Raw genomic sequence first — 55,596 nt, 5'->3', positions numbered from 1 at the left:
GGCGTTGCCAAGGCGCGCCGAGAGGTTCGGCGCGCGCTCCAGCTCGGTCTCGCGGGCGACGTCGTAGACGCGGGCGGTGAGGATTTTCTTCAGGTAATCGTCGTGGGAGGCCATGCTGGAGGGCGCTAGAGCAGTTGATGACGGGAAAACGTCAATCATAGCGCCAATGACTTGGGCACTGGCGTGGGTAAGGGCGGGGCGGAAGCGGGCGCTGGCGGGCTGTGCGCGGACCGGGGCTACGTGAAAACGAAACATGAGCCCGGCGAAGAGGGGCGCGGGGCAAAGGCCCTCGCGGTCGGGAAGACTGGTGATGCCAGGAGGCGACGACCACGGGCTGCGAGGCTGCGCCGACGGTGCGCATTTCCCGACCATTCGGACGGCGAATCAAGGCGCCGGGCGCACGGCGTTCTCCCCGCAACGCCCCAAGGCGACGGGGCAGCGTCCCGATTTTGCGCCCGGCGTCGAGGTCCCGCGTCAGTGCCCTCGTCGTCGCGCGAAAGTGAATTCCGTATGACCCTACGCGCTCTGCGCAGCGCCAGCGCACGGGCGGATCATGCGTTAAAATCCGGTTTTGATAACCAGGATCGGAAGATGCTCTGGCAACCTCGGACAGCCCATTTGATGCCCGTGCGGCGCGAGACCCGCCCCGCGGCGCAGCGGCACGCCCGCCACGCACGATCGTGTCGCGGAGTCTGAGCGCCGGGGAACCGTCGGCGTGAGTCGGCGTGAGTGTTACCGCCTTTCGGCCGCTTGTCCCCATCCCCAGAGTCCGCAACCAGCCGCAGGCGGACAAGATTTCAGAATAGCGCCCCACGCGCCCCGTCGGCATCGGCCAGACGGCCAGCGAGCCGTTTGCGCGGTACTGACCCAAAGAGTCGTCCAACCATGAACGCACCTCAAGTTTTCGATCCTAATGGCGCTGCCGCCGCCGTGGCCGCCGACATCGAACCGCGTCTGCGCGAGATTCCCTATAACTACACGTCCTTTTCGGATCGGGAAATTGTCATCCGTCTGCTGGGCGAGGATGCGTGGGCGGCACTCGCCGAACTGCGGGCAGAGCGCCGTACCGGCCGCTCGGCACGCATGCTCTACGAAGTGCTCGGCGACATCTGGGTCGTGCGCCGCAATCCGTACCTGCAGGACGACCTGCTCGATAATCCGAAGCGCCGCGCGCTCCTGATCGAAGCGCTGAATCACCGGCTCGCCGAAATCGAGAAGCGTCGCCGCGCCGACCTCAGCGCGCACGGCGACGATGCGGCTGTGGATCGCGCGGCCCGCGTCGAAACGCTGGTCGCCGCCGCGCGCCGCGCGATCGATGCGTTCGCGGGCGAGTTCGAGAAAATGGCCGACCTGCGCCGCCGCGCGACGAAGGTGCTCGGCCGCCGCACGCAGAAGGACAACATCCGCTTCGACGGCCTCGCGCGTGTCTCACACGTCACCGACGCCACCGACTGGCGCGTCGAGTATCCGTTCGTCGTGCTCACGCCCGACACCGAAGCCGAGATCGCGGGCCTCGTGAAGGCCTGCTTCGAACTCGGCCTCACGGTGATCCCGCGCGGGGGCGGCACGGGCTACACGGGCGGCGCGGTGCCGCTCACGCCGTTCTCGGCCGTCATCAACACGGAAAAGCTCGAGCAGCTCGGCGCGGTCGAGATGACCGACCTGCCGGGCGTCGATCGCAAAGTGCCGACGATCTTTTCGGGCGCGGGCGTCGTCACGCGCCGCGTGACCGAGGCGGCCGAAGCCGCGGGCTTCGTGTTCGCCGTCGATCCCACGTCGCTCGACGCGTCGTGCATCGGCGGTAACGTCGCGATGAATGCGGGCGGCAAGAAGGCGGTGCTCTGGGGCACGGCGCTCGACAACCTCGCCTGGTGGCGCATGGTCGATCCCGAAGGCAACTGGCTCGAAGTCACGCGCCTCGACCATAACCTCGGAAAGATTCACGACATCCCGGTGGCGCGCTTCGAACTGAAGTGGTTCGACGGCGAGCATGCGCCGGGCGAAAAGCTCTTGCGCACCGAATCGCTCGACATCGAGGGCAAGCGCTTTCGCAAAGAGGGCCTCGGCAAGGACGTCACCGACAAATTCCTCGCAGGTCTCCCCGGCGTGCAGAAGGAAGGCTGCGACGGTCTCATCACGTCCGCGCGCTGGGTGCTGCACAAGATGCCCGCGAATACGCGCACCGTCTGCCTCGAATTCTTCGGCCAGGCGCGCGAGGCGATTCCGAGCATCGTCGAGATCAAGGACTATCTGTTCGAAACGTCGAAGCGGGGTGGCGCGATTCTCGCGGGCCTCGAACACCTCGACGAGCGCTATCTGCGCGCGGTCGGCTATGCGACCAAGAGCAAGCGCAACGCGTTCCCGAAGATGGTGCTGATCGGCGACATCGTCGGCGACGATGCCGATGCCGTGGCCGCAGCCACCTCGGAAGTGATCCGCATGGCCAACGGCAAGAGCGGCGAGGGCTTCGTCGCGATCTCCGCCGAGGCGCGCAAGCGCTTCTGGCTCGACCGCAGCCGCACCGCCGCGATCGCGAAGCACACCAACGCGTTCAAGATCAACGAAGACGTCGTGATCCCGCTCAACCGCATGGGCGAGTACACGGACGGCATCGAGCGCATCAACATCGAGCTGTCGATCAAGAACAAGCTGCAACTCGTCGACGCGCTCGAAGCGTTCTTCAAGGGCGGGAATCTGCCGCTTGGCAAGAGCGACGACGCCAGCGAAATCCCGAGCGCCGAACTGCTCGAAGACCGCGTGCAGCAAGCGCTCGAGCTGCTCAAGCGCGTGCGCGCGCGCTGGGAGTTCCTGCGCGACAAGCTCGATCTGTCGTTGCGCGAGGCGCAGCACTATCTCGTGCAACTCGGTTACGAGGCGCTTGCGGAAAAATTCGCTGACCGCGTCGATGCGCAACCCGGCGCGAACGTATTCCATATCACGCAGGACCGCACGGTGCGCGTGTCGTGGAAGACGGAGATCCGCGCTGAACTGCGCCAGATTTTCAATGGCGGCGAGTTCAAGCCGATCCTCGACGAAGCCCAGGCGATCCACAAGAAGGTGCTGCGCGGACGCGTGTTCGTCGCGCTTCACATGCACGCCGGCGACGGCAATGTTCACACGAACATCCCGGTCAACTCGGACAACTACGAGATGCTGCAGGACGCCCACGCGGCAGTCGCGCGCATCATGAAGCTCGCGCGTTCGCTCGACGGCGTGATCTCGGGCGAGCACGGCATCGGCATCACGAAGCTCGAATTCCTCACGGAAGAGGAGATGGCCGACTTCCGCGCCTACAAGAAGCGCGTCGATCCGCAGGGCCGCTTCAACGCGGGCAAGCTGCTCGACGGCGCCGATCTGCGCAACGCCTATACGCCGTCGTTCGGTCTGATGGGCTACGAATCGCTGATCATGCAGCAGTCCGATATCGGTGCGATCGCCGAATCGGTGAAGGACTGCCTGCGCTGCGGCAAGTGCAAGCCCGTGTGCGCGACCCACGTGCCGCGCGCGAACCTGCTTTACAGCCCGCGCAACAAGATCCTCGCGACGTCGCTGCTCGTCGAGGCGTTCCTGTACGAAGAGCAGACGCGCCGCGGTGTGTCGATCAAGCACTGGGACGAGTTCAACGACGTCGCCGACCATTGCACGGTCTGCCACAAGTGCGTGACGCCGTGCCCGGTCAAGATCGACTTCGGCGACGTGACGATGAACATGCGCAACCTGCTGCGCAAGATGGGTAAGAAGAAGTTCAATGCGGGCAACGCGGCGGGCATGTTCTTCCTCAACGCGACGAATCCGCAGACCATCAATCTCGTGCGCACGGCGATGATGGGCGTGGGCTACAAGGCGCAGCGCCTTGGCAATGACTTGCTGAAGAAGGTCGCGAAGAAGACGACGGCCCGTCCGCCCGCGACGACGGGCAAGCCGCCCGTGGTCGAGCAGGTGATCCACTTCGTCAACAAGAAGATGCCGGGCAACCTGCCGAACAAGACGGCGCGCGCGCTGCTCGACATCGAGGACAACAAGATCGTGCCGATCATCCGCAATCCGAAGACGACGAACGTCGATTCGGAGGCGGTGTTCTACTTCCCCGGCTGCGGCTCCGAGCGCCTGTTCTCGCAGGTCGGCCTCGCGACGCAGGCGATGCTGTGGGAGGCGGGCGTGCAGACCGTGCTGCCGCCGGGCTACCTGTGCTGCGGTTATCCGCAGCGCGGCTCGGGTCAGTACGACAAGGCCGAGAAGATGGTCACGGATAACCGCGTGCTGTTCCACCGCGTCGCGAACACGCTGAACTACCTCGACATCAAGACCGTGGTGGTGTCGTGCGGCACGTGCTACGACCAGCTCGCCGGTTACGAATTCGACAAGATCTTCCCGGGTTGCCGCATCATCGACATCCACGAGTTCCTGCTGGAGAAGGGCATCAAGCTCGACGGCGTGAAGGGCACGCGCTACATGTACCACGACCCGTGCCACACGCCGATCAAGACGATGGACTCGATGAAACTCGTCAACGAGCTGATGGGCGCTGAAAAGGACGGCTACCGGATCGAGAAGAACGACCGCTGCTGCGGCGAATCCGGCACGCTGGCCGTGACGCGTCCGGACATCTCGACGCAGGTGCGCTTCCGCAAGGAAGAGGAAATCCGCAAGGGTGCGGCGAAGTTGCGCGGCATTCCACTCGTCGGCAACGGCGCGAACGGTGTGCAGCCCGCGACGCGGGAGGAGGCGGGCGGTGTCGGCACCGATCAGGAGGTCAAGATCCTGACGAGCTGCCCGTCGTGCCTCCAGGGGTTGAAGCGCTACAACGAAGACGCCAATATCGACGCGGACTACATCGTCATCGAAATGGCCCGCCACATTCTTGGCGAAAACTGGATGGCGGACTACGTTCAGAAGGCGAACAATGGCGGAATCGAGCGCGTGCTGGTCTAATGGCGGCGCAACACGATTTTCGTGATACCAGTTCGGGGGAACGACGATGGCATGCGTATTCTGCAGTGAGGATGGCGGCGACGTGCTGTGGCAGGACGAGCGCATGCGCGTCGTGCTGGCGCCGTCGGAGGCCGATTATCCGGGCTTCTGCCGGGTGATCTGGAATACGCACGTCGCGGAGTTCTCCGATCTGGCCGATTCGGACCGGGAACACCTGATGCGGGCGGTCTATGCGGTCGAGCGTGCGGTGCGCCGCGTGATGCATCCGTCGAAGGTGAACCTGGCGAGCCTCGGCAACCAGGTGCCGCACGTGCACTGGCATGTCATTCCGCGCTTCACGAACGACGCGCACTTCCCGCTTCCCGTGTGGGCGCCGCGTCAGCGGACGGTCTCCGAGGCGATGCTAGGCCAGCGCCGCGCCCAGGCCACGCTGCTGCGCGACGCAGTGCGTCACGAAATAGAACAGGCTCTCGCCTGAGCGTAACAGGCCGGCTGGCGCCCGAAGCGGGGCTCGCGCGGCTCGCCAACCGGGCGCACTAGCCCGAGGACGATCATGACTGGACTGAAATCCGATACACCGGTGCCGACTGGCGTCGTGGTGCACGCGCTCTCGCGCGTCCTGGAACTGCAATACGCGAACGGCGAGAGCTACCGCATCCCGTTCGAGCTGATGCGCGTGTATTCGCCGTCGGCGGAGGTGCGCGGCCACGGTCCCGGGCAGGAGACCCTGCAGACCGGCAAGCGCGAGGTCACCATCACGGCGCTCGAGGGCGTCGGCCACTACGCGCTGCAACCGACCTTCTCGGACGGCCACAACAGCGGCATCTACTCCTGGGATCAACTTTACGAACTCGCTACGCACCAGGACGAACTCTGGGCCGCCTATTTCGAGCAATTGAAGGCAGCGGGTGTTGATCGCGATGCGCCTATGACGCCGCCGCCTGCTGCGCACGGCCACTGCCACTAAGGCTTCCTGTTACGATCCTGCCCCGTCGCCAGTGCGTTAGACGCCGCGGCGAGTATCCTCAATACAAGACCCCCCGCGAAAGGACCAGCGCGATGAGCAAAACCCACTTCGGCTATCAGACAGTTGAGGAACAGGAAAAGGCGAAGAAGGTGGCCGGCGTGTTCCACTCGGTTGCCTCTAACTACGACCTGATGAACGATCTGATGTCAGGCGGGATGCACCGCGCCTGGAAGGCTTTCACGATCGCACAGGCGAACGTGCGGCCCGGCGCGAAGGTGCTCGACATCGCCGGCGGGACCGGCGATCTCTCGATGGCGTTCGCGAAGAAGGCGGGTCCCAAGGGCGAGGTCTGGCACACAGACATCAACGAGTCGATGCTGCGCGTGGGCCGCGACCGGCTGCTCGACCACGGCGTCATCACCCCCGCGCTGCTCTGCGACGCCGAGAAAATCCCCTTTCCGGACAACTACTTCGACGTGGTGACCGTGGCCTTCGGCTTGCGCAACATGACCCACAAGGACGCCGCGCTCGCCGAGATGCGGCGCGTGGTCAAGCCTGCCGGCCGCGTAATGGTGCTGGAGTTCTCGAAGGTGTGGGAGCCCCTGAAAAAAGCCTACGATGTTTATTCGTTCAAAGTGCTGCCGTGGCTCGGCGCGCGCTTTGCCGACGACGCCGAAAGCTATCGCTATCTGGCCGAATCGATCCGGATGCACCCGGACCAGGAAACCCTGAAGACGATGATGGAGCAAGTTGGTCTCGAAGCTGTCAAATATTACAATTTGTCAGCTGGCGTGGTAGCCTTGCATGTCGGCACTAAGTATTAGTGCGCATAACGCGCTGTCTTTAAAGGAAATTTGCCCATGTCTGAGCCCCGCGTCAATACTTGCAAAAAGCTTTCAATGCAGTGGGCCAGACGAATTGGGACGGTGGCCGTGATCGGCGCGCTGGTCGCTGGCAGCTTCGCGTCGCTCGACGCAGAAGCCCGGCGCCTCGGCGGCAGCCGCAGCTTCGGCAGACAGTCGTCGACGGCCACGCAGCGCAGCACGACTCCGCCGCCCGCGCAGCCGAACGCCACCCCGAACTCCAGCCAGCAGGCAGCACCGGCCCAGGGTGCCCGGCCTGCAACGCCTACGCCGGCAACCGCCGCGCCCAACCGCAACCGCTGGCTCGCGCCGATCGCGGGTCTCGCGGCCGGTCTCGGCATCGCAGCGCTGCTTTCTCACTTCGGTCTTGGCGAAGCGTTCGCGGGCATGTTGGCGAACGTCATCGTCATTGCGCTGATCGCGTTCGTCGTCATCTGGCTGATCCGCAAGTTCACGAACCGTCGGCGCGTAGTCGAGCCCGCGTACCAGACGGGTGGGGGCCTGCCGCCGTCAGGCGGTGTGCGGCAGGTCGGCGGGTTTCCGCAAGAGCCGCGCTTCACGGCGCCGCCGACTGGCCAGTACCTCGCGCCCGAAGCCAATCCGCTCTCCACACCGCTCATCGCCTCGGCGGCGTCTGTCCCCGAGGGCTTCGACACTGAAGCGTTCCTGCGCAACGCGAAGGTCTACTTCGTGCGCCTGCAGGCCGCATGGGACGCGGGCAACATGGACGATATCCGCGAATTCACGACACCCGAAATGTTCGCGGAAATTCGCATGGATCTCGCGGACCGCGGCGCCGAACCGAACCAGACCGATGTCGTGCAACTCAACGCCGATCTGCTTGACGTGGCGGACCGCGGCAGTGAGTACCTCGCAAGCGTGCGCTTCAACGGCCTGATCCGCGAAACGTCGGGCGCCGCAGCAGAGCCGTTTGCGGAGATCTGGAATCTCTCGAAGTCGCGCCGGACTGGCGAGGGCTGGCTGCTCGCGGGTATCCAGCAGGTCGAGTCTCACTGAATTCACTGAGTCCGGTACCGGGCCTGGATTGCGCCCACGCCCCCTGTTGATCTGCGTCATGACACGGGGTCGTCACGGTGACGGTCTCATCTTTAGCCGTTCGGCCAGGCTGGCTGGTGCCGCGATCGGGCCTTGCGAACGCTACAATAGGAACCCGCGCGAGCTTCTGCCCGCGCGGGTTTTCTTATTCCATGCCCGATGACTCTCGCCGCCAAGCCCTTCGCTGCCGCCGTCAACCACCTGCTCGCCCGCGAATCGTGGGCCCGTGAACGCCTCGCTCCTTATGCGGGCAAGACTGCGCGTCTTTCGAGCCCGCCGATGGTGCTCACGCTGCTCGTCCAGCCCGACGGCTATCTGACCGCAGTGGACGAACATGACGCGCAGCACGCGGACGTCGCGCTTTCGCTGCCCATGGGCGCGCTCTCGTCGTTCGTTCAGGGCGGCCAGGCCGGCGTGATGAAGCACGTCAAGATCGAGGGCGACGCGGAGTTCGCGCAGATCATCGGCAAGCTGGCCGAGCATCTGCGCTGGGAGCCGGAGGAGGACATCGCGAAGCTGATCGGCGACGCAGGCGCGTCGCGCATCGCGTCGCTTGCGCGCACCGCGCATGAGCATGCGTGGCGCACCGGCCGCAACCTCCTCGGATCGGTGACCGAATATCTGCTCGACGAGAATCCGCAACTCGTGCGGCACGCCGAGCTGGACGGCTTCAACACCGAACTTTCCCGCGCGCGCGATGCGCTGGCGCGCGTGGAGAAGCGCATTGAGCGCCTCGAACAAAAAACGGCCTCCGGCAGCCGGGTTACGCCCGTCACACCGTTGCGTGGCCCGCGCCCGACAACAGGCCTCTAAAACATGCGCATCCTGCGGTTTCTGAAGATTTTCTTTACCGTTATCCGGTTCGGCCTCGACGAAATGATGCTGAGCCGGATAAATGACCGGCGCGTGCGGCTCCTCTTGCGCATCACCACGATCGGCCGCCGCTTCGATCAGCCGCCCGGCGTGCGGCTGCGCCTCGCGCTGGAAAGCCTCGGTCCGATTTTCGTGAAGTTCGGCCAGGTACTCTCCACGCGCAGCGATCTGTTGCCGCCCGACATCGCGAGCGAACTCGCCCGATTGCAGGACCAGGTGCCGCCGTTCGAATCGAGTGTGGCGATTGCCATCATCGAAAAGGCGCTAGGTGCGCCCGTGGATGCGCTCTTCGACGACTTCGAGCGTGTGCCTGTGGCGAGCGCGTCGATCGCCCAGGTGCACTTCGCCAAGGTGAAGTCGGGACAGCACATCGGCAAGGCGGTCGCGGTGAAGGTGCTGCGGCCGAACATGCGTCCTGTGATCGATTCCGATCTCGCACTGCTGCGCGACCTCGCCGTGTGGGCCGAGCGGCTCTGGGCGGACGGCAAGCGCCTGAAGCCGCGCGAAGTGGTCGCCGAATTCGACAAGTACCTGCACGACGAGCTCGACCTCATGCGCGAGGCCGCCAATGCTAGCCAGCTGCGGCGCAACTTCGCGGGCCTCGACCTGTTGCTCGTGCCAGAGATGTACTGGGAGTTCAGCACGTCCAACGTGCTTGTGATGGAGCGCATGGTCGGCGTCCCGATCAGCCGCGTGGACAAGCTGCGCGCGGCGGGCGTCGATATCCCGAAGCTCGCGCGCGAGGGCGTCGAGATTTTCTTCACGCAGGTGTTCCGCGACGGCTTTTTCCACGCCGACATGCACCCCGGCAATATCCAGGTGAGTCTGGATCCGGCGCACTTCGGGCGCTATATCGCGCTCGACTTCGGCATCGTCGGGGCACTCTCCGACTTCGACAAGAACTACCTCGCGCAGAACTTCCTCGCGTTTTTCAAGCGCGACTATCACCGCGTCGCGACGCTGCACATCGAGTCGGGCTGGGTGCCGCAGAATACGCGCGTAGAAGAGCTTGAGAGCGCGATTCGCGCCGTCTGCGAGCCGTACTTCGACCGCGCGCTCAAGGACATCTCGCTAGGCCAGGTGCTGCTGCGCCTTTTCCAGACCTCGCGCCGCTTCAACGTCGAAATCCAGCCACAGCTCGTGCTTCTGCAGAAGACGATGCTGAACGTCGAGGGGCTTGGCCGGTCGCTCGATCCGGAACTCGATCTCTGGAAGACGGCAAAGCCGTATCTCGAACGCTGGATGACCGAGCAGATCGGTCTGCGCGGCTGGTACGAGCGCTTCAAGATCGAAGCGCCCCAATGGAGCAAGACGCTGCCGCAACTGCCGCGCCTTGTGCATCAGGTGCTGATGCATCGGCAGGAAGGCGCGCATCTCGCCAGCGACGAGACGATCCGCGCCATGCTCGCCGAACAAAGGCGCACGAACCGCCTGTTGCAGGGCGTGCTGGTGTTTGGCATAGCGGTGGGCGTCGGCATGGTGGCGGCGCGGGTGTGGATCGCGTTTGCGGCGGGCGGTTGAGTTTTCAGCGCCGCGGCTGACCGATAGGAGACAGAGATGAACGAACCGACGCGTCCCACGCAGCCGCCGGGTGTCCCCGAATTCGAAACCCGCGACCCGGCCGAGGCGTCGTTCTGGGACGAGCGCTTTACCCGGGGCTTTACGCCGTGGGACCAGGCGGGCGTCCAGCCGCAGTTCGAGGCGTTCGCTATCGCACACCCCGATCTGGCCGTGCTGATTCCCGGTTGCGGCAACGCGTGGGAGGCGGGCTGGCTCGCCGGGCACAACCGCACCGTGCGTGCCATCGACTTCGCACCTGCGGCGGTCGCGAGCGCGCGTGCGGCGCTCGGCAAGCACGCGGCGGTGGTCGAGCAGGCCGACTTCTTTGCGTACGAGCCGCCATTCGCGCCGGGCTGGGTGTTCGAGCGTGCGTTTCTGTGCGCGCTGCCTCTGGCGCAACGCGCCCGCTACGCGCAACGCATGGCGGCGCTGCTGAAGCCCGGTGCACTGCTCGCGGGCTACTTTTTCATCGGCGAGCCGCAGAAGGGCCCGCCGTTCCCGATAAGCCGCGACGAACTCGACGCGCTGCTCACACCGTACTTCACCCTCCTTGTCGAGCAGCCCGGGATCGGCTCGCTGCCGGTGTTCGAGGGCCGCGAGCGCTGGATGGTCTGGTGTCGCAACGACGCAGCCTCGCCGGCCACTTGATCGGCTGCCGGGTCGCCCCAATCTCTGAAAAATCGGCTGCAACCCGTTGTCGCCCGGCAAATGCCAGGGCGACGGGTCGTTTGCGGCTATAATTCAAGGCTTTGCAAGCTTTTACCCGATTTTCACCAGGACAGAGATCATGCCGATCTACGCTTATCGCTGCGAGTCGTGCGGCTTCGAGAAGGATGTGCTGCAAAAGATCAGCGATGCGCCCCTGACGCAGTGTCCGAGTTGCGGCGCGGATGCCTTCCGCAAGCAGGTGACCGCCGCTGGTTTTCAGTTGAAGGGGTCGGGTTGGTATGTGACCGACTTCCGCGGTGGCAATAGTGGTGGCAACGGCGCCAGCACGAGCGCGGCTGCGACTGACGCGAAGGCGGCGGACGGATCGGCGTCGGCGTCATCGTCCGAAGCCAGCAAGCCGGCTGGCGAGAGCGCCGCTGCGAGCACCTCAGCAAGCGCGAGCACGACGCCCAGCACGGCGGGCGCTACCTGAGAACCCGCGGCCCGGTTGTTGCACGCCGGACCGCACGCTGCGCTGACACAGCGCGGTCCGCATGGCGGTTGAGATGACGACGAAGAAAGCGACCCTCAAAGCTGTATTCCTGACTGGCCTGCTGGTGCTGGTTCCGCTCGGCATTACGCTTTGGGTGCTGAACCTCATCATCGGCACGATGGATGAGACGCTGCTTCTGTTGCCGGAATCGTGGCAGCCCCGACATTTCGGCATGCGTCTGCCGGGTCTCGGCGCGCTGCTCACGCTCGCGTTTGTCTTCGCGGTCGGTCTGTTTACGCAGAACTTCATCGGTCAGAAGCTCGTCAGTTGGTGGAATGCACTCGTGCGACGCATTCCGCTCGTGGGTCCGCTGTACAGTAGCGTCCAGCAGGTATCCGATACACTGCTTTCGAGCAACGGCAACGCGTTCCGCAAGGCCCTTCTGATCGAATACCCGCGCCGGGGCTCGTGGACGATTGCGTTCCTGACCGGCGCTCCGGGTGGTGATGTGGTGAACCATCTTCAGGGAGAGCACGTCAGCGTTTATGTGCCGACTACGCCGAATCCCACGTCGGGTTTCTTCCTGATAGTGCCGAAAAGCGAGGTGATCGAGCTCGATATGAGCGTCGACGTCGCGCTCAAGTATATTGTTTCGATGGGCGTCGTCGCCCCGGCCGCGCCTTCGCGCCGCCCCATCGATCCTCCGCTGTAACACCGGGCGCCGCGCCGCGCGCGGCCCGCTCGTTCAATTCATGCATAACGAAAGACGAACATCATGTCGATGAGATCTGAATACTGCGGTCTGGTGACCGAACAGCTGCTGGGCCAAACTATTTCGCTGTGCGGATGGGTGCAGCGTCGCCGCGACCACGGTGGCGTTATCTTCATCGACCTGCGCGATCGCGAGGGTCTCGTTCAGGTCGTCTGCGACCCGGATCGCGCCGAGATGTTCAAGGTGGCCGAAGGCGTGCGTAACGAATTCTGTGTCCAGGTGAAGGGCCTCGTGCGCAACCGCCCGGAAGGCACCATCAACGCGAACCTCACGAGCGGCAAGATCGAAGTGCTGTGCCATGAACTCGTGGTGCTGAACGCATCGGTGACGCCCCCGTTCCAGCTCGACGACGACAACCTCTCGGAAACCACGCGCCTCACGCATCGCGTGCTGGACCTGCGCCGTCCGCAGATGCAGCACAACCTGCGTCTGCGCTATCGCGTGGCGATGGAAGTGCGCAAGTACCTCGACGGGCTCGGCTTCATCGACATCGAAACGCCGATGCTCACGAAGAGCACGCCGGAAGGCGCGCGCGACTACCTCGTGCCGTCGCGTGTGAATGCGGGCCAGTTCTTCGCGCTGCCGCAGTCGCCGCAGCTCTTCAAGCAGTTGCTGATGGTGGCGAACTTCGATCGCTACTACCAGATCGTCAAGTGCTTCCGCGACGAAGACCTGCGTGCCGACCGTCAACCGGAATTCACGCAGATCGACTGCGAAACGTCGTTCCTCGGCGAGCAGGAAATCCGCGATCTGTTCGAGGACATGGCGCGTCACGTGTTCAAGGAAACCATCGGCGTCGAACTCGATGCGAAGTTCCCGGTGATGCCGTACTCGGAAGCCATGAGCCGCTTCGGTTCGGACAAGCCGGACCTGCGCGTGAAGCTCGAGTTCACCGAACTGACCGATGCTGTGAAGGACGTCGACTTCAAGGTGTTCAGCGCACCGGCCAACGCGAAGGATGGCCGCGTCGCGGCGCTGCGCGTGCCGAAGGGCGGCGAGCTTTCGCGCGGCGACATCGACGGCTACACGGAATTCGTGCGCATCTACGGCGCGAAGGGTCTCGCGTGGATCAAGGTCAACGAAGTCGCGAAGGGCCGTGACGGTCTGCAAAGCCCGATCGTCAAGAACCTGCACGACGCAGCGATCGCCGCGATCCTCGAGCGCACGGGCGCGCAGGACGGCGACATCATTTTCTTCGCGGCCGACCGCGCGAAGATCGTGAACGACAGCCTCGGCGCGCTGCGCCTGAAGGTCGGCCACTCGGAGTTCGGCAAGGTCAATGGCCTCGTCGAGACCGGCTGGCGTCCGCTGTGGGTTATCGACTTCCCGATGTTCGAGTACGACGAGGAAGAGAACCGCTACGTGGCCGCGCACCACCCGTTCACGAGCCCGAAGGACGAGCACCTGGAGTACCTCGAAACGGATCCGGGCCGCTGCCTCGCGAAGGCCTACGACATGGTGCTGAACGGCTGGGAAATCGGCGGTGGTTCGGTGCGTATCTATCGCGAGGAAGTGCAGAGCAAGGTGTTCCGCGCGCTCAAGATCAACGCGGAAGAAGCACGCGCGAAGTTCGGCTTCCTGCTCGACGCGCTGCAGTACGGCGCGCCGCCGCACGGTGGCATCGCATTCGGCCTCGACCGCATCGTCACGATGATGGCCGGCGCCGACTCGATCCGCGACGTGATCGCGTTCCCGAAGACGCAACGCGCCCAGTGTCTGCTTACGCAGGCACCGAGCCCGGTCGACGAGAAGCAACTGCGCGAACTGCATATCCGTCTGCGTCAGCCCGAGCAGAAGGCCGCGCAGTAACGTGCACTAAGCGCGTCCGGCGGTGGGCTCCAAAGCGGGCCGCCGCCAGAACAACGCGAAAACAAAAAAGGCGCATCGAGCGCCTTTTTTGCTTTTTGCGTTACATTTTTGCTTAGCGGCCCGTGCGAGCACCAACGCGTGCCGCGAGAATCCACCCACGCACCGTCGCCATGCCGAAGCCGCCGAAGATTCCGGAATCCGTACTCGTCGTCATTCACACGCCGCAACTGGATGTGCTGATCATCGAACGTGCCGACCGGCCCGGATTCTGGCAGTCGGTGACGGGCTCGAAAGACCGTCGGGAAGAGCCGTTTCTCGATACCGCCGTGCGCGAGGTGGCCGAGGAAACCGGTATCGTCGTCGGGCCGGGTGGTGTCGCGGGCACGTCGCTTGTCGACTGGCGGCACGAGATCGAGTACGAGATCTATCCGGTCTGGCGGCACCGCTATGCGCCCGGCATCACGCGCAACACGGAACACTGGTTCAGCCTCGAAGTGCCGCATGGCACGCCGGTTACGCTCGCTCCGCGCGAGCATGTTGCGTATCTCTGGTTGCCCTACGAAGAGGCGGCCGCGAAGTGCTTTTCGTCGTCGAATCGCGAAGCCATCCTGCAGTTGCCCGGCCGTCTTCGCGAGGCGCGTGCGTGATGGATATCGATCCGCGTCGCGCCGTCCGGTTGCATGACTTGCTGCTGGGCCGGCGCTACCGGTCGCGCTACCGCTACACGAGCGGCAACGATGTGCGCCTGTTCTGCTCGGGGGCGCACCTCTTCGGCGCGATGATCCAGCGGATCGACGCGGCCACGCGCGACGTCGCGCTCGAAACCTACATCTTCTGCGACGACGAACTCGGCCGCGCGGTATCGGCGGCGCTCATGCGCGCCGCTGAACGCGGCGTACGGGTGCGCGTGATCACTGACGGCATCGGCAGCCCGCGCATCGCGCTCTTCGACGACTGGGTGGCCGCGGGCGTTGAGCATCGCGTCTACAACCCGCATATCTTTGGCCGCTTTGGTTTTTCGCGCACACACCGCAAGCTCGCGGTGATCGACAGTCAATATGCGTACTGCGGCGGCATCAACGTGGTCGACGACCTCGCACAGGACGACAAGGCGTTGCCGTTTCCACGCTGGGATTTTGCTGTCGAGCTGAGCGGTCCCGTGGTTGTCGACGTGCGCGAGGCGATCGAGCTCCAGTGGCGCCGCATCCGGCTTGGCTTCCGACCGCCGTTGCCGGTTCCGTCGGCGCAGTCGCAGTTTCCCGGCGTGCCCGCGAGCGTGGGCTTCATGGCGCCGCACCCGACCGGGCAAGGCACGGGCCGCCCCGTGCCGGCCAGCGATGACGCGCTGCGCGAACTGGCGCCCGTCGAGCCGCTCACCCGTGCGGAGCGCATCGTCGAGCGGCTGCGTGCGCGCCTGCGCGTGAGCGTTCGCGATCCGCGCACCGCGCGAGTGCCGTGTGTGGCGTTTGTCGCGCGCGACAACGTCGTGAACCGGCGCGCAATCGAACGTGTTTATCTCGACGCGATTCGCCAGGCGCGCCATGAAGTTCTGCTGGCCAATCCCTACTTCATGCCGGGGCGGCGACTGCGGCGCGCGCTCACCGAAGCGGCGGGGCGCGGCGTGACGGTACGCTTATTGATCGGACGAAAGGAGTTCAAGCTCCTCGATTACGGCGTGCGGTTCCTCTATCGCGCGCTCCTGTGCGCAGGCGTGCAGATCGCCGAATACGAAAAGACCTTGCTGCACGGGAAGGTGGCCGTCGTCGATTCGAAGTGGGGGACCGTTGGCTCGTCGAACCTCGACGCGCTGAGCCTCGTGCTCAACAACGAGGCCAACGTGCTGATGGTGCTGCACCCGCAGATCCAGGAACTGCGCGATGCGATCCTGGCAGCGTTCGACGATGCCACGCAGATCGACCGGGCTCACTACGAGGCTCGCCCGATGCGCGAGCGGACGGTTAGCTGGCTTGCATATACGACCTATCGTGCCGTCATGAAGCTGTTGACTATCGGCGGCTACGACTAGGCGCGCCTGCCACAAGAAACATAAAGGGAGCAATCGAGAAATTGCTCGCTTGTACCCGGCGCCCAACACGACAAAATTGTCAGACCGGTTAGAAACCGGTTTCTAATAAAGTCCTTGTTGCGCGGACGGCTGGCCATAATAATAGTACGGCCGTTCGCTTTTATTCCAGCCTAAGAACTGGCCACCTCGTTACGGTAGATAAAGCTATGCGAAAAGGCGAACAGACACGAGCCGCGATTCTGGATGCAGCACTCGACCTGGCCAGTCGTGATGGACTTGAAGGGTTGACGATCGGTTTGCTTGCGGAGCGCATGCAGATGAGCAAAAGCGGCGTCTTCGCGCATTTCGGATCGCGCGACGACCTGCAGACTGAGGTGGTGCGCGAGTATCACCGTCGATTCGAGGAAGAGGTCTTCTTTCCGAGCTTGCGCGAGCCGCGTGGTTTGCCCCGCCTTCGTGCGATGCTGTCGCGCTGGTTCGAAAAGCGCGTTCACGAAGTCACGACGGGCTGCATTTATATCAGCGGCGCGGTCGAGTACGACGATCGCGCGGACAGCCAGGTGCGCGAGCAGCTCGTGTCGAGTGTCACGACCTGGCGTACCGCGCTCCTTCGCGCGATTTCGCAGGCGATTGAAGAAGGGCATTTGCGCCGTGACACGGACCCCGCGCTGATGCTCTTCGAGCTGTACAGCGTGACGCTCGGTCTGCACCACGACGGCCGCTTCCTGCATCTGCCGGACGCCGCCGATCATGCGTGGGCCGCGCTGGAAAAACTGATTGTTTCGTATCAGAGCGCAAGCCGCTAACCGCTAACGGCTGGCGCCTGGCGACGCGAAATGCGTCGCGGCAGTACCGGATTGGCAACATTCGAACTTTGGAGATAGGACATGGGACAGTACACCGCGCCCCTGCGCGACATGCAGTTCGTGCTGCACGAACTGCTGAACGTGGAAGGCGAAGTGAAGCAGATGCCGAAGCACGCCGACCTCGACGCCGACACGGTGAACCAGGTGCTCGAGGAAGCGGGCAAGTTCTGCTCCGAAGTGCTGTTTCCGCTGAACCAGGTCGGTGACCGCGAAGGCTGCACGTACGCCGGTGACGGCATCGTCACCACGCCGACCGGCTTCAAGGAGGCGTATGCGCAGTATGTCGAGGCGGGCTGGCCCGCGCTCGGCTGCGATCCCGAATTCGGCGGCCAGGGCCTGCCCGCGTTCGTGAACAACGCGCTCTACGAAATGATGAATTCGGCGAACCAGGCGTGGACCATGTACCCGGGTCTGTCGCACGGCGCCTACGAGTGCCTGCACGCGCACGGCACGCCGGAACTCCAGAAGGTTTATCTGCCGAAGATCGTCTCGGGCGAATGGACGGGCACGATGTGTCTGACCGAACCGCACTGCGGCACTGACCTCGGCCTCCTGCGCACGAAGGCCGAACCGAACGGCGACGGCTCGTATGCCATCTCCGGCACGAAGATCTTCATCTCGGCCGGCGAGCATGACATGGCGGCCAACATCGTCCACCTCGTGCTCGCGCGTCTGCCTGACGCGCCGCCGGGAACCAAGGGCATCTCCCTCTTTGTCGTGCCGAAGTTCGTGCCGAACGACGCGGGTGTGCCGGGCGCACGCAACGGCATCAAGTGCGGCTCGATCGAACACAAGATGGGCATTCACGGCAACGCGACCTGCGTGATGAACCTCGACGGCGCGAAGGGCTGGCTGGTCGGTGAACCGAACAAGGGCTTGAACGCCATGTTCGTGATGATGAATGCCGCGCGCCTAGGCGTCGGCATGCAGGGTCTCGGCCTCACGGAAATCGCCTACCAGAACTCGCTCGCGTATGCGAAGGACCGTCTGCAGATGCGCGCGCTGACCGGCCCGAAGGCGCCGGAGAAGGCCGCCGATCCGATCATCGTGCATCCGGACGTGCGCCGCATGCTGCTCACGCAGAAGGCCTGGGCCGAAGGCGGTCGCGCGTTCTCGTACTGGTCGGCGTTGCAGATCGACCGCGAACTGTGGCACGGCGACGAATCCGAGCGCAAGGAAGCTGCCGACCTCGTCGCCTTGCTCACGCCGATCATCAAGGCGTTCCTCACCGACAACGCATTCGAGAGCACCAACCTCGGCATGCAGGTGTTCGGCGGCCACGGCTTCATCTCCGAGTGGGGCATGGAGCAGCACGTGCGGGATGCGCGCATCAACCAGATTTACGAAGGCACGAACGCGATCCAGTCGCTCGACCTGCTGGGCCGCAAGGTGCTCGGCGACATGGGCGCGAAGCTCAAGAAGTTCGGCAAGCTCGTGACGGAGTTCATCGAAGCCGAAGGCATCAAGCCGGAAATGCAGGAGTTCGTGAACCCGCTCGCCGACATCGGCGACAAGGTGACGAAGCTCACGATGGAAATCGGCATGAAGGCCATGCAGAACCCGGACGAAGTGGGCGCGGCAGCGGTGCCGTACCTGCGTACAGTGGGTCACCTCGTATTCGCGTATTTCTGGGCGCGCATGGCGCGTATCGCGCTCGACAAGGAAGCGTCGGGTGATCCGTTCTACAAGTCGAAGCTCGCCACGGCGCGCTTCTACTTCGCGAAGCTGCTGCCGGAAACGGCTACCGCGATTCGCCAGGCGCGCGCGGGCTCGAAGACCCTCATGGAAGTCGACGAAGCACTGTTCTAAAAGCCCTGGCAAGCGTGGCGCGGTTTCTCACCGCGCCACGCTCGCACGATGTCCAGACGCGGCGCCGCAGTGAAGAGTAAAGCTTCACGCACAGAACGCCGCGCACACTCCCAATCCGCTCGACATTGCATATCCGCTGGAGGAAACAACGTGAGCAATCTCATTATTCGCAAGGTGGCCGTGCTCGGCGCCGGCGTGATGGGCGCGCAGATCGCAGCGCACCTGATCAACGCGCGCGTGCCCGTGCTGCTGTTCGATCTGCCCGCGAAGGAAGGCCCGAAGAACGCCATCGCGCTCAAGGCGATCGAAAATCTCAAGAAGCTCTCGCCCGCGCCGTTCGGCGTGAAGGACGACGCGCAGTACCTCACGCCCGCGAACTACGAAGACGACATCGAAAAGCTCGCGGAATGCGACGTGGTGATCGAGGCGATCGCCGAACGCATGGACTGGAAGCATGACCTCTACAAGAAGGTCGCGCCGCACATCGGTCCGAATGCGATCTTCGCGACCAATACCTCGGGCCTGTCGATCACCGAACTGTCGCATGGTTTCGACGCTGAACTGAAGGCACGTTTTTGCGGCGTGCACTTCTTCAATCCGCCGCGTTACATGCATCTGGTCGAGCTGATCCCGACCGCGCAGACGAAGCCCGAAATTCTCGACCAGCTCGAATCGTTCCTGACGAGCGTGGTCGGCAAGGGCGTCGTGCGTGCGAAGGACACGCCGAACTTCATCGCGAACCGCGTCGGTGTCTTCTCGATCCTCGCCGTGGTCGCCGAAGCGAAGAAGTTCGGTCTGCGTTTCGACGAAGTCGACGATCTCACGGGTAGCCGCCTCGGCCGCGCGAAGTCGGCGACGTTCCGCACTGCCGACGTCGTGGGCCTCGACACGCTCGCGCACGTCATCAAGACGATGCAGGACAACCTGAAGGACGATCCGTTCCTCCCGGTCTACGAGACGCCGGCCGTGCTGGCGGGCCTCGTGGCGAAGGGCGCGCTCGGCCAGAAGACGGGCGGCGGTTTCTATCGCAAGGAAGGCAAGGCGATCAAGGTGCTCGACCCGAACACGGGTGAGTACGTCGACGGCGGCGGCAAGGCCGACGAACTCGTGGGCCGCATCCTCAAGCGTCCGCCCGCAGAGCGCCTGAAGTTGCTGCGCGAGTCGGAGCACCCGCAGGCTCAGTTCCTGTGGTCGATTTTCCGCGACGTGTTCCATTACATCGGCGTGCATCTGCAGTCGATCGCCGATAACGCGCGCGATATCGATCTCGCGATCCGTTGGGGTTTCGGCTGGAACGAAGGCCCGTTCGAAGGCTGGCAGGCCGCCGGCTGGGCGCAGGTCGCACAGTGGGTGAAGGAAGATATCGAAGCCGGCAAGGCGCTCTCGAATGCGCCGCTGCCCGCATGGGTCTTCGAAGGTCCGGTCGCCGCGAACGGCGGCGTGCATGGCGCCGAGGGCTCCTGGTCACCGGCTGAAGCGCGCTTCGTGCCGCGCTCGAATCTGCCGGTGTACGAGCGCCAGGTGTTCCGCGCGGCGCTCCTCGGTGAATCCGGAGCACGCGATCCGAAGACGTTCGGCAAGACGCTCTTCGAAAACGAACACGTGCGCGCCTGGACCGATGATCGCGCGGGCGAGGACGACGTCGTCATCGTCTCGTTCAAGTCGAAGATGAATACGATCGGCCCGGGCGTGCTCGATGGCCTCACGAAAGCGATCGAGATCGCGGAAGCCGGCTACAAGGGTGTCGTCGTGTGGCAGCCCACGTCGCTGAAGCTCGGCACGCCGGGCGGCCCGTTCTCGGCCGGCGCGAACCTCGAAGAAGCCATGCCCGCCTTCATGATGGGCGGCGCGAAAGGTATCGAGCCGTTCGTGAAGAAGTTCCAGGACAGCATGATGCGCGTGAAGTACGCGAACGTGCCGGTCGTGGCAGCCGTGTCGGGCATCGCGCTCGGCGGCGGTTGCGAGCTGATGCTCCATAGCGCGAAGCGCGTTGCGCACGTCGAAACTTATGTCGGTCTCGTCGAAGTCGGCGTGGGTCTCGTGCCTTCGGGCGGCGGCCTGAAGGAAGCCGCGCTGCGTGCGGCGGATTCCGCGCGGGCCATCGGCGCCGCGCCGAGCGATCTGCTGCGATTCCTGCAACAGTCGTTCGAAAATGCCGCGATGGCGAAGGTGTCCGGCTCGGCGATCGAAGCGCGCACGATGGGCTATCTGAAGCCGTCCGACACGATCGTCTTCAACGTGTTCGAGCTGCTCGACACGGCGAAGAAGGAAGCGCGCGCGCTGAGCCAGGCGGGCTATCGTCCGCCGCTGCGTGCGACGCAGATTCCGGTCGGGGGCCGCTCGGTCATCGCGACGATCAAGGCATCGCTCGTCGGCATGCGCGACGGCCGCTTCATCAGCGATCACGACTTCCTGATCGCGAGCCGCATCGCCGAAGCCGTGTGCGGTGGCGATGTCGAAGCGGGCAGCACCGTCGACGAAGAATGGCTGCTCACGCTCGAGCGCCGCGCTTTCGTCGAGTTGCTCGGCACGCAGAAGACGCAAGAACGCATCATGGGCATGTTGCAGACCGGCAAGCCGGTGCGCAACTAAGCGGCACGACATACTGGATACGGACTGGAGTATCAGATGAGCAAACAGTTGCAGGACGCATACATCGTCGCCGCGAGCCGCACGCCCATCGGCCGTGCGCCGCGCGGCGCGCTCAGGAACACCCGCCCGGACGAGATGCTCGTCCACGCGATCAAATCGGCAGTGGCGCAGGTGCCCGGTCTCGACACGAAAGTGATCGAAGACGCGATCGTCGGCTGTGCGATTCCCGAAGCCGAGCAAGGCTTCAATGTGGCGCGTATCGGCGCGCTGCTTTCGGGCCTGCCGAACACGGTGGGCGGCGTGACCGTCAACCGGTTCTGCGCGTCGGGCCTCACGGCGCTCGCAATGGCGGCCGATCGCATTCGCGTTGGTGAATCCGATGCGATCATTGCGGGCGGCTGCGAATCGATGAGCATGGTGCCGATGATGGGCAACAAGCCGTCGATGTCGCCGCACATCTTCGATTCGAACGAGAACATCGGCATCGCCTACGGTATGGGCCTGACCGCCGAGAAGGTCGCAGAGCGCTGGAAGGTGAGCCGCGAGGCGCAGGACGCGTTCTCCGTGGAATCGCACCGCCGCGCGCTCGCCGCGCAGCAGGCCGGCGAGTTCAATGACGAGATCGCGCCGTACACGATCGTCGAACGCTACCCGGATCTCGCGTCGGGCGACGTGAAGGTGAGCGAGCGCGTGATGGCGCTCGACGAAGGTCCGCGCGCGGACACGTCGATGGAAGGCCTCGCGAAGCTGCGTGCCGTGTTCGCCAACAAGGGTTCGGTGACGGCGGGCAACAGTTCGCAGACGTCGGATGGCGCGGGCGCGCTGATCGTCGTTTCGGAGAAGATGCTCAAGCAGTTCAACCTGACGCCGCTCGCACGCTTCGTGAGTTTTGCAGTGCGTGGCGTGCCGCCGGAGATCATGGGCATCGGCCCGAAGGAAGCGATTCCGGCAGCGCTGAAGGCCGCAGGCTTGAAGCAGGACGACATCGACTGGATCGAACTCAACGAGGCATTCGCCGCGCAATCGCTGGCGGTCATCCAGGACCTCGGTCTCGATCCGTCGAAGATCAACCCGCTCGGCGGTGCGATTGCGCTGGGTCACCCGCTCGGCGCGACCGGGGCGATTCGTGCAGCGACCGTCGTGCACGGCCTGCGTCGCCGCAACCTGAAGTACGGCATGGTGACGATGTGCGTCGGCACCGGCATGGGCGCGGCGGGCATCATCGAGCGTCTATAAACGTATCGGGCAACATTGTCGACACGGTTCGCAGGCTTCGCGGTTTGCGAACCGTTTTTCGTATTGGGGTGATGGAGCATGACAGGAGACAACCGGATGACTCAGCCGACCCATGCAATCGAGATCACACGCGAAAACGGCGTGCTGACGATCACCATTAACCGGCCCGAGCGCAAGAACGCGCTCACGCCCGCGATGTATGAGGCGATGAACGAAGCACTCGCGTCGGCGCATGAGGACGCGTCGGTGCGCGTCGTGCTGCTGCGCGGCCAGCCCGGGATTTTCACGGCCGGCAACGACATCGAAGACTTTCTGAAGACGCCGCCCACAGGCAACGATTCACCCGTGATGCGCTTTCTCTACGCCATCGCGGGCGCCGAAAAGCCGCTCGTCGCGTCGGTGGCGGGCGCGGCGGTCGGCGTGGGCACGACACTGCTGTTGCACTGCGACATGGTCTATGCCGCCGACACGGCAAGCTTCGCCATGCCGTTCGCGCAGCTCGGACTCTGCGCGGAAGCGGCGTCGTCGCTGCTGCTGCCGCGTATCGCCGGTCATCAGCTCGCGGCGGAAAAGCTGCTGCTAGGCGAGATGTTCGATGCCGCCGAGGCGCACCGCATGGGATTCGTGAATCGCGTGCTGCCCGCCGCCGAACTCGACGCGTTCGTCGCCGCGCAACTGGCGAAGCTCGTGGCGCTGCCTGCTTCGTCGCTGCACGTGACGAAGGCGTTCATGAAGCGCGCGAGCCAGCACGAGATCAAGGCGCGCATCAGCGCAGAGGCCGTGCAGTTTGGCGAGATGTTGCGCATGCCCGAGGCGCGGGAAGCGTTCACGGCGTTCCTGCAAAAGCGCAAGCCGGATTTCAGGCAATTCGACGGCGCGCCGGACGGTGCGGAACGGGGAACCCGGAACGCGTCCAGGCCCTCGGACGTTCAGGCCGTCTCGTAATCGACGTAGCCCGATTCGCGGCAGAAGCTCACGAGCCGCAGTCCAGCGCGCTGGGCAATGGCGATGGCGAGCGAGGAGGGCGCGGAGATCGTCGCCAGCATCGGGATGCCGACACGCGCCGCCTTGCGCACCAGTTCGTAGCTCGCGCGGCTCGACAGGAATACGAAGCCTTGCTGCGTGTCGGCGCGCGCGAGCACCAGTTGGCCGATCAGCTTGTCGAGCGCGTTGTGACGGCCGACGTCTTCGAACGCGTAGACGATCGCGCCCTGCGCGTCGCACCACGCGGCCGCATGCAGGCCGCCTGTGAGCTGCGTGAGCACCTGATGCTGCGGCAGTTCTCGTGCAGCGCGTGCGATGGCGTCAGGCGCGAGGCGCCGGATGAAGCCCGTGTCGGGTACGCGTTCGGGCTGCAGATCGAGCAGATCGATGCTCTCGATTCCGCACACGCCGCAGCCGGTGCGTCCGGCCAGCGCGCGGCGCTTGTCCTTGAGCCCGGCAAAGGCCTGCTGGACGACCGTGAGATGGACCTCGGCGTGGGGCAAATTCGTGTCCTCGCGGAAAACGACCTCGATGTCCTGAATGTCCGCATTGCGCGCGACGATGCCTTCCGAAATCGCGAACCCGACGGCAAACGCTTCGAGGTCGCGCGGCGTACACATCATCACCGCGTGGGAGATGCCGTTGAACACGAGCGCGACGGGCCACTCCTGGCCGACGTGATCGGCGCGCGTATCGACCGTGCCGCTCCCGTGGCGATGCACGCGCAGTTCGATGACGCCGGGCTGGCCGGTGGTTTCCAGTGGGTTCAAGCGCATTACTCCATCAAGCCTGACGTGGCGCGGTCGCGCGCCGCGCGGAAGGTTCTAAAATACCTCAAGCGGACGCCTCCCGCTCGCGTCCGCTTCGCGAGGATACTGCCATGGCATTGAACGAAGCTCCGCTCCTGTTCCGGTTCGAGGTCGAGTCGTCGGAGAATCTCACCTACATTCCGATGTGCGTGCGCTTCAATCTGGACCGTTTCGGGCTGCGCATCTCGCTCGCGCAGTGGCAGCTGTTGCCGCTGGAGGACCGGCTGCTGCTGGCGCGTTTCCCCGTCGACGAGGACGTCTCGACCGAGACCAACTTCGACCACGCACTCTTCGAGATGTTGCGCACGCACGCCAACGTCGAGCCGGAGTGGTTCGCGCCCGAGGAAGCGCCAGCCTGGCGCGACGTCAGCATCGTGCCGGGCGGCATCGCGCACCAGGCGGCAATGGCGAGTCTGGCTACCCCGGACGTCGACGCGTGGGCGCGCCTCGCGCCGTTTCAGCGCTATGTGCTCGCGAAGCTCGCGCGCAAGCCGGAGAGCAACCACGACTTCGTGCCCGCGATGCGCGAGTTCGGCCTGGCTGCTCCCGTCTAAGCGCCGGTCTGAGCGCCGTTCCCGGCGTGATCCGCCAGAAAACGCCGATTTCTCCCCTTTTTTCTCTCAAGCCTCGCCAAAGCGTGCCGTTATCTGATTAGGCGCAACGAAAGCCCGCCTTTCGCATCAGGTCGTTTTCCCTCGTCCCGCGCGCACTTCCAGGCGGACGGACGACGTTCGGCACACAATGAACTCTCTTTTTCCAAGGCGCCAGCTCATCAATCTGGCGGTCGTCGTCGCGGCCATCGGGGCCAATGCGTTTGTCGCATGGTCGCAGATCGGCTCGCAGCGCGAAATCGATACGCGAGCTGCGCGGGCCTCGTCCGTGCGACACGATCTCGACCGCTTCCGCGAGGCGCTGGATTCCGGTCTGGGCGCGCTTGGCCGCTTCGTCGCTTCGGGCGCGCTCGACACGCCCGAGGCGCACGCCCGGCGCGTCGCCGTCCTGGACGACGCCGAGCGTTCCACGCGCGCGGAACTCACGGACGATCCGGAGCTTGCGGCCCGGTTCGACGCTTTGACTGGCGAAGCGCACGCCTTGGCGCGCGATATCGACGACACGCTCGCGCGCGCTCAGCAACGTGTCGCCGACGAAGAGGCGCGGGTTGCAGGCGCGGCTGAGATGACCCGCGCGGACGCGGGCGAGGCACACGATGGGCGCGGCGCGGCCGCCCCCAATCCTGGCCCGACGAGCGATGCCGGGCCCGCGGCTTTGGCCGACCCGTCCAGACCGAGCAGGCCGAGCGCCACCGGCCAGGCGGCGAGGGCGTACGTCACGCTCGACAGGCGTATCGACCAGATCGACGCGGAGATTTCGGCGCTGCATGGCGCGGAGGATCTTGCGCTGGCTGCCTCGCTCGGCGAATCGGCGCGATCGGCGAGCAATGCGACGGTGCTCCTGATCGTCACGATGCTCGCAGGCGCGACGCTGCTCCTCTACACGTTCGGTGCACGCGAAAGCGCATCGCGTGAGCTGATGCGCGGGTTGCGTTCGCGCGGCGAGCGTTTCCAGGGCCTCTTCGACGCGCACCCCGTGCCGATGTACGTCTTCGACCGCGAGACGCTGCGCTTTCTTGCCGTCAACGCGGCGGCCATCCAGCAGTACGGCTTTAGCGAGGAAGAATTCCTGGCGATGTCGATCCGCGACATCCGCGCGCCCGAGGATGTCTGGCGGCTCGAACAGCACCTCACGCGTTCGGACACGCTCACGCCAAACGTGCGCACGATGGCCGGCATCTGGCACCACCGGCGCCGGGACGGCTCGATCATCAGCGCGGACATCTCGCACCATTCGCTTAACTTCCTCGGCCGCGAAGCGGTCTTCGTGCTCGCCGACGACGTCACCGACACGATCAAGGCCGAAGCGGAAGCCCAGCGCTCGAACCAGATGCTCGAATCGGTGATCGACAACATCCCGCAGCGCATCTTCTGGAAGGACGCCGAATCGCGCTATCTCGGCTGCAACATGGCCTTCGCGCGCGATGCGGGGCTCGCGTATCCCGAGCAGATCATCGGCAAGAGCGACGACGACCTGCCGTGGCGCGCCTACGCCGACCGCGTTCGCGCGACGGATCGCGAAGTGATCGAGTCGGGCCTGCCGAACATCAATTTCGAACTCGAGTTGATCCTCGGCGGCCAGCACACGACGTCGCTCATGAGCAAGCTGCCGATGCTCGACGGCGACGGCAACGTGATCGGCGTGCTCGGTTCATACACCGACACCACCGCGCGCAAACGCGCCGATCTCGCGCTGCGCCTGCAAAGCCGCGCGCTCGACGCCTGCGTGAACGCGATTCTCATCACGGCGCCGGGGCCGGGCGGCAGCAACCTCATCGAGTACGCGAACCCGGCGTTCGGGCGCATCACGGGCTACGATCCGGCGGAAGTGATCGGGCTCGACAGCCGCTTCCTGCAACGCGACGATCGCGACCAGGAGGGCCTCATCACGATCCGCGAGGCACTCCTCGCGAATCGCGAGGTGAGCGCCGTGCTGCGCAATTACCGCAAGGACGGCGTGCTCTTCTGGAACCAGTTGCTGATCGCGCCGGTGCCCGATCCCGACGGCCGCACGACGCACCACATCGGCATCATCAACGACGTCACCGAGTTGATCCGCTATCAGGAACAGCTCGAATTCCAGGCGAACTACGACAGCCTCACGCTGCTGCCCAACCGCAACCTGTTGCGTGAGCGTCTGCAGCAGGCGCTCACGACCGCGCGGCGGCAGGGGCGTGGCGTCACCGTGGTGTTCATCGACCTCGACGGCTTCAAGAACGTCAACGACAGCCTTGGCCACAGTGTCGGCGACCAGTTGCTGCGGGTGGTCGCCGAGCGCCTCGAGCGCTGCGCGCGCACGAACGACACCGTCGCGCGTCACGGCGGCGACGAGTTCGTGGTCGTGCTGCCCGGCATCACGGATGAAAAATCGCTGATTGCCTGGATGGAGCGCACCCGGGCGATGATCTCGGAGCCGGTGTGGCTCGAGAGCATGGAGCATTACGTGGGTTGCAGCATGGGCGCGAGCGTGTTCCCCCAGGACGGCGATGACGCCGAGACGCTGCTCAAGAAGGCCGACGTCGCCATGTACCGCGCCAAGGACATGGGCCGCAACACGTTCCAGTTCTTCCAGCCGGAGATGAACGCGAGCGTCGGCGCGCGCATGAATCTCGAGCGCCGCTTGCGCCGCGCCCTGCGTGACGGCGAGTTCCTACTGCATTACCAGCCGCAGGTTGAGCTGGCGACGGGGCAGATCGTCGGTATGGAGGCGCTCGTGCGCTGGCACGACCCCGAGTCGGGGCTCGTGTCGCCCGCGCAGTTCATCCCGGTGGCGGAGGAGAGCGGTCTGATCGGCCCGCTTTCGGACTGGGTGCTGCGCGAGGCCTGCCGGCAGAATCGCGAGTGGCAGCGCGCCGGGCTGCCGCCGGTGCGCGTGTCGGTGAACCTGTCGGCGCGCGTGTTTCATCAGCGCAATATCGCCGAGCTGGTCACGGAAGTGCTGGCCGAAACCGGTCTCGACGCCTGTTATCTCGAACTCGAAGTCACCGAGAGCACGCTCATGCGCAACACGGAGGAGGCGGTCTCCATGCTGAACGAACTGCATGAGCTTGGGATCGGCATTGCGGTCGACGACTTCGGTACCGGCTATTCGAGCCTGAGCTACCTGAAGCGGCTGCCCGTGGACCGGCTCAAGATCGACCGGTCGTTCGTGGCGGATATCGGCACAAGCGACGACAACGAGACGATTACGGCTGCGATCATCGCGCTCGCGCACGAATTGCAGTTGCAGGTGATCGCGGAGGGTGTCGAGACGTCGGCGCAGTTCGCCTTCCTGCGCGAACGCGATTGCGACGAACTGCAGGGCTACTACTTTTCGCCGCCGTTGCCGGGGGACGATGTCGCGGCGTTGCTCGCCGCGAGTGCCGCGAGTTCCGAATACGGCGAAGGGACCGGCGTGGCCTGGACGGTGTGACGACCACTACAGGCCATGCCAGGCCAGACGAGCTGCACCGGCCGGATCAGTGCGACCGGCCGGCGCGTGCTCAGGCGAGCGGCGGCAGCGGACGCGGACGGCGATCGTCGCCGGTCGCGACATACGTGAGGGTCGCTTCGGTGACCTTGACGACCTTGTCGGCGTGACACATGCGCTGGGCGTACACCGCGACGTCGACGGTCACCGACGTCCTGCCCGTCTTGACGACCTCGGCATAGAAGCTCAGAAGGTCGCCCACGAACACCGGTTCCTTGAACAGAAACGAGTTCACCGCGATGGTCGCGACGCGGCCATTCGCGCGCCGGCTTGCCGGAATCGAGCCGGCGATGTCGACCTGCGACATGATCCAGCCGCCGAAGACATCGCCGTGGACGTTCGAGTCCGACGGTTGCGGCATGACACGCAACGTTGGCGGTTGGGGGGGGAGCGCGGGGGCGTCGTTCATCGGATGGTCCATGAATAAGGTGGGAAGACTGGTGCGCCGCCGCGGGGCGAGCTTCAGCGGCGCATGCAGCCTTCTGCGACAATACAGCGATCAGGAATTGTACGGGAAAGCGGGCTTTTGGCCGACCGGCCCGGGTGCCGGGCGGCGCAGCGGCGTGCCGCACTGCAGAACGCCGCTACGTCCTGTTTTGCACCGCGCGATCCTGAACCCGTCGTCTGCGATTTAACGACCCGCCGAATCACCGGATTTTCGTAAAGCGCGCCCTCGCGCTCACCGCTTTCGCCCATGCGCCGTTTTTCTTCGTCGAACGAACCCGCGCTGCCCACCATCGGGCCGCGCAACGACTGGCAGACCATCGTCTCGCTGCTGCCGTATCTCGCCGCGTACAAGTGGCGCGTGGCGTTCGCGCTTGCGTGCCTGATCGGCGCGAAGGTGGCGAACCTCGGCGTGCCGATCGTGATGAAGCACATCGTCGATAACCTCGCCTCGGTGCGCCATCTCGAAGCGCTCGGGCGCGCGGAGCACGCGCCCGGCATTGTGCTCGTCGGCGGGATCGGGCTGCTCGTGGTCGCTTATGCGTTCGTGCGGCTCTCGACGTCGCTCTTCACCGAAATGCGCGAGATCCTCTTCTCGAAGGTGACTGAGAGCGCCGTGCGCCAGCTTGCGCTCAAGGTGTTTCGCCATTTGCACGGGCTGTCGCTGCGATTTCATCTGGACCGGCAGACCGGCGGCATGACGCGCGACATCGAACGCGGCACGCGCGGCATCACGCAACTGATTTCGTACTCGCTCTACAGCATCCTGCCGACGCTCGTCGAAGTGGGGCTCGTGCTTGGCTTCTTCGTCGTGAAGTACGAGGCGTATTACGCGATCGTCACGCTTGTGGCGCTCGTCGCGTACATCGTGTTCACGGTGAAGGTGACCGAGTGGCGCACGCATTTTCGCCGCACGATGAACGAACTCGATTCGCGCGCGAACTCGCGCGCCATCGATTCGCTGCTCAACTACGAAACCGTGAAGTACTTCGGAAACGAAGAGTGGGAGACGCGGCGCTATGACGAAAACCTGCACCGTTACCGCGCGGCCGCGATCAAGTCGCAGCATTCGCTTTCGGCGCTGAACTTCGGGCAGCAGGCGATCATCGGCACGGGGCTCGTGTTCATACTCTGGCGCGCGACGCAGGGCGTGATGGCGGGCAAGCTCACGCTCGGCGACCTCGTGCTCATCAACACGTTCATGCTTCAGCTCTACATCCCGCTGAATTTTCTCGGCGTGGTGTATCGCGAGCTCAAGCAGAGCCTCACCGACATGGACCGCATGTTCACGCTGCTCACGGTCTCACGCGAAGTGGCCGATGCGCCGGGCGCGCCGCCGCTTGCCGTGCGCGGTGGCGAGGTGCGTTTTTCGCACGTGAACTTCGCGTATGAGGCGTCGCGACAGATCCTGCACGACGTGAGCTTCACCATCGCCGCCGGCACGACGACCGCCGTGGTGGGCCACAGCGGTTCCGGCAAGTCGACGCTCGCGCGCCTCCTGTTTCGCTTCTACGATCTCGACCGGCAGGCGGGCGGCGTCATCACGATCGACGGCCAGGACATCCGCGACGTCACGCAGGAATCGCTGCGCGCGTCGATTGGCATCGTGCCGCAGGATACGGTGCTGTTCAACGATTCGATCTACTACAACATCGCCTACGGCCGGCCCACTGCGAGCCGCGACGAGGTGATCGCGTCGGCACGCGCAGCGCACATCCACACATTCATCGAGAGTCTGCCGAAGGGCTATGACACGCCGGTGGGCGAGCGGGGGCTCAAGCTATCGGGCGGGGAGAAGCAGCGTGTCGCCATCGCTCGCACGCTGTTGAAGAATCCGCCGATCCTGCTGTTCGACGAGGCGACCTCGGCGCTCGATTCGCGCTCGGAGCGCGCGATCCAGCAGGAACTCGATCTGATCGCGCGCGATCGCACGACGCTCGTGATCGCGCACCGGCTCTCCACGGTGGTGCACGCCGAGCAGATCATCGTGATGGACCATGGGCGCATCGTCGAGCGCGGCACGCATGCGCAATTGCTGCGGGAAGGCGGCCACTACGCGCAGATGTGGGCGCTTCAGCAGCAAAGGTCGAGCGAGCAGGCCGGGCAGATGGAGGAATCGGCCGGCGAGAAGTGAGGCTAACTGTGCGGAGAACCGCGGGCACCGTCCGGCGTGCGTTTGTTGAGGCGTGCTGGTTCGGTGGTATGGCATCCCGCCCGGCGCAGGCCGCACGCGCTGCCTGCGGCTGCGGCGCTCAACCGCGCTGCGGTCCCCGCAACGCTTCGTCGAGCGCAGCCAGTTGTGCGGCTGTGCCGACGTTTTCCCAACGTCCTTCGTAAAGCTCGCCGCTCGCGCGCCGCTGGCCAATGGTCTCGCGATAGTACGGCGTGAGCGCGCGCTTCGTGCCGCGCGGCAGATCGCGGAACATGCGCGTGTCGTAGAGCCCGATGCTGCCGAATGTGTAGCGCGGTGCACCGTCCACGGTGAGCACGCCATCGGCGCCAAGAGCGAAGTCGCCGCCCGGATGGAACGTCGGATTCGGCACCATCACGAGGTGCATGCCAGGCTCGGTCTGCGAGGCGAGTGCCTCGGCGCGATCGTCGAGACGCGCGAAGTCGAATTCACTGTAGACGTCACCAGCGACCGCGAGAAACACGGCCGGCTCACCGCCGGCTTCGAGGAGCGGCAGCGCCTGGGCGATGCCGCCCGCCGTCTCCAGCGCGTCGTGTTCGGGCGAGTAGTGCAGCGTGACGCCGAAGCGCGCGCCGTCGCCGAGCGTCGCTTCGATCTGCGCGCCGAGCCACGCGTGATTGATCACGATTTTCGTGTAGCCGGCCGCGGCGAGCCGCTCGATCTGCCAGACCACGAGCGGCTTGCCGCCCACGGGCAAGAGCGGTTTCGGGCAGGTGTCGGTCAGCGGGCGCATGCGCTCGCCGCGCCCGGCGGCGAAGATCATCGCCGTGCGCTCGAAACGGGCGCGGCTCACGGCGCAGTCCATCGATCCGGCTTCGTCATGGGTCGGCGTGTTCAAAACGTGTAACCGGTTTCGACGCTCGTGCCCTGCAGCTCGTCGATGAGCCGGGCGAACGGTGCGAGCGGACGGTAGCGGTGTGCGACCTTGCTTGCGTAACCGAGGAAGCGCGGCAGGTCCGCCATGTAGTGAGGCTTGCCGTCGCGATAGTTGATGCGGCAAAAGAGGCCGAGCACCTTGATGTGGCGCTGCAGCCCCATCCATTCGAGCTGGCGGTAGAACTCGCCGAAATCGGCGTCGACGGGCAGGCCTGCTTTCTTCGCGCGCTCCCAGTAGTGGGCGAAGCAGTCGAGCTCGAAATCCTCGTCCCAACTGATAAACGCGTCGCGCAGCAGCGAAACGACGTCATATGTAATCGGGCCATAGACGGCGTCCTGGAAGTCGAGCACGCCAGGATTCGGTGTCGCGATCATCAGGTTGCGCGGCATGAAATCGCGCAGCATGAACACCTGCGGTTGCGTGCGCGCATTCGCGACGAGCAGCGCGAAGGTACGGTCGAGCACGCCACGCGTGGCGTCGTCGATGTCGCGGCCCAGATGACGCTGCAGGTACCACTCCGGCATCAGATCCATTTCCCGGCGCAGGAACGCTTCGTCGAACGCCGGCAGAACGCCTTCGCGCGAAGCAAGCTGCCAGCGGATCAGCGCGTCGAGCGCATCACGCATCAGCTCGCGCGAGCGCGGGCCGGGCCCGGCGTCCTGCAACGCCTTCAGATATGGCGCGGTGCCGAGATCGGTCACGAGCATGAGGCCCGCATCGAAGTCCGCTTCGAGCACACGCGGCACATGCACGCCTGCTGCGGCGAGCAGTTCGGCGACCTGCGCGAACTCGCGGGATTTTTCGGGCGGCGGAGCGTCCACGGCAATCAGCGACGCGCCGTACGCGCCCGCGCTCGCAACGCGGTAATAGCGCCGGAAGCTCGCGTCGGCCGAAGCCGGGGCGAGCGTGGCGAGATCGAATGCGTAACGGTCGGCGTGACTGGCGAGCCAGGCGGTAAGCAGTTCATGCCGGGCATCGGAGGCGCTTGTGGCGGCACTGTTGGCCGCGGTGTTGGCAGAATTGGGTGCAGCGGTTGAGGTCATGAAAACCCGAGGCGAAATCAATGGATCAACGTCTTGCCATATAATACCCCACGACTTTTTTGACGCGACTCGCGCCAAAGCCCGCATGACGGTTCGCTCGCCACCTTCATCGTCCGGTGAAGGCTAACCCGATGTGCGCCCAGGCCTCGCCTCGCGCTTTCGCACGGGAGGCGGACGGCCGTCATGGACCGGGCAGGCGGCCGGGCCGATTCGCCAAAACCATAATGCCGCCCAGACAGTATTTCCAGACGATCTCCAGCAGTGACGAAGGCGTGCCGGGCAAGCGGCGGCCCATCGTGGCACTTGCGGCACTCGTGGCCGCGCCGGGCTTGATGCCGGCGCTCGCGCATGCCCAGCTGTCGGGCGCCACCGCGCAGGCCGAGCCGCTGGACGGCCCGTTGAGCCTGCGCCTCGCACCGCAGCTCGAAGACCATCCGCTCGCGCCTGGGCAGCGTCCGGGGACCTTCGTGCTCGGCGACTCGGTCACGGGCACCGTCAATACCGACATCGCCTTGAAGGGCGCAGCCGAACTGCGCCAGGGCGTCAACGTGGTGAAGGGCGAGGCGCTGCACTACGACCAGGACACCGACACCGCCACGGCGTTCGGGCGGGTCGTGATCTCGCAGTCCGGCACCACGTTTTCGGGTCCGGAGGGGCACCTGCAGGTCGAGGCCAACGAAGGCTTCATGCCCTCGCCCAAGTATCACTTTGCGCTGACGGGCGGCTCGGGCAGCGCCGAGCGCGCGGACCTGCTCGACAGCGAGCGTTCGGTGCTGACGAACGGCACCTACACGGCGTGTCAGTGTTCGACGAATCCGGCGTGGTACATCAAAGGCAGCGAGTTCGACTTCGACACCGGCGCGGACGAAGGCGTCGCGCACAACGGCGTGCTGTTCTTCCAGAACGTGCCGATCATGGCGAGCCCGTGGTTTACGTTCCCGCTCTCGAGCGACCGCCGCAGCGGCCTGTTGCCGCCGACGTTCTCGATCAGTTCGACGAACGGCTATGAAATCACGCTGCCGTATTACTTCAACATCGCGCCGAACCGCGATTTCACGTTCACGCCCGAGCTGATCTCGAAGCGTGGCGTGTTCATGCGGGGCGATTTCCGGTATCTGTCGACGAACTACAGCGGCACGATCACCGGTACGTTTCTGCCGGACGACGCGCTGACGAAGACGAATCGCTACGCGCTGTTCATCCAGCACAACCAGAATTTCGGCGACGGGTTCGCAGGCTACGTCTACTTCAACAAGGTCTCGGACAACACCTATCCGGAAGACCTGGCGTCGGCGGCCAACCAGTTCCTGAACGGCACGCAGTTGCTGTACCAGCAGGAAGCGGGCCTCACGTACAACAACGGGCCGTGGTCGGTGCTCGCGCGCGTGCAGCACTGGCAGACGCTTGAGCCTTCCACGCCGCCGTACGGTCGCGAACCCCAGCTCAACGTCAAGTACGCGAAGTACAACGTCGGCGGCTTCGACTACGGCGCGGAAGCCGACTACTCGCGTTTTCGCATCACGAGTTCCGACACGACCGAAGGCGACCGCGTCGTCTTCAATCCGTACCTGTCGTACTCGGTGGTGGGGCCGGGCTACTTCGTCACGCCGAAGGTGCAGTGGCACTTCGCGGCGTACGACCTCAGCAACATCGGGACGGGTGCGCCGGCGGGCCAGCCGAAGAACTTCACTGAGTCGATACCGACGTTCAGCTTCGACACGGGTCTCGTGTTCGAGCGCAACGTGCACCTGTTCGGCCAGGACTTTATCCAGACGCTGGAGCCGCGCCTGTACTACGTGTACACGCCGTTCCGGGACCAGCAGTTCGCGCCGCTCTTCGACACCGCCGAGTCCGACTTCGGGCTCGCGGAAATCTTCACGCCGAACACGTTCGTCGGAAATGACCGCATCGCCGACGCCAACCGCATCACGGCCGCGATCACCACGCGCTTCATCGACCCGGCTTCGGGCGACGAGCGCGCGCGCTTCGTGCTGGCGCAGCAGTACTTTTTCCAGGATCAGCGGGTCACCCTGCTGCCGCTTGCGCCTGGCCAGACGCCGGCACAGTCGACACATTCCGACCTGATTGCAGGTGCGTCGCTGAAGCTCGGGGCCGGTTTCGCCTCGGAAACGGCGTTCCAATATAATGCCGACAACGACCAGCTTGTGAAGGCCAGCGTCGGCTTCGGCTATAGCCCGGGGCCAAATCGCGTGGTGAACGTCGCGTACCGCTATACGCGTGCCAACACGACGCTCGACAACCAGCCGATCAACCAGATTCTGATCTCGACACAGTGGCCGTTCTCGCACCGGGTGTACGCCGTGGGCCGCTTCAACTACGATCTGGGCAGTCACCGGATCGTCGACGGTCTGATCGGCATGCAGTATGACGCCGACTGCTGGGCGCTCGGCGTTGGCCTCCAGCGCTACGCAAACGGGGTCAATACTTCCGGCGGCAATAATTCGTCCACGCGGTTCCTCGCGCAGTTGACGCTCAAGGGGCTGTCGAACGTCGATAACGGACTGGTGGCTGCGTTCCGCGCGGCTGTGCCGGGTTACACGGTACCGCCGGGCCAGCCGCCGTTGCCGTCGCGTTTCACGGATTATCAATAACGCGTGATCCGTCGCGTTTTCCCTGACCGGGACGCGCGGGGCAATGCGGGGTCGGTTGCAAAGAGCCGGGCGAAGCTGCCCGCAAACATTGGAGTATCTGTGGGAATCATGAAAAAGCTTCGCCTCGCAACGTTCACTGTAACGCTCTTCGCCGCCGCAGGCCTCATGCCGGCCGTGTCGGCACAAGCACAAGGACTGTCCTCCGGATCCGGCCAGGTGGCCGACACGATCGCCGCCGTCGTGAACGACGGCGTGATCACGCAGCGTGAACTCGACGAACGGGCCGAACTCATCACGCGGCGTCTGAACCAGCAGAACGCGCCCGTGCCCCCGGTCGACCAGTTGCGCGCGCAGGTGCTCAACCAGATGGTGCTCGAACGCATCCAGCTCCAGAAGGCGAAGGAAGACGGCATTGTCGTCGACGACGCCACGGTGCAGCGCACGCTCGAGCGTCTCGCACAGGCCAACGGCCTTGACCTCGCCACCTACCGCGCGCGCATCGAGGCGGCCGGCGTGCCCTGGAGCACGTTCACGAAGGACGCGCGCACCGAACTCACGCTCTCGAAGCTGCGCGAGAAGGAAGTGGACAGCAAGATCTCGGTGTCGGACGCGGAAGTCGCGAACTACATCGCGAGCCAGCGCGGGCCGAACGCCGGGCAGCAGAACGACCTGCACTTCGAGCGCATCCTGATCAAGGCGCCGCTCAACGCATCGCAGACGGACATCGAAGCCGCGCAGGCGCAAGCCAACGCGCTGCTCAAGCAGGCGCTGGCAGGCGACAAGTTCTCGAGCCTCGCCAAGTCGAACTCGCAGGCGCCTGACGCGAAAAAGGGCGGTGACATGGGCTTCCTGTCGCCGTCGAAGCTCCCTGCGGAATTTGTGACCGCCGCTTCGACGCTGCGTCCGGGCCAGGTGAATCCGTCGGTGATCCGCACGAATGACGGCTTCGAAATCATCCGTCTGGTCGAGCGCCGTGCGGGCCAGGGCAACGTCGGCGATGCGCCGAAGCTCGTGCAGACGCACGTGCGCCACATTCTGCTGCGCGTCGGCGAAGGCACGTCGGAGCCGGAAGCGCGTCAGAAGCTGCTCGAAATCAAGCGTGAAGTGCTGGCGGGCGGCGACTTCGCCAAGTTCGCACGCACGTACTCGCAGGACGGTTCGGCGTCGCAGGGTGGCGATCTCAACTGGATCAGCCCGGGCGAAACCGTGCCCGAATTCGAGCGTGCCATGAACACGCTGCAGGATGGCCAGATCAGCGATCCGGTCCGGACCGAATACGGTTACCACCTGATTCAGGTGCTCGGCCGCCGCGACGCGGAAGGCTCGGTTGCACAGCAGATGGACCTCGCGCGCCAGGCCATCGGCCAGCGCAAGGCGGAGCAGGCGTACGCCGACTGGCTGCGCGAACTGCGTGACAGCGCCTACGTGAACTACAAGCTCAGCGGCATCGCTCCGCCGCAAAACTAAAGGAATCGCGCCGTGAACGCCCCCGCAACCCAGTCGTCGGTTCCGTCGGCTCCGCGGGGGCCGCGGCCGGTCCGCATCGCCATCACCACCGGCGAACCTGCGGGCGTCGGCCCTGAACTGACCGCGGCAGTGCTCGCCGGTTCGGCGGCGCACTGGCCTGACGCGGAGTTCGTCGTGCTCGGCGACCGCGATCTGCTCGCGGCGCGTGCCGCTGCCGTCAGCGTCGACTGGTCCGCCATCACTGCACACGCGCGCGTGAGCGTCGAGCACATGCCGCTCGCGGCACCGGCGCTGGCGGGCAACCTGAACGCCGCCAACGGACGCTACGTGCTCGCGCTGCTCGATCGCGCGATCGACGGCGCCATGGCGCAGGAATTCGACGCTATCGTCACCGCACCGCTGCAGAAGAGCACGATCAACGATGCGGGCGTTCCGTTCACCGGCCACACCGAATATCTCGCGGAGCGCACGCACACGCCGCGCGTGGTGATGATGCTCGCGGGCACCGGCGCACGGCCGCTGCGCGTCGCGCTGGCCACGACGCATCTGCCGCTCAAGGACGTTTCAGCCGCGCTCACGATAGACGGCCTCGTCGAGACTCTGCGCATCATCGACCACGATTTGCGCCGGCACTTCGGCGTACCGCAGCCGCGCATTCTCGTGACGGGGCTCAATCCGCACGCGGGCGAGAACGGCTACCTGGGCCGCGAGGAGATCGACACGATCTCGCCGGCGCTCAAGGCCGCCGAGGCTGAGGGCATCGACGCGCGCGGCCCGTATCCTGCCGACACGCTGTTTCAGGCGCGCTATCTGAGCGAAGCCGACTGCGTGCTGGCGATGTTTCACGATCAGGGCCTGCCGGTCCTGAAATACGCGACGTTCGGCGAGGGCATCAACGTGACGCTCGGCCTGCCGATCATCCGCACGTCGGTGGATCACGGCACCGCGCTCGATCTCGCGGGCACGGGCCGCGCCGACGCGGGCAGCCTGATCGCCGCCGTCGATACCGCAGTTTCGATGGCGCGCTACCGTCACGCCGTTGCCGCGTCCTCTGACTGATTTTTCCATACGATGTCCAATAGCAGCAGACAGCATCAAGGCCACTTCGCGCGCAAGCGCTTCGGGCAAAACTTTCTCGTCGACATGGGCGTGATCGACTCGATCGTCGACACCATTCGCCCACAGCGCGGCGAACGCATGGTCGAGATCGGGCCAGGGCTCGGCGCGCTCACCGCGCCGCTGATCGAGCGGCTCGCCACCCCCGAATCGCCGCTGCATGCAGTTGAACTCGATCGCGACCTGATTGCGCGGCTCACGAAGAAATTCGGCCCGCTGCTCGAACTGCACGCGGGTGACGCGCTCGCGTTCGACTTCGGCTCGCTCGCGGCGCCGGGTGATAAGCCGTCGCTGCGCATCGTCGGCAATCTGCCGTACAACATTTCGAGCCCGCTGCTCTTTCACCTCGTGGACTTCGCGCATTGCGTGATCGACCAGCACTTCATGCTCCAGAACGAAGTCGTCGAGCGCATGGTGGCCGAGCCGGGCAGCAAGGCGTTCGGCCGGCTCACGGTCATGCTCCAGTACCGGTACGTCATCGACAAACTCATCGACGTGCCGCCTGAATCGTTCCAGCCGCCGCCGAAAGTCGATTCGGCGATCGTCCGCATGATTCCGTATGCGCCGCACGAGCTGCCTGTGGTGGATGCGGCGATCCTCGGCGATCTCGTGACGGCCGCGTTCTCGCAGCGGCGCAAGATGTTGCGCAACACGCTGTCCGACTATCGCGACCGTGTGGATTTCGAGGGACTCGGCTTCGACCTCGCGCGTCGCGCAGAGGACGTGCCGGTGGAGGAGTACGTGCGAATTGCCCAGGCGTTGAACGGAGCGTCGCCGGAGCGCGGGTGAGGGTAGCGCGAGGCTAATGCGGGGCTAACGATCCACGAGCAGGACAAACGACTGCGGGCGCGAAAGCGCCCGCAGTCGTTTCGGGCCGCTGGAAAGCCTGGAAAGCCTGGAAAGCCTGGAAAGCCTGGAAAGCCTGGAAAGCCTGGAAAGCCTGGAAAGCCATGCGACGTTGGCTCGACCTTACACGCTTGCGCCGGGCTCGCCCGCCCGCGGCGTTTCAGTTTTGTTTCGACTTCGCCGGCGCGTTGACGAGCACGATCCCGCTCAGCACGAGCAGCGCGGCCGCGAGAAAGCGGTTGCTGAACGATTCGCCGAGCAGCATCACGCCAAACGTCACGCCGAAGAGCGGCGTGAGGAACGAGAACACGGAAAGCCGCGACGCCATATAGCGCGTCAGCAGCCAGAACCACGCGAGATAGCTTGCGAACGCCACCACCACGGCCTGATAGCCGAGCGCCATGAGCGCAAGCGGTGTGACCGTGCGGACCTCGATCTGGCCGATGCCGGCCGCGAGCGCGAGCAGCACGACGCCCGACACCGACAACTGATAGAAGAGCGTCTTGCTGGCACTCACGCGCGCGAGCGTGCTCGTGCGCACGACCACCGTCGTAGCGGCCCACAACGCGCCACCAAGCACGCCGAGCGCGTCGCCCGCAAGGCCGGTGAGCATTGCGTGCGTATCGGCGGTACCGTTGCGCGCGAAACCATCGGCGAACGCGAGCGCCATCCCCGTGAACGCCACCATCACGCCGATCCACTGCGTGCGCCGCATGCGCTCGCCGGGCGTGAACCAGTGCAGTCCGAGCGCGGTGAAGCAGGGCGCGGTGTAGAGAAACACGGCCATCCGCGAGGCGCTCGTCATCGAGAGGCCGAGGAAGATGCAGACGAACTCGCCGGCGAACAGCACGCCCGCGAGAATGCCCGCGGCCAGCGTACCGTCGTCGCGAAAGAGCGGCGTGCCGCGGGCGCGCGCCCAGCCCCACACGAGCACCGCGGCGATCGCCGAGCGCAGTCCCGCCTGAAAGACCGGCGGCAGCGCCACGTTGGCGCTCTTGATGGCGACTTGCTGAAGTCCCCAGATCGCGCAGAGCACGATCATCAGGATGACAGCCTGGCTGTCTGGGGCGCGGCGCGCGTGTAGGGCGATCGTGCTCATCGGACGTTGGATGTCTGTAGGAGGAGCAATACGATATCAAACTCCGCCTGCAACAATTGACGATCTCCCTACGGCGCTGAGGGCGCAGCGCGCAGTCCTTCGTAGGCCTTCAGCTGGCTATAGACGATGCGCAGCACCGGCACCGCGTCGCCCGCCGGTGGTGCGCTGTCGCGCCGGATAAGGTCGCCGAGCACGTGATCCGCTTCGATTCGCGAGCCGTTCTCCACGTCGCGCAGCATCGATGCCGTGAGCGCCGAACCGGGCGCAAAGAGCATCGCGCGCGAGCGTTCGAGGAACGTGTCGCGCACCGCGTGGCCATTCCCGGCTGCGATCGCACGACACTCGGCGAACAGGCGTTCGACGATCGCTTCACCATCGGGCGTGGCGAGAATCGTGCCGATGGGCGCGCGAAAGAGACACGTCGAACCCGCGAGCGACGCGAGGAACACCCACTTTTCCCACATTTCCTGCAGGATGCGGTCGCTGGCCGTCACATCGAAACCCGCGTTGGAGAGCGTGTCGGCTATGGCTTGCGCGCGCCTCGAGACTCCGCCGCCCAGTTCGCCGAATCCAATCGCGTGGATGTCGTTCAGATGCACGATTTCCCGCTGCACATTGAGCGTCGAAGCGATCAGGCATACGCCGCCCAACACGGCCTGCGTGCCGAACCGCGCTTGCAGCACGTCGAGATGGCGCATACCGTTCAGGAGTGGCAGGATCACCGTCGAGGCGCCGACGCCCGCGGCGAACGACTCGATCGCACTGTCGAGATCGTAGGACTTGCAGCTGAGCAGCACGACGTCGAATGGCTGCGCGCCAGTCGCCTGCAGTGCGTCCTGTGTGACGGTTCTGACATCGCGCAGCGTGAGGTCGCCGAAGCGACTGCGAATAACGAGCCCGTCTTCACGCAATTGCGCGGCGCGTGCCGGCCGCACGAGAAATGTCACGTCGCGCCCGGCGGCCGCAAGGCGTCCGCCGAAATAACCGCCCGTCGCGCCTGCGCCCACAACGAGAATCCGCATGTCTGCTCCTTGTATCGATCTTGATCGGCCGTATGTCGACGTGCCGCCAACGGCGATTTCGGGATGGCGTTCATGCTAGAGCAAATCGACGGAGTTTGCCGACGCCGGCAGGGCGGGCAAGATTTTGATACAGTCCGGTTTTTGATGACCGCAAAACGGAGCTTACGATGCGCCTGCTTCACACGATGATCCGGGTCGGCGACCTCGATCGCTCGATCAAGTTCTACACCGAACTGCTCGGCATGAAACTGCTGCGCCGCGAAGACTTCCCCGAGGGCAAATTCACGCTGGCGTTCGTCGGCTACACCGACGAGCGTGATGGCACCGTGATCGAACTGACCCACAACTGGGATACGCCGTCCTACGACCTGGGGACGGGTTTCGGCCACCTGGCGGTGGAAGTGGCCGACGTCTACGCCGCCTGCGAGAAGATCAAGGCGCAGGGTGGCACCGTCGTGCGCGAGGCCGGGCCGATGAAGCACGGCACCACCGTGATCGCGTTCGTGACCGATCCGGATGGGTACAAGATCGAATTCATTCAGAAAAAGTAAGGAAGTCTCTCGCGCGGCGCCGGACCATACCGGCGCCCGTACCGTCTCGCGTATGGTGATCTGTCAGTCGAACTCGCCTACTCTATATTCGGAACGTCTTGGCGACGCTTCTTTTAAGCGACAATGCGTCGATCGCATGGTTCAGAAGCACCCCTCCTTTTCCAATTAAGGCAACCGTCATCTGTCTCAAAATTTGCTTTCTCATAAATTTAGAATTGCAAAACAAATTGACGGCATTACGGGATTAGCTGAATTGCGACTAACGTCATATCTGTCAGATTTCCGTATCTCCATATCGACGTCTAAAGAGTGGTGATCTAAATTAGGACGCATCCTATATAAGGAGCGGGCGGACTACACGACAATAAGAAGAATTAACGTCGGTCGCCGGATGGGTCGCGCGATCGCTGGCGTGGTGTGCGGGGCGGTGCCCGAATTAGCCACCCGGAACGGTTGGGCGTTTGGGTGCTGCGTTGCGTTGGGCCGCATTGAGGCATTGCTGTCGTCTGGCGTCGATATCGCAATTTCGCACGTGTCCTTCTGCATCGAGTCCGAATGCGTGCATGCGCGGCGGGTTCGGTGTGCAATCTGGTCCGCATCGCCGAGGGTTATGGCACCGCAGTGGTTTTGATCGATATTGAGGGCGAGCGGGACGTCGTGGCGGCGGAATTTCATGGGCGCGACTATGTCTTGGGGGTCGCGCTATAGATCCGAATTTCTTGATTGATATCAATTAGCAATACTGATGATAATCAAAAACATGGCTTTCAGATGAATCTATTTTTACGATCTGCAACTTAAAAATACACCTGTAATTAAGCCTGGCTGAGCCTGACGGGCAGGAAATGGCTGGGGGCAATCCTGAGGGTGGCGGAAGTCACTGCTGGATATCGTTTTAAATCAGGGGAGGGAGGGTGGGCGCAGCTCAGCCGTATACGGTAGTGATTACGGGTGCTAGTGCAGGGCTTGGGCGCGCGTTGGCATTGTGCTACTCGGCGCCTGGTACCGTTCTCGGGCTGACCGGCCGGAATCGCGAACGGCTCGAGTCTGTCGCAGCGTCCTGTCGCTCCCGCGGTGCCGCGGTTGTAACCGGCTGCATGGATGTGCGCGATCAGTCTGCCGTCCAGAACTGGATTGCCGGATTTGACCAGCAGCACCCAATCGATCTGCTGATCGCGAACGCCGGTGTGGCGAACACGCTCTCGTCCTGCGACGAGTGGGAAAGCGCGGAGCGGACAACCGAGGTCGTCGACGTCAACCTGTACGGCGTGTTACATACGCTGCAGCCTGCGATCGAGCGGATGCGCACGCGCCGTCGCGGTCACATTGCGGTAGTCAGTTCGCTTGCCGGGCTGCGGGGTATGGCTGTATCACCGGCCTACTGCGCGAGCAAGGCGGCTCTCGTCGCCTACTGCGATGCCGTACGCCCGGTGTTGGCCAAAGATCACATCGGCGTGTCCATCGTGATGCCCGGTTTCGTGAGCACCGCGATGAGCGACGCATACCCGGGCAAGAAGCCATTCATGTGGTCAGCAGAACGGGCGGCGCTTCACATCAGGAAGCGCATCGCACGCCGCTGCGCGGAAATCGCGTTTCCGTTCAGCCTCGCGTTCGGCATCAAGTTGCTACGCGTGCTGCCGACGGCATTCGCGGATGCCATTCTCGCTCGCCTGTTCTACCTCCCCGCACGGAAAGCGTGAAGTGCTGTACGAGCTTGCCATCGTGGCCGCAGCAGTTGCCTTCTCGTTCGGCATTGACGCCGTCGCCGTTCCGCGCGCGCCGCTTCGCCGGCCATTGGCGGCGGTCGCGCTGCACATTGCCGTGCTCGCCGTCGTGGCGGGCGCGAGCCTCGCAATCACCGGGCGGCCCATCTTTTCGATGTTCGTCGTAGCGGTGCTGGTCGCGGTGTTCGCCGTCATCAGTAATGCAAAATATCAGTCGTTGAGAGAACCGCTCGTTTTTACCGATTTGAGTCTGTTCAGCCAGGCTTTTTCGCACCCGCGCCTTTACTTGCCGTTTCTTGGGGTCGTCAAGGGTCTGACTGCGCTGGCGGGCGCCGCGGTCATCGTGACGGGGTTCCTGCTCGAGACGCCCGCGGACACGCCGCACCGCGGCGCTGGCGCGGTGGCCGCGATCGCGGGTTTTCTGCTTTGCCGTGCGTTGTCGCAGCGCTTGTTCCTCACGCTCGGCCCAACGGCGGACCAACGCCGGCTGGGTTTTCTCGCGACGTTTGCCGCGTACCTGATCAATGGGCTCAGCCGCGCGAAGCGGCACGTTTTTGCCCGCGCCGTCGACACGGGTCCTTTCTCGAGCGGCGCTCCCGAAGCGCATCCGGACGTGATCGTCATTCAGAGCGAGTCCTATTTCGACGCGCGCCGGCTCGGCGAATGCGTGCGGTCGGGTCCCTACGCGCATTTCGACCGCGTCAGGAAAACGGCTTTCCAGCAGGGTCGGCTGACGGTCCCCGGCTGGGGTGCGAACACCATGCGCACGGAGTTCGGAATGCTGACGGGCGTGCCGTCGGCGGCACTCGGTTACGCGCGGTTTTATCCGTATTGGTATGTGCGCCGCGCGTGTGCGTCGCTGGCGGGATGGTTCAAGCGGGGCGGATACCGTGCCGTGGCCGTCCATCCCTATTACGCGGATTTTTTCGGGCGGCACAGGGCGTTCCGTCTGATGCAATTCGATCGCTTCCTCGACATCCGGGATTTTGCGGCGGCGCCGCGCGTTGGGCCTTATGTCGGAGACGATGCGGTGGCGGATGCGATCGTCGCGCTGTTGCAGGAGCGCGACGACAAACCGCTGTTTGCGTTTGCGATCACGATGGAAAACCACGGTCCGCTGCATCTCGAACCGGTCGCACCGGGCGAGTCGGATTCGAGGCACACCCTCGGCGACGACGCCCGCTACCGCGATCTGACCGCATATCTTCGACACGTCGAAAACGCGGACCGGATGCTCGGAAAGCTGACCGACTTTCTGGAAAAGCGGAAACGGCCGGCCGTGCTGTGTTTCTACGGCGACCACGTTCCCGCGTTGAGTTCAGTGTTCGATTCCCTCGGCACGGAGCCGGCCGATAGCGACTACGTTATCTGGCGCAACTTCGGCGTCGACGAGGGCAAACAAAAAGACGTTCGCGTGGAAAGCCTCGGTTCGGCCCTGCAGCGAGCAATGACGCACGAAGCGCACGCCACGGCGGGTTGGCGGGACGAGACGCAGTTGATGCCAGCATGATGATGGAAAGCAAGATCGCAATAATCGGGATGTCGTGCCGGTTTCCTGGCGGGGTTGAAGGGCCCGAGGAATTCTGGCAACTGCTGTGCGGCGAGCGCGATGCAGTGACCGCTATCCCGCCGTCCCGGTTCGGTACGGCGTTCTACCAGCATCCGACGAAGTCGGAGCCGGGGAAGAGCTACACGTTCGCGGCGGGTGTCCTCGACGACGTCGCCGGCTTCGATGCTGAATTCTTCGGCGTGTCACCGCGCGAGGCGGCGCAGATGGATCCGCAGCAGCGGCTTCTGCTCGAGCTTGCATGGGAGGCGTTCGAAGACGCCGGCGTGGCGCCGGACGCGATGCGTGGCCGTGATTGCGGTGTGTTCGTCGGCGTCGGCGGCATGGATTACGGCAACCGCAACATGGACGATCTGGCTGTGATCGATCCGTATTCGGCCACCGGCAACGCACTGAGCATCGCGTCGAATCGCGTGTCGTATCTGTTCGATCTGCGCGGTCCCAGCATGTCGATCGATACCGCGTGCTCGTCGTCGCTCGTCGCGGTTCATCAGGCGGTCCAGGCGTTGCAGTCCGGCGAGACCGGGCTGGCGCTCGCAGGCGGTGTGAACCTGCTGCTGCACCCGTTCAGTTTCATCGGTTTTTCGAAGGCGTCGATGCTGTCGCCGACCGGACGTTGCCGCGCGTTCGACGCGGCTGGCGACGGATACGTCCGCGCCGAGGGCGGCGGCTTCGTGCTGCTCAAGCGGCTCGACCGCGCGCTGGCCGACGGCGACCCGATATACGCGGTCATCGCCGGCAGCGGTGTGAATTCCGATGGTCATTCGCCGGGCGGCATCAGCGTGCCGACTTCCGCGATGCAGGCCGACCTGTTGCGTTCGGTCTATCGCCGCGCGGGTGTCGATCCGCGCTCCGTGGCGTATGTGGAGGCTCATGGAACCGGAACTGCGGTTGGCGATCCGATCGAGGCGCGCGCGCTGATCGAAGCATTGTCCAGCGGCCGGCCGGCCACCGATCCGCTGTTGATCGGGTCGGTCAAGACTAACGTCGGCCATCTGGAGACCGCCGCGGGCATGGCCGGTTTGCTGAAGGCCGTGCTGTGCTTGAGACATCGCGCGGTGCCGCGCTCGCTGCATTTCAATACGCCGAATCCGCGTATCGATTTCGAGGGGGGACGCCTGCGTTTCGTCGACCGGTTCACGCAGCTCGAACGGCGTGAACAGGCGCCGTTGACGGTGGGCGTCAACTCGTTCGGCTTTGGCGGCACGAATGCGCACGTCGTGCTGAGGGAGGCGGTTGCCACGCCAGCGGATGGGCACGGCGACGCGCTGCGTTCGCCGTCGCCTGTGGCCGGGGACGCGCCGTTGCCGCCGCTCGTGCTGAGCGCACGTTCGCCGGAAGCGCTGGGGGCATTGGCCGGACGTTATCTCGCGCGTTTGCGGGCCGGAGCCGGATGGACGGGCATTGCCGCGACTGCGGCGCGTCGGCGGCAATGGCTCGAACACCGTGCTGTCATCGCGCCGTGCAGTCTCGACGAAGGATTGGTTGCGCTGAACACGCTGGCGAAGGCCGACGGCTCGCAGTCCGCCGGTATCGCGCTGGGGCGGGCGGTGGAAACCGGATCGCGCGTCGCCTTCGTCTACGCGGGCAACGGTAGCCAGTGGGCCGGCATGGGCAAGGAGCTTTACGCGCAGGACCCGGTGTTCCGTGCCGCGCTGGATGAGCTCGACGCGCTGTGGTGCGTGGACGGCAGCGAATCGCTCGCCGCGATGCTCGCCGAAGGCGTTGGCGCCGACCAGCTTGCCGCGACCGAGATTGCGCAACCGCTGTTGTTCGCAATGCAGGTCGGCATCACGCGCGTACTCACCGCGCGCGGCGTGCAGTTTGACGCGGTCGTTGGCCATAGCGTCGGCGAGATCGCAGCGGCGTGGGCGGCTGGCTCGCTCACGCTCGCCGACGCGCTGCGCGTGATACGCGTTCGCAGCGCCGCACAGGGCTTGACGCGCGGCACCGGCAGGATGGCGGCGGCGGGCGTTTCCGAGGCCGCAGCGCGCGAGTGGATCGAGCGGCTCTCCATGACGTCGACGGTCGAAGTCGCCGGCAGCAACAGCCCGGATGCCGTGACCCTTGCGGGGTCGCTCGACGAGCTGAAGGCGCTCGGCGCCGCGCTCGCGGCCGGCGGTCACTTTTTCCAGCTACTCGATCTCGATTACGCGTTCCACAGCAATCGCATGGACGTGATCGCGCCGATCGTGCGCGAAGAACTGGCCGGTCTCGCACCGGTGGAAGGACACACACGGTTCGTGTCGACGGTCACGGGCGACACGCTATCCGGCACCGCGCTCGATGCCGACTACTGGTGGCGCAACATCCGCGAGCCGGTGCGCTTCGGCGATGCGATCGCGCAGCTCGCCGGGGAGCGCGTGCGCGTGCTCGTCGAGGTGTCGCCGCATGCGATCCTGCATCACTACGTGAAGCAGGTGTTTGCCGCGCTGAAATTGCCCTGCGCCGTCGTGCCCCTGCTGAGGCGTCGTCAGGAAAGTGCGGAGAAGCTTGCGCACGGCGTTTTGTCGGCTGTCGCGCAGGGCGCGCGCGTCGACATCGATCGCTTCGTGCCGGATGCGCCGCACGTCGCGTTGCCGACTTATCCGTGGCAGCGCCAGCGGTACTGGGTCGAGCCGACCGTCGAGGGTTACGGTCTCGCGAGTCGTCGCGCCGAGCATCCGCTGCTCGGCTATCGGCTGCACGAGCCTGCGTTCGCGTGGGAGAACCAGCTCGATCCGCAACGCGTGCCGATGCTCGCCGACCACGTCGTGGACGGCGGCATCGCGTATCCCGGTGCGGGCTACGTGGAAATGGCGCTCGCCGCCGCGCGCATCTTCTTCGGGACGCCCGACGCGGCGCTCGAGAACATCGAGATCCGGATGCCGGTCGTGTTCCAGCCGCAGCACGCGAAGCTGTTCCGCTTCACGATCGAAACGCGCACCGCGACGTTTGCGATCGAGACGCGCGACCGGATGAGCGAGGGTCCATGGAATCTCAACGTAACGGGTCGCCTGCTCGCGAGCGGCAACCGGCTTGCTCCGGGCAGCGAGCCTGATGCGTCGGTGGCCGCGTGTTTGCACAAATGCGCCGCGATTGACGGCGACGCGTTGTACGAAGGTGCGGCCGCGATCGGGCTGAGCTACGGCCCCGCGTTCCGCTGGGTGCGGTCGGTGCGGGTGTCAGGCGACGCCGCGCTCGCCGAGCTCGACACGCCGTCGACCCTCGGCGACGCGCAAGCCGGCTATCTGCTGCATCCCGCGCTGATGGACAGCGGCTTCCATCCGCTCTTCGCCATCCTCGCGCAGGACGACGCCGCGCATCGCGGCGCGGGCGCCGCGTATGTGCCCGTGCAGATAGGACGTGTCGATTTTCTGCGCGGCGATTCGGTGCGCCGCGTGCTCGTGCGTGTGCAGCGTCGCAGCCCGCATTCAGTGGTCGCGTCGTTCGAGTTCCTCGACGCGGCCGGCGCGGTCGTCGCTCGACTCGCTGCGTGCCGGTTCCGGCGCGTTGACCTGGCCGGCCGCCGTCATGGCGCTCCCGCGCGTTTTGCGTACGCGCTCGAAGCGCGGCCGCTGCCGGGCGACTTCACCGCTGCCGCGCTGCCTTCGCCCGCTGCGATCGTCGAGCGCGCGTGCGGGCAATTGTCGTCATGCGAAGACGGCGCACAGCGCAGGCGGCATCTCACCGAAACGCTGCCGTTGCTCGACGTGCTGGCGGGCCGGTACGCGCTCGATGCGCTCGATGCGCTCGACGTGTTCGCACAGCCGAAGCTTCCGGCACACGCGAATCCGCACCTGTTGACGCGCCTCGCGCAGATCGCCGTCGAAGACGGATTCGCGCAGTTCGACGGCGAGCGTCTCGTCCGCGATGACGCGGCCTGCGCGGCGGCGCCCACGGCGGACGCGCTATGGCGCGAAGTTCTCGCGTCGTCGCCGGCTCACGTCGCCGAGCTGACGCTGCTCGCGCACGCGGGTGCGGCATTGCCGCGCGTATTGCGCGATGGGTCGCCGGACGCTATCGCGCCTTATTCGTCAACGGGACGCAGCCTCATCGAGCAGTTCTTCGATACGTCGCCGACGTGGGCCCATGCCCGCGCGATGCTCGTCGCATGCGTGACTCAGGCGTTGGCCGCATGGCCGCGCACGCGCCGCCTGCGCGTGCTGGAGATCGGCGCGGCGAGCGGCGAAGTGCTTCAGCCGCTCGACCTTGGCCGCGATCTGCCAGCGGCCCAGTGCGAGTACGTGCTTGCCGGCACGCATCAGCAACTGGCTGCGGTGGACGCCGAAACGCTCGCCCACGTGCAGACGCTGCTGCTCGCGGAGAACGAACCGCTGTTCTCGCGCTGCGGCGACGCCGCGCCGTTCGACGTGATCGTCGTGAACCGGATGCCAGGCGAACACGCGGACGCGCTCGTAGTGCTCCGGGCGATGGTCGACCGGCTCGCGCCGGGCGGCATCTTCGTTCTGGCCGATGCGCGGCGCAGCCGTCTTACCGACATCGTGTTCGGCGTGGCGGGCCGCGAAATCGCGGCCCCGGCGCACGGCGCGCTCACGCCGGCCGCGATCGTGTCGCTGTGCGAGCGTGCGGGGCTTCAGGAAGTGGTGCGCCACACGGAGCAGCAACTCGATCTGGAAGGAATGCCGACGCTCGTCGTCGCACGCAGGTCGGCGGCAGTGCGGCACGCGGACCTCACCGCTGCCGGCGACCAACCCTGGCTGATCGTGCAGCACGGCGACGATGCATTCGGCGCCGCGCTGGAAGCCGAGCTTGCGCGCGCCGGCTGCGATGTCGAATCGACGTGCACACGCGACGCTGCCGCATGGTTTTCGCACAACGTGGCGCCGGCACACGTCGTGTTCGTCGCATCGCACTTGCCGCTTGCGCAACGCGATGACGCCACCGGCGCCGATCTGATGCGCGCGCAGCAGCACGGCGCGCTGGCGCTGGCGCTTGCCGCGCTCGTACGCGAGATCGACGCAGCCGGCGTGGCCGCGCAGGTCCGGCTGTGCGTCGTGACGCGCGGCGGCGCACCGTTTGCCGGCGACGCGTCGGCGCATCCCGAACAGGCGACGCTGTGGGGCCTCGGCCGCGTGATCGCGAACGAGTATCCGGCGCTTTCGCTGCGCCTGATCGACGTGACGGTTGCAGGTGAGCATGAAGCGCTGCAACTCGTGCGCGCGCTGCTCAACGACGACGGCGAGGAAGAAGTTCTGCTTGCGCCACAGGGCCGCTACGTGCCCCGCATGCTGTCGGCGCAGCAGGCCGCGCAGCGCAGCGATGCGGCGCTTGTCACGTCGCCCGCGGTGCTGGCGTTCGACATGCCCGGCTCGCTGCGCAATCTCGAATGGTTCGCGTTGCAGCAGCGCGAACTGGCTGCGGACGAGGTTGAGATCGCGCCGGTCGCGACCGGACTGAATTTCCGCGACGTGATGTACGCGATGGGACTGCTGTCGGACGAAGCGGTCGAGACCGGTTTTGCGGGCGCGACGATCGGCATGGAGTTGTCGGGGCGAGTCGTCCGCGTGGGCGCGGACGTCGCAAACTGGGCGGTGGGTGATGCCGTGCTCGGTTTTGCACCCGCATCGTTCGCGACGCGCGTGATCACACGCGCGACGGCGATCGCGCGCAAGCCGGACGACATGTCGTTCGAGGAAGCCGCGACGATCCCGACGACCTTCTTCACCGCGTACTACGCGCTGAGCGAGCTTGCACGGCTGCGGCGCGGCGAGCGTGTGCTCGTACACGGCGGTGCGGGCGGTGTCGGTATCGCGGCGATCAAGCTCGCGCTCCACCTCGGCGCGGAAGTGCTCGCGACGGCCGGCACCGACGAAAAGCGCGAATTCGTGCGTCTGCTCGGGGCCGATCGCGTGTTCGATTCGCGCAGCCTCGGGTTTGCCGACGAGATTCTGGCGTACACGAACGGCGAGGGCGTGGACGTCGTGCTCAATTCGCTCGCGGGCGAAGCGATGGTGCGCGGCATCGACACGCTGCGTCCGTTCGGCCGTTTCCTCGAACTGGGCAAGCGCGATTTCTACGAGAACAGCCAGATCGGCTTGCGTCCGTTCCGCAACAACATCAGCTATTTCGGCATCGATGCGGATCAGTTGATGGGGACGCTGCCCGGACTCACGGCGCGTCTGTTCGGAGAGGTGATGGACCTGTTCGCGCGCGACGTACTGCATCCGTTGCCGTACCGCGCGTTCCCGGCCGCGCGCGTCGAAGAAGCGTTTCGCTACATGCAGCAGGCGCGCCAGATCGGCAAGGTGCTCGTCACGTATGCGTCGGGCACGCCAGCGCCGGCCCGCGGCGCCGAACAGCCGGCGCTGCGGCTGGACCCGCAGGCAGCGTATCTGGTCATCGGCGGCACGGGCGGCCTCGGTTACGAGAGCGCGCGCTGGATGATCTCGCGCGGCGCGCGTCATGTGACGCTCGCGAGCCGCAGCGGCTTGCTCGACGGCGCGAGGACGCAGGAAACCGGACGCTGGGCTGCCGAACAAGGCGTGAGCGTATCGGTCGCGTCGTGCGACGTCGCCGACCCGGACGCGCTCAACCGTCTTGTCAGCGAGATCGAAAGCCGCGGCACGCCACTGAAGGGTGTGCTGCACTCGGCGATGCACATCGACGACGGACTGTTGCGCAACTTCGACGACGCGCGCATGCAAGCCGTGTTCGAACCGAAGGTCGCGGGCGCATGGAACCTGCATCGCGCGACGCAGCGCTGTGCGCTCGACTTCTTCGTGTTGTATTCGTCCGCCACCACGTATCTCGGCAATCCGGGACAGGGTGCATATGTCGCGGCGAACAGTTTTCTCGAGGCGCTTGTCGCGCATCGCCGCACAACCGGACTGCCCGCCGCGTTCATGGCGTGGGGCCCCATCGAGGACGTCGGCTTTCTCGCGCGCAACAGCGCGACGCGTGAAGCACTGCAGGGCCGCATTGGCGGTGCGTCGATCACGTCCGGCGAGGCAATGGCCGCGCTCGAGCGCGTGCTCGTGAGCGGAGCGCCCGGCGAAGCCGTGGTGCGTCTCGACTGGTCAGCGATCGCGCGCGGCATGCCTGCCGCGCAGGCTCGCCGCTACGCGGCGCTGAAGGGCGGTGCGTCGGAGACGTCGGAGGACGACCATCTGCGGCTCGAACAAATGCGTTCGCTGCCGAGGGCGGAAGCCGTCGCGCTGGTCGAGACGACGCTGCGCGGCCAGATCGCCCGCATCCTGCACATGTCGCCGGAACGCATCGATCTCGATCGTTCCGTGCTCGATCTCGGCATGGACTCGCTGATGGGCATGGAACTCGGCATGGCCGTCCAGGAATCGTTCGGCGTGAGGCTGTCGATCATGGCGATCGCAGAAGGCGCGACCGTGAACGCGCTCGCCGTGCGGATCGTCGATCTGCTCGACGGGCCGCAAGCAGGCGAACCCGGCGCTGCCGGTGCGGCGGACGAACAGGTTGCGGCATTCGCCGCACGGCACGCGCTCGATGAAGACGACGCGCGTGCCGTTCTCGAAAGTAATAAGGAAAGCGAAGGACAACATCAGGAGGACGGGCGATGCTTGCAGAAGCCGGCATTGGTGCAGTGACGTTGCCCCCGGGCTGGCAGGCAAGCGAAGGGACGCTCAGCCGGCCCCTCGTGTTGTCGGGACGCGGCCTGCACACCGGGCGGCGCGTGAACGTGCGGATCCTGCCTGCCGGGCCGTCGCAGTCCGAGCGGGATGGGCAGCGCGGCATCACCTTCCGGCGTGTTCGCGACGGACACACGCTCGGCGTGGTGTCCGCCGATCCATCGCTGCGCCACGCGCAGCCGCTGTGCACGATGCTGCGCGCGGCCGACGGTGTCGGCGTGCGCACGGTCGAGCATCTGCTCGCGTCGTTGCTCGCGTGCGAGATCGATCATGCGATCGTGGAACTCGACACAGAGGAAGTGCCGATCCTCGACGGCAGCGCTCAGCCCTGGATCGATGCGATCACCGCCTGCGGCCGCACCGCGCTGCCGGGGCCGAAGCGCTTTCTGCGCGTGCTGAAACCGGTCAGCGTCGCTGACGGCAAGGGCGCTGCGCGTCGCGAGATGCGCGTCGAGCCCGCTGAGGACTACGCACTGACCGTGCGTAACAACGACCTGAAGGGCTTCGGCGAAATGGAATGGAGTGGACAGCTTACGCCGCGCACGTTCGCCGACGAGATTGCGTCGGCGCGCTCGTACGGTCAGATCAAATGGGCGGTGCCGGCGATCGTGGTCGGCTATCTGCGCGGGATGCCGATCCTGCGTGGCGCGAGTCCGTCGTGCACCGCATCGGTCGTTGGCAAGCGCGTGATCGGTGGTTTGCGTCAGCCGGACGAATTCGTACGGCATCGCGTGCTGGATCTCGTCGGTGACCTCGCGCTCGCGGGCGCACCGCTGCTCGGACACGTAACGGCGCGACGTCCGACCCATGAAATGAATTACAGGCTGCTCTCGGCGCTGCTCGCCACGCCCGGTGCGTGCGAATGGGTCGAGGCGCGCGCTTGATGCGGGCCTGGCAGATATGCAGTTCGGAATAAATCGGATGGGAATTGGAGAAAACCTGCGCCAGCAGTTGGCGGCCAAAGCGTTGAAGCGGCAACTGGAGCGGGCGACCGCGGCGGCCGCGGCACCCGGTGCGCCCGATCCGCGCGCTGCGCAGACCGCGCACCTTGTGTCGCCGCGTGAACGCTTCGAATCGATGCCGCAATATCAGCAAGTCAGGTTGATGCGCGAGATGGGCGCGCGGCTGCGTGTCGAGTCGCCGTTCTTTCGCGTTCACGAAGGTATCGCGGGTGCGACGACCCGAATCGACGGCCGCGAATACGTGAATTTTGCGAACTACAGCTACCTTGGGTTCGCTGGCGACCCGGTGGTCGTGGCGCGGACGAAAGCGGCTGTCGACCGTTACGGCACGTCGGCCTCGGCGAGCCGCATCGTTGCCGGTGAGCGTCCGGTGCATCGCGAACTCGAACACGCGCTCGCTTCGCTGTACGAAACCGATGATTGCCTCGCGTTCGTCAGCGGTCACGCGACGAACGTGACTGTGATCGACACGCTGTTCGGGCCGGGCGACCTGGTCGTACACGACTCGCTTGCGCACAACAGCATCCTGATGGGTGCGCAACTGAGCGGCGCGAAACGGCTGAGCTTTGCGCATAACGACTGGCAGGCGCTCGACGAACTGCTTGCCCGTGTGCGCGGCGACTACCGGAACGTGCTGATCGCGATCGAAGGGCTGTACAGCATGGACGGCGATTTTCCGGACCTGCAGCGTTTCTGCGAAGTGAAGGAGCGTCACGGCGGGTTTCTGATGGTCGACGAAGCGCATTCGCTTGGCGTGCTTGGCGCGACGGGCAAGGGCATCCGCGAACAATGCGGCGTCGAGTCCGCTCGCGTGGACCTCTGGATGGGCACGATGAGCAAAACGCTGGCCGGTTGTGGCGGATTCATCGCCGGCTGCCAGCCGCTCGTGGACATGCTGCGCTATCTCGCGCCGGGTTTCACGTACAGCGTTGGGCTTGCGCCGTCGCTTGCCGAAGCGTCGCTTGCCGCGCTGGAATGCATGCTTGCGGAACCGGAGCGTGTCGCGCGGTTGCAGGCGCGCGGACGCCAGTTCCTGACCGAGGCGCGTGCCGCCGGTCTCGATACTGGCACGAGCGAGGGGTTCGCCGTCGTGCCGGTGATCACCGGAAGTTCGGTGAAAGCCGCGCAGTGGGCGAATTCGCTGTTTGACGAAGGGATCAACGTGCAGCCGATCTTTTATCCGGCCGTCGAGGAAAAAGCGGCGCGGCTGCGGTTTTTTATTTGTTCGACGCATGAGCCGGAGCAGATCACTCGCGCGGTGAGGGCGTTGGCGCAACTTGCGGGGCGGCGCGTAAGTTGATGTACGCACGTTCTGTCTTTCGATTTTTCCCGGTGAACGGCGCGATTTGCGCGTGACTCCGGCAGCATCGGCGGCGCTATCGTCGTCCGGTGCGTTCAGTGGCTGACGATCGATGAAGAGGAATTTTTGTTTTTTGGGTTGCGTCGCCGTGGTGTCGGCGCTCTCGGGTTGCGCGACCTTTCCGGACTGGTTGCCCGCGTCCGGCGCGAGTCGTGAGCGAATCGAGCAAGCGCCGGAAACCGGGCGAATCGAAGGCATCAAAGTGGTGGACGTCAACGACGAGTTGGCGCGCAAACTGGCTGCCTCGAAGAGGCACGGGCTGTTCTCGAACACCTTCGCAAGCCACGCGGACAACAATTACGTGATTGGCCCCGGCGACGTGATCGAGGTGACGATCTGGGAGGCGCCGCCCGCGATGCTGTTTGGGACCATGTCTTCCGTGCCCGTATCGCTGCCCTCGGTCGGGCAGAACACGTCGGTCGGCGTCACGCTGCCGACGCAGATGGTGGCGTCCGACGGCACGATTTCGATTCCGTTTGCGGGCCGCGTCAACGTGAGCGGCCACACCAACGAGGAGATCGAGGCGAGCATCGTTCGCCACCTGAAGGGCAAGGCGAATCAGCCTCAGGTGCTCGTTACCGTGAAGAAGAACAATGCGTCGAATGTCACGGTTGTAGGCGAGGTAAACAACAGCTCGATGTTGCCGCTAACACCGAAGGGTGAGCGGCTGCTTGATGCGCTGGCGTTCTCGGGCGGCGTGAAGCAGACGATCAGCCATATGGCGGTGCAGCTTTCG

The 55,596-nt window shown here is 65.2% G+C and carries 37 protein-coding genes and 1 pseudogene (1 of these 38 running past the window's edge); 32 read left to right on the top strand and 6 right to left on the bottom strand.

Translation table 11 applies throughout. The features are described 5' to 3' along the window. The first annotated feature begins 885 nt into the window (after positions 1-885). The 18 genes and pseudogenes from D1Y85_RS02960 to D1Y85_RS02875 all read left to right on the top strand — a co-directional run. On the top strand, positions 886-4,932 hold the full coding sequence (locus D1Y85_RS02960; RefSeq protein ID WP_124149502.1) for an FAD/FMN-binding oxidoreductase: 4,047 nt from the start codon (positions 886-888) through the stop codon (positions 4,930-4,932). Between the two features lie 46 nt (positions 4,933-4,978). Next, positions 4,979-5,410 carry an HIT family protein gene (locus D1Y85_RS02955; protein ID WP_124149501.1) on the top strand — a complete coding sequence of 144 codons (432 nt, stop codon included), beginning with the start codon at positions 4,979-4,981 and terminating at the stop codon, positions 5,408-5,410. Positions 5,411-5,485: 75 nt separating this feature from the next. Continuing rightward, entirely contained in the window at positions 5,486-5,899 is a 414-nt protein-coding gene (locus D1Y85_RS02950) for a gamma-butyrobetaine hydroxylase family protein (protein WP_124149500.1), read from the top strand. Positions 5,900-5,991: 92 nt separating this feature from the next. Beyond that, positions 5,992-6,723: a bifunctional demethylmenaquinone methyltransferase/2-methoxy-6-polyprenyl-1,4-benzoquinol methylase UbiE gene (ubiE, locus tag D1Y85_RS02945; RefSeq protein ID WP_124149499.1), complete on the top strand. Its 732-nt coding sequence runs from the start codon at positions 5,992-5,994 to the stop codon at positions 6,721-6,723. Between the two features lie 36 nt (positions 6,724-6,759). Continuing rightward, positions 6,760-7,779, top strand: a complete 1,020-nt coding sequence (locus D1Y85_RS02940; RefSeq protein ID WP_124149498.1) for a Tim44 domain-containing protein — start codon at positions 6,760-6,762, stop codon at positions 7,777-7,779. Positions 7,780-7,977: 198 nt separating this feature from the next. Continuing rightward, entirely contained in the window at positions 7,978-8,631 is a 654-nt protein-coding gene (locus D1Y85_RS02935) for a ubiquinone biosynthesis accessory factor UbiJ (RefSeq protein WP_124149497.1), read from the top strand. A 3-nt stretch (positions 8,632-8,634) separates the two neighbouring features. Further along, positions 8,635-10,212 (top strand): ubiquinone biosynthesis regulatory protein kinase UbiB, encoded by a 1,578-nt coding sequence (gene ubiB / locus D1Y85_RS02930; protein WP_124149496.1) that lies wholly within the window; start codon positions 8,635-8,637, stop codon positions 10,210-10,212. Positions 10,213-10,248: 36 nt separating this feature from the next. Beyond that, complete coding sequence (locus D1Y85_RS02925; RefSeq protein ID WP_124149495.1) at positions 10,249-10,899, top strand: methyltransferase domain-containing protein; 651 nt, start codon at positions 10,249-10,251, stop codon at positions 10,897-10,899. Between the two features lie 139 nt (positions 10,900-11,038). Further along, positions 11,039-11,392: an FmdB family zinc ribbon protein gene (locus D1Y85_RS02920; RefSeq protein ID WP_124149494.1), complete on the top strand. Its 354-nt coding sequence runs from the start codon at positions 11,039-11,041 to the stop codon at positions 11,390-11,392. A 73-nt stretch (positions 11,393-11,465) separates the two neighbouring features. After that, entirely contained in the window at positions 11,466-12,104 is a 639-nt protein-coding gene (locus D1Y85_RS02915; protein ID WP_124149493.1) for a DUF502 domain-containing protein, read from the top strand. Positions 12,105-12,167: 63 nt separating this feature from the next. Beyond that, entirely contained in the window at positions 12,168-13,973 is a 1,806-nt protein-coding gene (aspS, locus tag D1Y85_RS02910) for an aspartate--tRNA ligase (RefSeq protein ID WP_124149492.1), read from the top strand. Positions 13,974-14,143: 170 nt separating this feature from the next. Beyond that, a complete protein-coding gene (gene nudB / locus D1Y85_RS02905) occupies positions 14,144-14,620 on the top strand; it encodes a dihydroneopterin triphosphate diphosphatase (protein WP_124149491.1) in 477 nt (158 codons plus the stop codon). Then, a complete protein-coding gene (gene clsB, locus D1Y85_RS02900; protein ID WP_124149490.1) occupies positions 14,620-15,999 on the top strand; it encodes a cardiolipin synthase ClsB in 1,380 nt (459 codons plus the stop codon). The genes nudB and clsB overlap by 1 nt, the downstream gene beginning before the upstream one ends. Positions 16,000-16,205: 206 nt before the next feature. Beyond that, positions 16,206-16,805, top strand: a complete 600-nt coding sequence (locus D1Y85_RS02895; protein WP_124149489.1) for a TetR/AcrR family transcriptional regulator — start codon at positions 16,206-16,208, stop codon at positions 16,803-16,805. Positions 16,806-16,886: 81 nt separating this feature from the next. Continuing rightward, entirely contained in the window at positions 16,887-18,674 is a 1,788-nt protein-coding gene (locus D1Y85_RS02890; protein WP_124149488.1) for an acyl-CoA dehydrogenase C-terminal domain-containing protein, read from the top strand. Positions 18,675-18,824: 150 nt separating this feature from the next. Then, entirely contained in the window at positions 18,825-21,266 is a 2,442-nt protein-coding gene (locus D1Y85_RS02885) for a 3-hydroxyacyl-CoA dehydrogenase/enoyl-CoA hydratase family protein (protein WP_124149487.1), read from the top strand. A gap of 36 nt (positions 21,267-21,302) precedes the next feature. Beyond that, complete coding sequence (locus D1Y85_RS02880; protein WP_124149486.1) at positions 21,303-22,502, top strand: acetyl-CoA C-acyltransferase; 1,200 nt, start codon at positions 21,303-21,305, stop codon at positions 22,500-22,502. 96 nt (positions 22,503-22,598) lie between these two features. Continuing rightward, positions 22,599-23,375, top strand: a pseudogene (locus D1Y85_RS02875) (enoyl-CoA hydratase); the annotation flags it as partial. A 56-nt stretch (positions 23,376-23,431) separates the two neighbouring features. On the opposite strand, the gene fdhD reads toward D1Y85_RS02875, so the two are convergent. Further along, on the bottom strand, positions 23,432-24,256 hold the full coding sequence (gene fdhD / locus D1Y85_RS02870; RefSeq protein WP_124149484.1) for a formate dehydrogenase accessory sulfurtransferase FdhD: 825 nt from the start codon (positions 24,254-24,256) through the stop codon (positions 23,432-23,434). Between the two features lie 110 nt (positions 24,257-24,366). Here fdhD and D1Y85_RS02865 point away from each other — a divergent pair, with 110 nt between their 5' ends. After that, entirely contained in the window at positions 24,367-24,849 is a 483-nt protein-coding gene (locus D1Y85_RS02865; protein ID WP_124149483.1) for a nitrate reductase associated protein, read from the top strand. Positions 24,850-25,036: 187 nt separating this feature from the next. Beyond that, entirely contained in the window at positions 25,037-28,318 is a 3,282-nt protein-coding gene (locus D1Y85_RS02860; protein WP_124149482.1) for a sensor domain-containing protein, read from the top strand. Between the two features lie 70 nt (positions 28,319-28,388). On the opposite strand, the gene D1Y85_RS02855 is transcribed toward D1Y85_RS02860, so the two are convergent. Beyond that, positions 28,389-28,784: an acyl-CoA thioesterase gene (locus tag D1Y85_RS02855; RefSeq protein ID WP_124149481.1), complete on the bottom strand. Its 396-nt coding sequence runs from the start codon at positions 28,782-28,784 to the stop codon at positions 28,389-28,391. 285 nt (positions 28,785-29,069) lie between these two features. On the opposite strand from D1Y85_RS02855, the gene D1Y85_RS02850 reads away from it, so the two are divergent. Beyond that, entirely contained in the window at positions 29,070-30,953 is a 1,884-nt protein-coding gene (locus D1Y85_RS02850; RefSeq protein ID WP_124149480.1) for an ABCB family ABC transporter ATP-binding protein/permease, read from the top strand. A 118-nt stretch (positions 30,954-31,071) separates the two neighbouring features. Here D1Y85_RS02850 and murU read toward each other — a convergent pair whose 3' ends face one another. Both murU and D1Y85_RS02840 read right to left on the bottom strand, forming a co-directional pair. Next, positions 31,072-31,773, bottom strand: a complete 702-nt coding sequence (gene murU / locus D1Y85_RS02845; RefSeq protein WP_124149556.1) for an N-acetylmuramate alpha-1-phosphate uridylyltransferase MurU — start codon at positions 31,771-31,773, stop codon at positions 31,072-31,074. Between the two features lie 71 nt (positions 31,774-31,844). Continuing rightward, the gene (locus tag D1Y85_RS02840) at positions 31,845-32,930 is read right to left on the bottom strand and encodes an aminoglycoside phosphotransferase family protein (protein WP_124149479.1); all 1,086 of its coding nucleotides are present in this window, start codon (positions 32,928-32,930) and stop codon (positions 31,845-31,847) included. 224 nt (positions 32,931-33,154) lie between these two features. Here D1Y85_RS02840 and D1Y85_RS02835 point away from each other — a divergent pair, with 224 nt between their 5' ends. The 4 genes from D1Y85_RS02835 to rsmA all read left to right on the top strand — a co-directional run bounded on the left by D1Y85_RS02835 (position 33,155) and on the right by rsmA (position 38,914). Further along, positions 33,155-35,542, top strand: coding sequence for an LPS-assembly protein LptD (locus D1Y85_RS02835; RefSeq protein ID WP_124149478.1), 2,388 nt, complete (start codon positions 33,155-33,157; stop codon positions 35,540-35,542). A 99-nt stretch (positions 35,543-35,641) separates the two neighbouring features. Continuing rightward, positions 35,642-37,009 (top strand): peptidylprolyl isomerase, encoded by a 1,368-nt coding sequence (locus D1Y85_RS02830; protein ID WP_246024745.1) that lies wholly within the window; start codon positions 35,642-35,644, stop codon positions 37,007-37,009. 12 nt (positions 37,010-37,021) lie between these two features. Further along, positions 37,022-38,068, top strand: a complete 1,047-nt coding sequence (gene pdxA, locus D1Y85_RS02825) for a 4-hydroxythreonine-4-phosphate dehydrogenase PdxA (protein WP_124149476.1) — start codon at positions 37,022-37,024, stop codon at positions 38,066-38,068. A 12-nt stretch (positions 38,069-38,080) separates the two neighbouring features. Further along, on the top strand, positions 38,081-38,914 hold the full coding sequence (rsmA, locus tag D1Y85_RS02820) for a 16S rRNA (adenine(1518)-N(6)/adenine(1519)-N(6))-dimethyltransferase RsmA (protein ID WP_124149475.1): 834 nt from the start codon (positions 38,081-38,083) through the stop codon (positions 38,912-38,914). Positions 38,915-39,131: 217 nt separating this feature from the next. Here the strand turns inward: rsmA and D1Y85_RS02810 are convergent, their stop codons facing one another. Both D1Y85_RS02810 and panE read right to left on the bottom strand, forming a co-directional pair. Then, positions 39,132-40,070 carry a DMT family transporter gene (locus tag D1Y85_RS02810; protein ID WP_124149474.1) on the bottom strand — a complete coding sequence of 313 codons (939 nt, stop codon included), beginning with the start codon at positions 40,068-40,070 and terminating at the stop codon, positions 39,132-39,134. A 68-nt stretch (positions 40,071-40,138) separates the two neighbouring features. Next, the gene (gene panE / locus D1Y85_RS02805) at positions 40,139-41,092 is read right to left on the bottom strand and encodes a 2-dehydropantoate 2-reductase (RefSeq protein ID WP_124149473.1); all 954 of its coding nucleotides are present in this window, start codon (positions 41,090-41,092) and stop codon (positions 40,139-40,141) included. Between the two features lie 167 nt (positions 41,093-41,259). On the opposite strand from panE, the gene gloA reads away from it, so the two are divergent. The 7 genes from gloA to D1Y85_RS02770 form a co-directional block, all read left to right on the top strand. Then, a complete protein-coding gene (gene gloA / locus D1Y85_RS02800) occupies positions 41,260-41,643 on the top strand; it encodes a lactoylglutathione lyase (RefSeq protein WP_124149472.1) in 384 nt (127 codons plus the stop codon). 914 nt (positions 41,644-42,557) lie between these two features. Continuing rightward, positions 42,558-43,343 (top strand): SDR family NAD(P)-dependent oxidoreductase, encoded by a 786-nt coding sequence (locus D1Y85_RS02795; RefSeq protein WP_124149471.1) that lies wholly within the window; start codon positions 42,558-42,560, stop codon positions 43,341-43,343. Continuing rightward, complete coding sequence (locus D1Y85_RS02790) at positions 43,297-44,877, top strand: LTA synthase family protein (RefSeq protein WP_185218878.1); 1,581 nt, start codon at positions 43,297-43,299, stop codon at positions 44,875-44,877. The genes D1Y85_RS02795 and D1Y85_RS02790 overlap by 47 nt, the downstream gene beginning before the upstream one ends. 2 nt (positions 44,878-44,879) lie before the next feature. Then, on the top strand, positions 44,880-52,496 hold the full coding sequence (locus tag D1Y85_RS02785; protein ID WP_124149555.1) for a type I polyketide synthase: 7,617 nt from the start codon (positions 44,880-44,882) through the stop codon (positions 52,494-52,496). Beyond that, positions 52,493-53,422, top strand: a complete 930-nt coding sequence (locus D1Y85_RS02780) for a UDP-3-O-acyl N-acetylglycosamine deacetylase (RefSeq protein ID WP_124149554.1) — start codon at positions 52,493-52,495, stop codon at positions 53,420-53,422. The genes D1Y85_RS02785 and D1Y85_RS02780 overlap by 4 nt, the downstream gene beginning before the upstream one ends. Positions 53,423-53,459: 37 nt before the next feature. Further along, a complete protein-coding gene (locus tag D1Y85_RS02775; protein WP_124149469.1) occupies positions 53,460-54,800 on the top strand; it encodes an aminotransferase class I/II-fold pyridoxal phosphate-dependent enzyme in 1,341 nt (446 codons plus the stop codon). A gap of 112 nt (positions 54,801-54,912) precedes the next feature. After that, positions 54,913-55,596: the 5' portion of a polysaccharide biosynthesis/export family protein gene (locus D1Y85_RS02770; protein WP_124149468.1), read on the top strand. The gene runs 501 nt beyond the window's last position; only the first 684 of its 1,185 coding nucleotides appear in the window; the start codon lies at positions 54,913-54,915; the stop codon falls past the right edge of the window.

Source organism: Paraburkholderia dinghuensis (assembly GCF_003837865.1).
GTDB classification, from domain to species: Bacteria; Pseudomonadota; Gammaproteobacteria; order Burkholderiales; family Burkholderiaceae; genus Paraburkholderia; species Paraburkholderia dinghuensis.
Note: the sequence above shows the minus strand (reverse complement) of the source record. Positions and strands in the feature narration are given on the sequence as shown.

Bases quoted from the DNA above. Each gene is read 5' to 3' on its own strand.
- D1Y85_RS02960 (WP_124149502.1), top strand. From the start codon at position 886: ATGAACGCACCTCAAGTTTTCGATCCTAATGGCGCTGCCGCCGCCGTG.
- D1Y85_RS02955 (WP_124149501.1), top strand. From the start codon at position 4,979: ATGGCATGCGTATTCTGCAGTGAGGATGGCGGCGACGTGCTGTGGCAG.
- D1Y85_RS02950 (WP_124149500.1), top strand. From the start codon at position 5,486: ATGACTGGACTGAAATCCGATACACCGGTGCCGACTGGCGTCGTGGTG.
- ubiE (WP_124149499.1), top strand. From the start codon at position 5,992: ATGAGCAAAACCCACTTCGGCTATCAGACAGTTGAGGAACAGGAAAAG.
- D1Y85_RS02940 (WP_124149498.1), top strand. From the start codon at position 6,760: ATGTCTGAGCCCCGCGTCAATACTTGCAAAAAGCTTTCAATGCAGTGG.
- D1Y85_RS02935 (WP_124149497.1), top strand. From the start codon at position 7,978: ATGACTCTCGCCGCCAAGCCCTTCGCTGCCGCCGTCAACCACCTGCTC.
- ubiB (WP_124149496.1), top strand. From the start codon at position 8,635: ATGCGCATCCTGCGGTTTCTGAAGATTTTCTTTACCGTTATCCGGTTC.
- D1Y85_RS02925 (WP_124149495.1), top strand. From the start codon at position 10,249: ATGAACGAACCGACGCGTCCCACGCAGCCGCCGGGTGTCCCCGAATTC.
- D1Y85_RS02920 (WP_124149494.1), top strand. From the start codon at position 11,039: ATGCCGATCTACGCTTATCGCTGCGAGTCGTGCGGCTTCGAGAAGGAT.
- D1Y85_RS02915 (WP_124149493.1), top strand. From the start codon at position 11,466: ATGACGACGAAGAAAGCGACCCTCAAAGCTGTATTCCTGACTGGCCTG.
- aspS (WP_124149492.1), top strand. From the start codon at position 12,168: ATGTCGATGAGATCTGAATACTGCGGTCTGGTGACCGAACAGCTGCTG.
- nudB (WP_124149491.1), top strand. From the start codon at position 14,144: ATGCCGAAGCCGCCGAAGATTCCGGAATCCGTACTCGTCGTCATTCAC.
- clsB (WP_124149490.1), top strand. From the start codon at position 14,620: ATGGATATCGATCCGCGTCGCGCCGTCCGGTTGCATGACTTGCTGCTG.
- D1Y85_RS02895 (WP_124149489.1), top strand. From the start codon at position 16,206: ATGCGAAAAGGCGAACAGACACGAGCCGCGATTCTGGATGCAGCACTC.
- D1Y85_RS02890 (WP_124149488.1), top strand. From the start codon at position 16,887: ATGGGACAGTACACCGCGCCCCTGCGCGACATGCAGTTCGTGCTGCAC.
- D1Y85_RS02880 (WP_124149486.1), top strand. From the start codon at position 21,303: ATGAGCAAACAGTTGCAGGACGCATACATCGTCGCCGCGAGCCGCACG.
- D1Y85_RS02865 (WP_124149483.1), top strand. From the start codon at position 24,367: ATGGCATTGAACGAAGCTCCGCTCCTGTTCCGGTTCGAGGTCGAGTCG.
- D1Y85_RS02860 (WP_124149482.1), top strand. From the start codon at position 25,037: ATGAACTCTCTTTTTCCAAGGCGCCAGCTCATCAATCTGGCGGTCGTC.
- D1Y85_RS02855 (WP_124149481.1), bottom strand. From the start codon at position 28,784: ATGAACGACGCCCCCGCGCTCCCCCCCCAACCGCCAACGTTGCGTGTC.
- D1Y85_RS02850 (WP_124149480.1), top strand. From the start codon at position 29,070: ATGCGCCGTTTTTCTTCGTCGAACGAACCCGCGCTGCCCACCATCGGG.
- murU (WP_124149556.1), bottom strand. From the start codon at position 31,773: ATGATCTTCGCCGCCGGGCGCGGCGAGCGCATGCGCCCGCTGACCGAC.
- D1Y85_RS02840 (WP_124149479.1), bottom strand. From the start codon at position 32,930: ATGACCTCAACCGCTGCACCCAATTCTGCCAACACCGCGGCCAACAGT.
- D1Y85_RS02835 (WP_124149478.1), top strand. From the start codon at position 33,155: ATGCCGCCCAGACAGTATTTCCAGACGATCTCCAGCAGTGACGAAGGC.
- rsmA (WP_124149475.1), top strand. From the start codon at position 38,081: ATGTCCAATAGCAGCAGACAGCATCAAGGCCACTTCGCGCGCAAGCGC.
- D1Y85_RS02810 (WP_124149474.1), bottom strand. From the start codon at position 40,070: ATGAGCACGATCGCCCTACACGCGCGCCGCGCCCCAGACAGCCAGGCT.
- panE (WP_124149473.1), bottom strand. From the start codon at position 41,092: ATGCGGATTCTCGTTGTGGGCGCAGGCGCGACGGGCGGTTATTTCGGC.
- gloA (WP_124149472.1), top strand. From the start codon at position 41,260: ATGCGCCTGCTTCACACGATGATCCGGGTCGGCGACCTCGATCGCTCG.
- D1Y85_RS02790 (WP_185218878.1), top strand. From the start codon at position 43,297: ATGCCATTCTCGCTCGCCTGTTCTACCTCCCCGCACGGAAAGCGTGAA.
- D1Y85_RS02785 (WP_124149555.1), top strand. From the start codon at position 44,880: ATGGAAAGCAAGATCGCAATAATCGGGATGTCGTGCCGGTTTCCTGGC.
- D1Y85_RS02775 (WP_124149469.1), top strand. From the start codon at position 53,460: ATGGGAATTGGAGAAAACCTGCGCCAGCAGTTGGCGGCCAAAGCGTTG.